This is a genomic window from Lactobacillus sp. (assembly GCF_014803895.1).
The window spans coordinates 1-57,671 of sequence record NZ_JAAVAU010000013.1 but is presented as its reverse complement, the minus strand read 5'-3'; the positions used below and the strand labels follow the sequence as shown (position 1 = coordinate 57,671).

49 protein-coding genes, 1 pseudogene and 1 other annotated feature (1 of these 51 running past the window's edge) are annotated in these 57,671 nt (G+C 35.1%); of the genes and pseudogenes, 5 read left to right on the top strand and 45 right to left on the bottom strand.

All coding sequences use genetic code 11. The features are described from left to right. The 5 genes and pseudogenes from HDR40_RS05120 to HDR40_RS05100 form a co-directional block, all read right to left on the bottom strand. Positions 1 to 1,512: pseudogene (locus HDR40_RS05120) on the bottom strand (peptide cleavage/export ABC transporter); it reaches 629 nt to the left of the window's first position. 11 nt (positions 1,513 to 1,523) lie between these two features. Continuing rightward, entirely contained in the window at positions 1,524 to 2,195 is a 672-nt protein-coding gene (locus tag HDR40_RS05115; protein ID WP_290627181.1) for a type II CAAX endopeptidase family protein, read from the bottom strand. A 253-nt stretch (positions 2,196 to 2,448) separates the two neighbouring features. Beyond that, the gene (locus HDR40_RS05110) at positions 2,449 to 2,544 is read right to left on the bottom strand and encodes a bacteriocin (protein ID WP_290627179.1); all 96 of its coding nucleotides are present in this window, start codon (positions 2,542 to 2,544) and stop codon (positions 2,449 to 2,451) included. Between the two features lie 162 nt (positions 2,545 to 2,706). Then, positions 2,707 to 3,552, bottom strand: a complete 846-nt coding sequence (locus HDR40_RS05105) for an Rgg/GadR/MutR family transcriptional regulator (protein WP_290627177.1) — start codon at positions 3,550 to 3,552, stop codon at positions 2,707 to 2,709. A 230-nt stretch (positions 3,553 to 3,782) separates the two neighbouring features. Continuing rightward, on the bottom strand, positions 3,783 to 6,317 hold the full coding sequence (locus tag HDR40_RS05100) for a M1 family metallopeptidase (protein ID WP_290627175.1): 2,535 nt from the start codon (positions 6,315 to 6,317) through the stop codon (positions 3,783 to 3,785). A 147-nt stretch (positions 6,318 to 6,464) separates the two neighbouring features. Here HDR40_RS05100 and HDR40_RS05095 point away from each other — a divergent pair, with 147 nt between their 5' ends. Next, positions 6,465 to 8,849: a Xaa-Pro dipeptidyl-peptidase gene (locus HDR40_RS05095; protein ID WP_290627173.1), complete on the top strand. Its 2,385-nt coding sequence runs from the start codon at positions 6,465 to 6,467 to the stop codon at positions 8,847 to 8,849. A 43-nt stretch (positions 8,850 to 8,892) separates the two neighbouring features. On the opposite strand, the gene HDR40_RS05090 is transcribed toward HDR40_RS05095, so the two are convergent. From HDR40_RS05090 to miaA, 13 genes are all read right to left on the bottom strand, one after another. Next, a complete protein-coding gene (locus HDR40_RS05090) occupies positions 8,893 to 10,515 on the bottom strand; it encodes a peptide ABC transporter substrate-binding protein (protein ID WP_290627171.1) in 1,623 nt (540 codons plus the stop codon). A gap of 385 nt (positions 10,516 to 10,900) precedes the next feature. Then, the gene (locus tag HDR40_RS05085) at positions 10,901 to 13,483 is read right to left on the bottom strand and encodes a hydrophobe/amphiphile efflux-3 (HAE3) family transporter (protein ID WP_290627169.1); all 2,583 of its coding nucleotides are present in this window, start codon (positions 13,481 to 13,483) and stop codon (positions 10,901 to 10,903) included. A gap of 102 nt (positions 13,484 to 13,585) precedes the next feature. After that, on the bottom strand, positions 13,586 to 14,137 hold the full coding sequence (locus HDR40_RS05080; RefSeq protein ID WP_290627167.1) for a TetR/AcrR family transcriptional regulator: 552 nt from the start codon (positions 14,135 to 14,137) through the stop codon (positions 13,586 to 13,588). A gap of 57 nt (positions 14,138 to 14,194) precedes the next feature. Continuing rightward, positions 14,195 to 15,469, bottom strand: coding sequence for a HAMP domain-containing sensor histidine kinase (locus HDR40_RS05075; protein WP_290627165.1), 1,275 nt, complete (start codon positions 15,467 to 15,469; stop codon positions 14,195 to 14,197). A gap of 8 nt (positions 15,470 to 15,477) precedes the next feature. Further along, a complete protein-coding gene (locus HDR40_RS05070) occupies positions 15,478 to 16,149 on the bottom strand; it encodes a response regulator transcription factor (protein WP_290627163.1) in 672 nt (223 codons plus the stop codon). Between the two features lies 1 nt (position 16,150). Then, positions 16,151 to 16,762 carry a GTP pyrophosphokinase family protein gene (locus HDR40_RS05065; RefSeq protein ID WP_290627161.1) on the bottom strand — a complete coding sequence of 204 codons (612 nt, stop codon included), beginning with the start codon at positions 16,760 to 16,762 and terminating at the stop codon, positions 16,151 to 16,153. Positions 16,763 to 16,903: 141 nt separating this feature from the next. Then, positions 16,904 to 17,311 (bottom strand): OsmC family protein, encoded by a 408-nt coding sequence (locus tag HDR40_RS05060; RefSeq protein WP_290627159.1) that lies wholly within the window; start codon positions 17,309 to 17,311, stop codon positions 16,904 to 16,906. Between the two features lie 250 nt (positions 17,312 to 17,561). Next, entirely contained in the window at positions 17,562 to 19,106 is a 1,545-nt protein-coding gene (locus HDR40_RS05055; RefSeq protein ID WP_290627157.1) for a glycine betaine ABC transporter substrate-binding protein, read from the bottom strand. Further along, positions 19,099 to 20,085, bottom strand: coding sequence for an ABC transporter ATP-binding protein (locus tag HDR40_RS05050; protein ID WP_290627155.1), 987 nt, complete (start codon positions 20,083 to 20,085; stop codon positions 19,099 to 19,101). The genes HDR40_RS05055 and HDR40_RS05050 overlap by 8 nt, the downstream gene beginning before the upstream one ends. Positions 20,086 to 20,206: 121 nt before the next feature. Further along, complete coding sequence (locus HDR40_RS05045; protein ID WP_290627153.1) at positions 20,207 to 21,019, bottom strand: Cof-type HAD-IIB family hydrolase; 813 nt, start codon at positions 21,017 to 21,019, stop codon at positions 20,207 to 20,209. Between the two features lie 108 nt (positions 21,020 to 21,127). Further along, on the bottom strand, positions 21,128 to 22,624 hold the full coding sequence (gene yjeM / locus HDR40_RS05040) for a glutamate/gamma-aminobutyrate family transporter YjeM (RefSeq protein WP_290627151.1): 1,497 nt from the start codon (positions 22,622 to 22,624) through the stop codon (positions 21,128 to 21,130). Between the two features lie 144 nt (positions 22,625 to 22,768). Continuing rightward, a complete protein-coding gene (gene glnA / locus HDR40_RS05035) occupies positions 22,769 to 24,106 on the bottom strand; it encodes a type I glutamate--ammonia ligase (protein ID WP_290627149.1) in 1,338 nt (445 codons plus the stop codon). A 190-nt stretch (positions 24,107 to 24,296) separates the two neighbouring features. Then, positions 24,297 to 25,217 carry a tRNA (adenosine(37)-N6)-dimethylallyltransferase MiaA gene (gene miaA / locus HDR40_RS05030; RefSeq protein ID WP_290627147.1) on the bottom strand — a complete coding sequence of 307 codons (921 nt, stop codon included), beginning with the start codon at positions 25,215 to 25,217 and terminating at the stop codon, positions 24,297 to 24,299. Positions 25,218 to 25,290: 73 nt separating this feature from the next. Between miaA and HDR40_RS05025 the strand changes: the two genes are divergently transcribed. Beyond that, complete coding sequence (locus HDR40_RS05025; protein WP_290627145.1) at positions 25,291 to 25,470, top strand: DUF3042 family protein; 180 nt, start codon at positions 25,291 to 25,293, stop codon at positions 25,468 to 25,470. Positions 25,471 to 25,510: 40 nt separating this feature from the next. Here HDR40_RS05025 and HDR40_RS05020 read toward each other — a convergent pair whose 3' ends face one another. From HDR40_RS05020 to HDR40_RS04990, 7 genes are all read right to left on the bottom strand, one after another. Further along, positions 25,511 to 25,909, bottom strand: coding sequence for a rhodanese-like domain-containing protein (locus HDR40_RS05020; RefSeq protein WP_290627143.1), 399 nt, complete (start codon positions 25,907 to 25,909; stop codon positions 25,511 to 25,513). Positions 25,910 to 25,945: 36 nt separating this feature from the next. Then, on the bottom strand, positions 25,946 to 26,179 hold the full coding sequence (locus HDR40_RS05015; protein ID WP_290627141.1) for a YqgQ family protein: 234 nt from the start codon (positions 26,177 to 26,179) through the stop codon (positions 25,946 to 25,948). After that, the gene (locus HDR40_RS05010; protein ID WP_290627139.1) at positions 26,179 to 26,865 is read right to left on the bottom strand and encodes a rhomboid family intramembrane serine protease; all 687 of its coding nucleotides are present in this window, start codon (positions 26,863 to 26,865) and stop codon (positions 26,179 to 26,181) included. Before HDR40_RS05010 ends, HDR40_RS05015 begins: the two co-directional genes overlap by 1 nt. An 18-nt stretch (positions 26,866 to 26,883) precedes the next feature. Beyond that, complete coding sequence (locus tag HDR40_RS05005) at positions 26,884 to 27,429, bottom strand: 5-formyltetrahydrofolate cyclo-ligase (protein WP_290627137.1); 546 nt, start codon at positions 27,427 to 27,429, stop codon at positions 26,884 to 26,886. 58 nt (positions 27,430 to 27,487) lie between these two features. Next, entirely contained in the window at positions 27,488 to 27,637 is a 150-nt protein-coding gene (rpmG, locus tag HDR40_RS05000; RefSeq protein ID WP_209685158.1) for a 50S ribosomal protein L33, read from the bottom strand. An 86-nt stretch (positions 27,638 to 27,723) separates the two neighbouring features. Further along, complete coding sequence (locus tag HDR40_RS04995) at positions 27,724 to 28,887, bottom strand: SLAP domain-containing protein (protein WP_290627134.1); 1,164 nt, start codon at positions 28,885 to 28,887, stop codon at positions 27,724 to 27,726. A gap of 94 nt (positions 28,888 to 28,981) precedes the next feature. After that, positions 28,982 to 31,024, bottom strand: coding sequence for a penicillin-binding protein 2 (locus HDR40_RS04990; RefSeq protein WP_290627197.1), 2,043 nt, complete (start codon positions 31,022 to 31,024; stop codon positions 28,982 to 28,984). A 171-nt stretch (positions 31,025 to 31,195) separates the two neighbouring features. Between HDR40_RS04990 and HDR40_RS04985 the strand changes: the two genes are divergently transcribed. Next, complete coding sequence (locus HDR40_RS04985; RefSeq protein ID WP_290627132.1) at positions 31,196 to 33,769, top strand: YfhO family protein; 2,574 nt, start codon at positions 31,196 to 31,198, stop codon at positions 33,767 to 33,769. 50 nt (positions 33,770 to 33,819) lie between these two features. Here HDR40_RS04985 and greA read toward each other — a convergent pair whose 3' ends face one another. The 6 genes from greA to HDR40_RS04955 form a co-directional block, all read right to left on the bottom strand. Next, positions 33,820 to 34,299 (bottom strand): transcription elongation factor GreA, encoded by a 480-nt coding sequence (greA, locus tag HDR40_RS04980; RefSeq protein ID WP_290627130.1) that lies wholly within the window; start codon positions 34,297 to 34,299, stop codon positions 33,820 to 33,822. A 71-nt stretch (positions 34,300 to 34,370) separates the two neighbouring features. Further along, entirely contained in the window at positions 34,371 to 35,477 is a 1,107-nt protein-coding gene (gene mltG, locus HDR40_RS04975) for an endolytic transglycosylase MltG (protein WP_290627128.1), read from the bottom strand. 63 nt (positions 35,478 to 35,540) lie between these two features. Next, the gene (gene pheT, locus HDR40_RS04970; protein WP_290627126.1) at positions 35,541 to 37,955 is read right to left on the bottom strand and encodes a phenylalanine--tRNA ligase subunit beta; all 2,415 of its coding nucleotides are present in this window, start codon (positions 37,953 to 37,955) and stop codon (positions 35,541 to 35,543) included. Further along, entirely contained in the window at positions 37,955 to 39,004 is a 1,050-nt protein-coding gene (pheS, locus tag HDR40_RS04965) for a phenylalanine--tRNA ligase subunit alpha (RefSeq protein ID WP_290627124.1), read from the bottom strand. Before pheS ends, pheT begins: the two co-directional genes overlap by 1 nt. A 289-nt stretch (positions 39,005 to 39,293) precedes the next feature. Then, a complete protein-coding gene (locus tag HDR40_RS04960) occupies positions 39,294 to 39,647 on the bottom strand; it encodes a helix-turn-helix domain-containing protein (protein ID WP_290627122.1) in 354 nt (117 codons plus the stop codon). An 86-nt stretch (positions 39,648 to 39,733) separates the two neighbouring features. After that, on the bottom strand, positions 39,734 to 40,501 hold the full coding sequence (locus tag HDR40_RS04955) for an RNA methyltransferase (protein ID WP_290627120.1): 768 nt from the start codon (positions 40,499 to 40,501) through the stop codon (positions 39,734 to 39,736). Between the two features lie 105 nt (positions 40,502 to 40,606). Between HDR40_RS04955 and HDR40_RS04950 the strand changes: the two genes are divergently transcribed. After that, positions 40,607 to 40,879: an acylphosphatase gene (locus HDR40_RS04950; RefSeq protein ID WP_290627118.1), complete on the top strand. Its 273-nt coding sequence runs from the start codon at positions 40,607 to 40,609 to the stop codon at positions 40,877 to 40,879. 75 nt (positions 40,880 to 40,954) lie between these two features. Beyond that, positions 40,955 to 41,932: a membrane protein insertase YidC gene (gene yidC, locus HDR40_RS04945; RefSeq protein ID WP_290627116.1), complete on the top strand. Its 978-nt coding sequence runs from the start codon at positions 40,955 to 40,957 to the stop codon at positions 41,930 to 41,932. Positions 41,933 to 41,987: 55 nt separating this feature from the next. On the opposite strand, the gene HDR40_RS04940 is transcribed toward yidC, so the two are convergent. The 14 genes from HDR40_RS04940 to HDR40_RS04875 all read right to left on the bottom strand — a co-directional run. Continuing rightward, positions 41,988 to 43,526: a HAMP domain-containing histidine kinase gene (locus HDR40_RS04940; RefSeq protein ID WP_290627195.1), complete on the bottom strand. Its 1,539-nt coding sequence runs from the start codon at positions 43,524 to 43,526 to the stop codon at positions 41,988 to 41,990. Next, positions 43,501 to 44,229: a response regulator transcription factor gene (locus HDR40_RS04935; protein WP_290627193.1), complete on the bottom strand. Its 729-nt coding sequence runs from the start codon at positions 44,227 to 44,229 to the stop codon at positions 43,501 to 43,503. The genes HDR40_RS04940 and HDR40_RS04935 overlap by 26 nt, the downstream gene beginning before the upstream one ends. A 111-nt stretch (positions 44,230 to 44,340) precedes the next feature. Beyond that, the gene (locus HDR40_RS04930) at positions 44,341 to 44,886 is read right to left on the bottom strand and encodes a DUF177 domain-containing protein (protein ID WP_290627114.1); all 546 of its coding nucleotides are present in this window, start codon (positions 44,884 to 44,886) and stop codon (positions 44,341 to 44,343) included. After that, complete coding sequence (locus HDR40_RS04925; RefSeq protein WP_290627112.1) at positions 44,879 to 46,045, bottom strand: nucleotidyltransferase; 1,167 nt, start codon at positions 46,043 to 46,045, stop codon at positions 44,879 to 44,881. The genes HDR40_RS04930 and HDR40_RS04925 overlap by 8 nt, the downstream gene beginning before the upstream one ends. A 9-nt stretch (positions 46,046 to 46,054) precedes the next feature. Beyond that, the gene (gene rsfS, locus HDR40_RS04920; protein ID WP_290627110.1) at positions 46,055 to 46,408 is read right to left on the bottom strand and encodes a ribosome silencing factor; all 354 of its coding nucleotides are present in this window, start codon (positions 46,406 to 46,408) and stop codon (positions 46,055 to 46,057) included. A 15-nt stretch (positions 46,409 to 46,423) separates the two neighbouring features. Continuing rightward, positions 46,424 to 47,023, bottom strand: coding sequence for a bis(5'-nucleosyl)-tetraphosphatase (symmetrical) YqeK (yqeK, locus tag HDR40_RS04915; RefSeq protein ID WP_290627108.1), 600 nt, complete (start codon positions 47,021 to 47,023; stop codon positions 46,424 to 46,426). Further along, positions 47,004 to 47,642 (bottom strand): nicotinate-nucleotide adenylyltransferase, encoded by a 639-nt coding sequence (locus HDR40_RS04910; protein WP_290627107.1) that lies wholly within the window; start codon positions 47,640 to 47,642, stop codon positions 47,004 to 47,006. The genes yqeK and HDR40_RS04910 overlap by 20 nt, the downstream gene beginning before the upstream one ends. Before the next feature lies 1 nt (position 47,643). Continuing rightward, positions 47,644 to 48,753: a ribosome biogenesis GTPase YqeH gene (gene yqeH, locus HDR40_RS04905; RefSeq protein ID WP_290627105.1), complete on the bottom strand. Its 1,110-nt coding sequence runs from the start codon at positions 48,751 to 48,753 to the stop codon at positions 47,644 to 47,646. After that, positions 48,746 to 49,273, bottom strand: coding sequence for a YqeG family HAD IIIA-type phosphatase (locus tag HDR40_RS04900; protein ID WP_290627103.1), 528 nt, complete (start codon positions 49,271 to 49,273; stop codon positions 48,746 to 48,748). Before HDR40_RS04900 ends, yqeH begins: the two co-directional genes overlap by 8 nt. A 116-nt stretch (positions 49,274 to 49,389) precedes the next feature. Next, the gene (locus HDR40_RS04895) at positions 49,390 to 50,886 is read right to left on the bottom strand and encodes a peptide MFS transporter (protein ID WP_290627101.1); all 1,497 of its coding nucleotides are present in this window, start codon (positions 50,884 to 50,886) and stop codon (positions 49,390 to 49,392) included. Positions 50,887 to 51,048: 162 nt separating this feature from the next. Beyond that, positions 51,049 to 51,405, bottom strand: coding sequence for a 50S ribosomal protein L20 (gene rplT / locus HDR40_RS04890; RefSeq protein ID WP_290627099.1), 357 nt, complete (start codon positions 51,403 to 51,405; stop codon positions 51,049 to 51,051). 32 nt (positions 51,406 to 51,437) lie between these two features. Further along, complete coding sequence (gene rpmI, locus HDR40_RS04885; protein ID WP_209685054.1) at positions 51,438 to 51,638, bottom strand: 50S ribosomal protein L35; 201 nt, start codon at positions 51,636 to 51,638, stop codon at positions 51,438 to 51,440. A gap of 18 nt (positions 51,639 to 51,656) precedes the next feature. Beyond that, on the bottom strand, positions 51,657 to 52,178 hold the full coding sequence (gene infC / locus HDR40_RS04880) for a translation initiation factor IF-3 (protein WP_290627094.1): 522 nt from the start codon (positions 52,176 to 52,178) through the stop codon (positions 51,657 to 51,659). Positions 52,179 to 52,216: 38 nt separating this feature from the next. Continuing rightward, positions 52,217 to 52,335 (bottom strand) — a sequence feature (ribosomal protein L20 leader region). A 92-nt stretch (positions 52,336 to 52,427) separates the two neighbouring features. Next, a partial coding sequence (locus HDR40_RS04875; RefSeq protein WP_290627092.1) for a Rib/alpha-like domain-containing protein occupies positions 52,428 to 57,671 on the bottom strand: 5,244 nt, incomplete at its 5' end.

Genomic DNA, 57,671 nt, shown 5'->3' with positions numbered 1-57,671 from the left:
CAACATTAATTTTTAAATTGATACCATTTAAAATTTTTTGTCCATAACCATATTGATATTCAATATTTTCAAAAATAATATTTCCTATAATCTGTTGAAGGTTATTAATAGACCGCTTTGCTTGAAATTCACTTTTAACTAAATAAACTTCATTCAACCGATTATTTGCTACACGAGCACTTTGTAATTTAGTTTGAAGATTGATTACATTTTGTAAAGGATTCACAAAATAAGCTAATAAAGCATTATAAGTCATCAGTTGACCAACCGATAACTTATTATGCATTACTAAAATTGCTCCGACAGTTAAAACTACTAAATTTAACGATAGCTGAACCACTAATTTTAATGCTTGTTGTAAAATATCAGCCTTTGAATATTTCAACCCTCTTTTTAAAAAATCTACAAATTCTGTGTCTACTTTAAAATACCGTTCATCTTCACTATTAAGAGCTTTAATTGTTTCCATTCCACGGATATCCTCAATAACGGAGGAACTTAAAACGGCCCCACTTTCCATTTCTTTTTGATTTAATTTTTCAAATGGTTTAATAAATCCTAAAATGATTACAATATAAATCGGCAATGAAACTAAAGTTATCCAAAACAAAGTAGCATTCTGAATGGCCAATACAATCCCCATAATTACCACGATACTTGCATCTAGAAAAATAGATATTACTGCGCTTGCTAACGCATCGATGATTTTATTAGCATCAGTAAAACGTGACGTTATTTCACCTGTTCTTCTTGTAGCAAAAAAACTCATTGGCAAAGTAAAAATATGACGAATATATCCTAGAATAATATCAATTGAAAATCTTTGTCCAAAAATAGTTAACAAAAAATTTTGAGCATAAGTAAACAAAGCTTCAAAAATATAAAATACAAACAATCCCATAGCTATGACAACCAAGGTATTATGCATATTATTAGGAATATAAGTATCAATTATTGTTTGTAAAAAATATGAACCTGCAATACTGATTACAGTAATTAAAAATGCAGCTAAGATAATATTAATAATTAACTTACGTTGCTTAAACAATCTGGGTAAGAATGAAAGTAATGTTTGCTTTGATTGCTTAATTGGCGTGTAATCAGGCTTCGGTACCATAAATATAGCAATCCCACTCCATTGATGTGCAAAAGTGGCCTTATCCATCTTTACTACACCAACAGTCGAATCAGGATCCGCAATTAACAGATAATTCTTTTTAACTTTTAATACTACATAGTAGTGCAAATAATTCTTTTTTACCACATGAACAATACAAGGTAACGGAATATCTGAGCCATCAAACAAACTCATATCTGCTTTAATAGCTTTAGTTTCAAAATCCAATTTTTCAGCAGTTTTAACTATTCCAAGTGCTGTAGTTCCTTTATCCGTAGTACGCGCTAAGTTACGTATATAAGCAATTGATACATTTAATGCTTCAAAATCATTGCTAAACATGCAGCACCACAATCCATTTCATCAACTTGTGGAACGTAATCTCTATTTTTCATATTTTATCCTCTTACAAAAATTGCATCCCTGTTTGTATTAATAAAATTAGATTAAACATTCCATGAGTTATAATTGGAACTTTAATATCATCTGTTTTGTAATAAACATAGGCTAAGACCATCCCTGAAATCCAATGTACAAAGAATATCAAACTGAATGACATTGCATGCATTACCCCGAAAAAGACAGCAGTAATAATCATAGAAACCCACGGATTTAAAAACTTCAAGATTCCTTTCTGTATCAATCCCTGAAAGAACAATTCTTCTAATGTTGGAGTAATAACAGCTATTGTTATCCATAAGGGAATACAGAGACTTGTTCTCATTGTCTGTCCATAAAGACTTGTTTCACCAGTACCTCCTTTCATATTCATCGTCATTAATGTTTCTACAATATAAAGAGCAATTCCTGAGCTTATTGCTAAAATTAATTTTTTAAAAGATATCTTTTTAAAAAAATTGATTTTATTTCCGGCCCACCAGCATACTAAATATTCCAAAATAAATGATAGAATTGCAAAACCTATTACTAAACTGACATTATGCCAAAAATTGAACTTTACTGTAGCATTACTAGGACTAGGAGTTACAAAAATAGCTGGAAATTCCATAATAATTAAAATTACAAAACCTAAAAACAGTATTACTAACCACTTTAAAATATTTCCAATAAATCTCATTGCTAATATCCTTAAAAATACCTAGCAAAAAGGTGAAAGGAAAACTAACTTGTACTTTTCTTTCACCTTTTTGCAAGTTACTAAAACTTATCTATCTCTATGTCTATATTTATGACTGTGATAGTGTCCCTCAAAACCGTCAATTACACCAGTACCAAAATCTCTAGCACTGTCCCAAATTTCTTTGGCAATTTCACCACCGGTTACATTAGTTAAATTATCAGTAGAAATAGTATTAAACTTTTGAAGAGTACTATTCTTTTCCTTTCTGTTTATCCGTGTCTATGCCACCAACAACTTGGGATAATTCAGAAATTGAAACAGTTTTGTATTCATCAAGTCTTGACATACATATCACCTTCTTAATATACAAATCATCCATTGATAGCAAGAATCTTTTGCTTGCTACATATATAATCTACAACAATTTGAAAAATATTTTTTAAAATTCCCATTAAATGGGAATTTTTCTTTTTTAAAACTTAACTATGTCAAAATACATTATGGAGAGTTAAAGTTTGTAAATTTTCTTTATCTGAGATAATGAAAACTTTGAATCTTTGGCTAATTGTTTCTCCATTTTTGAATTACCTAAACGAGCTATACATTGCTCGACACCATAGGAATTTCCAGTTTTAATATATCTTATGACCTCACTAAAGTAATTTTCCCTGTATACTGCTCCTAAATTAGAAGAAGAAAAGTTTAATTCTTTTATACTATTTAGCAGCGTCTCTGCATGAGTAAGATCTTTTTTCTTTAACAATACAAATACTGCATTTAATAATGCACGTGATTCCAAATCTGGCACCACTGTCATATTATAGACAGCTTCAATTAATGAATAAGCTTTTTTATAAATCACAGGTGACTCCAAAAAGAATTGGCTGTTGGCAAACAAAAATAAATCTTGTTTATACCAAGTCTTAATTCTACATACTTGTAGAGTCAAAATATGTTTAAACTTTGTATCTGTTAAATCTTCATCAGACAAATCCATATACAAATCACATACAGTAGTAACTTTTATTAAAGTTTCATAACTACGGTCTTTTGCATATTGCTTTAGTAAAGCTTGTGATATATTCTTTAGCTGTTTAATTTCGTCTTTCCTATATAAGTCACTAACTTTACTTATAAATTGAATAAGTTCTTTAGAAGATGCTTCTTCTGAAAAGACGTGAATCTCATCCAGTAATTTATAAAATGTAGCCAAAGATATATCTTGTTCTCCTCTTTCCCATCTTGAAAGAGATGACTTAGATATAATTTCTCCACTAATCTGTTTCATAGTTAATTTTTTAGATTTCCTAATTTTTCTAAATTTAGGACCTAAATTTCTACTTATTTTTTCCATGGAAAGGACCTTTCTTTACAATGAGTTCAAAATTAAAATTAATTAAAAATATTTTATTAGCTAGCTTATGGGGTGGCATGATATTTGCTGGTGGTGATATTTTTATTGCTCTTGCATCCCACTGCTAATAAATTATATATTAACTTAACCCAAAAGTGGCAACCCCAATCCACACAAAAAAGACGATTCTCACGAATCGCCTTTTTCTTTATCTATTTAAATTCAATTAACTAATCAACAACCTTGTTAATTGCTTCAACAACGCTAGCTTGTTCTTTTTCAATCAAGTTAACCTTGGATTCAATTACACGGATGTCCATGTTGATTTCACGAGTTAAACCTGGAGTATTAAGTTTAGGTTCAAAGAAGTCCTTGAATTGTTCTAATCTTTCTCTAGTGTGGAAGACATTAGCAGTTACAGTCACGAAGGTTGCAAATTCCATATCGCCACCAACAGTAGCTTCAAGCCATGACCATTGAGTTCTGATCCAGTTCCAAGCTTGTTCTTGACCATAGTTGTTAGCAAGAACGCCACGGTACCAAGCACGTAAATCTTGTGGCTTAATTACTTCCGAATCTTCAAAACTATCAACAATAGCATCAATCAAATCTGGTTGTTTAGTATAAGTAATAGCTGCACGTAAATCTTGTTTGTAACTTGGATCATTAGTTGTCACATATTCATGCATTAACTTATCATGCAAGCTCATATTACCGAAGTTTCTTACTTCGTTATCTAAGACTACCCCACGAATATCTGCTGATAAGCTATCCAAATTATCGGAATTTTCCTGGTATAAGTCATGAAGCTTATCAATAGTATGAGGATTTTGAGCATATAATGATGCACTTAAAACATAAGGACGAGTTAAGCTATCATCATTCGATTCACCTTCTTTAGGTAAGAAGCCAAGACGGTCAACTTGTTTTTCTGAAAGAAGGTTGTAAAATTTACGTAATTGTGCTTCTTCATCAGATTCTGGATCAACAAAGTTACGCAAAGTGTTAGCAATTGAGTAAAGTGCATTATTTACAATTGGAGAAGTAGAATCCGCAAACTTAGGAAGTAACGGAATAATGTCAGCGTATGAAATTTGACCAGCTTGTGCTAACAACTTAAAGTCTTGGAGTAATTGTAACTTATCAACGGCCTTTAAAGATTCAATGCTTGCTAAGATATCATCTAATAACTCCTTATCATATTTCACAATGAAATCAGAATTGTTACCAACATTGATTCTAAATGGTACACCATTTTCCTTACGTAATTGGTCATAGTCGCCAATAACTACTTCTTCATCTTTCATAATTTGAGGAGCAGCCGAGTAGTTAGCGTTTAATGGAATTTGCCACTTTCTGCCAACTTCCTTACCTTCACCGATAAAGAATTGCTTTTGAGATAAGGTCAACTTACCATCCTTAACACTAACGCTCACTACTGGATAACCAGGCTGTTCAAGCCATGAGTGCATAATAGCTCCAATATCTAAGCCACTAGCATCACCTAAAGCTTTCCATAAATCATCACCAGTTGCATTACCATACTTATGAGCAGCAAAGTAATTCTTCAAACCTTCACGCAAAGCATCATCGCCAAGTAATGCTCTAACCATCACAAGCATTCTTGAACCCTTGGCATATACAATCGCACCATCAAATAAGGCATCAATTTCTGCTGGATCATTAACCATAACGTGCACAGATTGCACACCATCAGTTGCATCTCTTTGAAGAGCAGCAGGAACTTCAGAAGTTTGGAACATTTCCCAAATTTTCCATTCAGGTTCTAAAGCATCAACTGCCACATATTCCATCATGTTAGCAAAACTTTCGTTAAGCCATAAGTTATCCCACCACTTCATAGTTACCAAGTCACCGAACCATTGGTGAGCTAATTCGTGAGTAATTACAGTGGCCACCACTTGCTTCATATCAAGTGAAGTATTATCTGGGTCAAGAAGTAAGTAAGCTTCACGGTAAGTTACACAACCCCAGTTTTCCATTGCACCTGCTGAAAAGTCTGGAAGAGCTACTTGATATGAGTGTTCTAAAGGATATGGAGTTTCATAGTAATCTTCGTAGAATTCAATTGAACGCTTAGCAATATCTAATGCGAAGTCTAATTCTTTAGGCTTGTGAGCCTTAGTTGCAAAGACACCAATTTCAACACCAGACTTAGTCTTGGTAAGCTTCTTTTGCATATCACCAAAGACAAAGGCAACTAAATAACTAGACATTCTAACAGTTTCTTTGAAGTAGTGAACGCCATCCTCAATCTTTTCTTCTGGTTGATTAGAAATAATAGTTTCACCTGGTTGTTCGTCAAACTTAATTGCTAAGCTGAAAGTTGCTTTAGCTTCTGGTTCGTCCACACATGGAAATGCTTGACGCGCAAAAGTAGTTTCAAATTGGGTACCAATTAACTGCTTAGTTTCACCATTGATCTTGTAATATGAAGGATAAATACCCATCATCGAATCAGTAAGTGGACCATTAAATTCAACTTCAATCTTGATACTGCCAGTCTTACCAGCTTCAATATTAATTACTTCGTCTTTATCGTTAAAGTCGTACTTAGCATCTGCACCATCAACTTTAACATTAGTAATCTTCAAGTACTTTTGGTTTAATTTAACCACTTCTTCTTGGGCATCTCCGGTAACAGTTACTTTACCAGAGAATTTTTTATCCTTACGACTGATGTCTAAGAATACATCATAGTGGTCGGGATGAAAAGTTTCATATAAGCGTTTTACTTCTGCCATTAAATTTGCCTCCAAATTATCTATTCTTAATTACTCATTATAAGCTTTTAATCATTTACTTACTAGTTTTAGAATTTTCTTTTCTTCTTTTTTAATGAAAAAACTAGTAAAATCTAACTAGACAGACTCAAGTAAAGGAGAAATTACATGAAATACAATCAATACGCCTATGTGAAGACAGAATTTGATAAGCAAGTCAAAGAATTAGAATCAATTAACTTCTTACCTATTGAATGGCAAGAAATTAGCTTTTCAGAATTATTAGCAACCTTAGTAGAAAATGCAATTGCTGAAGCTAAAACTTATGAAGCCAAAAAGGCAAAACTCACAGAATTCGCAGTTGATGAAAAGCAGACCTTAGCTGATTTCATTTCTACTAATCCTGATAAGATGAGTAGAAATAATTTCTATAATGTAGCTTTACAATTACTTGGCTACCATGTGGGTTATGATTATGACTTAAATGATCCACTAGACCGCATGAAGCGCAATGCACTACCTTACACTAATAAGGAAGAAATTGATAAAAAAGAATTAGTAGCTGTATTCTATCGTTTACTTAATACTCGAGCTAAAAATGGGCAGACTTTAATCGATAATATGGCTGGTCGCGGCTACTTCACCCAATTCTACGGCAATAACAAGCACATGTTTTTCAACGGCAAATCTCTTCCTGTCTTTGATATGAGCAAGGTGATTCGTGAAGTTGTTTATGTTGAAAGTGATCTAGACACTGACGAAGATGGTAAACCTGATTTACTACAAGTGACAGTTTTCAGACCATATCAATCTAACAACTTCCCAATTCCTGCCCTTTATACTGCAGACCCATACTTTGGCGGAATTATTGATAATGCCAAACGTAACCATAACGTTGATGTTAATTTAGAGGATGCAAGTGAAAGTACTTATCCTAAATATGAAGCAATGCCTCAAGTTAAAGCTACAAAACCCTCTAGCGAAGATGAAGCTGCAACTGAAGAAGCAGTTCATAAAGCTGCATATTCTTTAAACGAATACTTATTGGCGCGCGGTTTTGCTAATGTTTACGCTGGTGCTATTGGAACACGTGGTAGTGATGGGTTGAGAATTACTGGTAGTCCAGAAGAAACTGAATCTGCTAAAGAAATTATCGAATGGCTTCATGGTGATCGTATTGCTTATACTGATCGCACTCGCCAACATGAAACTAAAGCATCTTGGTGCAACGGCAATATTGGAATGACTGGTCGCTCTTACTTGGGTACTTTACAAATTGCTATTGCCACTACTGGTGTAGCTGGACTTAAAACAGTAGTTTCTGAAGCGGCAATTTCTTCTTGGTACGACTACTATCGTGAACATGGTTTGGTAATTGCTCCTGAAGCTTGCCAAGGTGAAGACCTTGATATGCTTGCTGAAACTTGTCAATCTAACTTATGGGATTCTGGGGACTACTTAAAGATCAAGCCTAAGTACGATGCAATGCAAAAACGACTCCTTGAAAAGTCCGACCGTAAAACAGGTCAATACTCTGATTTCTGGGAAGCTCGCAACTACCGTCACCACACTGATGGCATTAAATGTTCCTGGGTTTCTGTTCACGGCTTGAACGATTGGAATGTTAAGCCTAAGAATGTTTACAAGATTTGGCAAAAAGTTTCTAAACTTCCAATCGCTCACAAGCTCTTCTTACACCAAGGCCCACACTACAATATGAACAACCTGCTCTCAATTGACTTTTCCGACTTGATGAACTTATGGTTCTGCCACGAATTGCTTGAAATTGAAAATAATGCTTACAAACAATGGGATGATGTTATGATTCAGGACAACCTCTATCCTGATATCTGGCACCAAGAACCAACTTGGAATAATTCACTCGGTCAAGAAGTTACCTATTATCCAGATGCAAAAGGTTTACTACTCAAAAATGGTGGCGAAGATGAAAGCAAAGTTTCATTTACCGATAAGGGTGGTAAAGTCTTCAAGGAAGCTAAAATTTCTGAAGATGACTGGCAGTATAAATTTATTTCTGGTGAAGAAAAATGGCTCGACCAACAATTACGCTTTGAAACTGATGAATTTATTCACCCTATCACAGTTGTTGGTCGTCCTAAGGTAAAACTTCGCGTCAGCACCAGCCTCCCTAAGGGACAAATTTCTGTCGCCTTAGTTGAAATTGGTAAAAGAAAGCGTCTCACTCCAGTTCCCAAGGCCTTCAATGACCAAATACAAGAACTGGGTTACCGCTTTGGTACTGAAGTGATGAAAGAATTTGTCAACGATAAAGAAACTAAGGCTAAATTAATTACTAAAGGCCACATGAACATCCAGAACTACAGCGATATGAAGAAGGCGAAGAAAATTAAGCCTGGAGAATTCTACGACTTGGAATTTGAATTACAACCCACCTTCTATCGTGTCCCCGTTGGTTCACAACTTGCCTTGATTATTTACTCTACTGATCAGGGAATGACCAAGCGTTCATTAGAAGAAGAAACTTACACAATTGATTTAAGTCAATCAGAAATTAAATACAGCCAAATGTAATTTACACAATCAAAAAAGGAGAAGCTTTAAAGCTTCTCTTTTTTTAATTCTTAATATATGTATTCCAGTAATATACTACATTACCGTAAGGAGACAATTGGAAATTCTTTACATTAGACTTCAACAAGTAAGAAGTTGCAGATTGATAAAGTGGCACTGCAAAGGCATCTTTTTTAATTAATTGATTTTCAGCAGCAATCAATGATGCTAAACGCTTCTTAGGATTTGTTGCATATTTTGAACGGGCATTTTCAATTTGGTTCCAGAAATTATCATTATGATAATCTGTTGTTAAATTGAATAATCCTCCTAATGTTAAGAAATCAATTGGATCTTCATAACTTGGTTGCCAAGTACCATAAACCATATCATAGTTATGACTAGTTGTATTAGCAAGACGAGATTTCAATGGCATTGAACGAACTTTAACGGTAAGACCTGGAAGATTTTCCATTAAATTACTTTGTAAAAACTCTCCAACTGCTTTTGAGTCAGTTATATCTGAAGTAAGTAATTCAATGGTAATCTTTTTACCAAGTTCTTTTTGAGCTTTTTTCCATTCTTTACGGGCTGCAGTTAAGTTATAAGTAACTAAATCTCCAGCATCTTTACGATAATCATTACCAGTAGCTTCATCAGTAATAAAGTTAGAAGCAACAATTCCGTTTGAAACCTTTCCGGCAAACAAAATATTGTTTACTAGTTGTTTTTTATTAATAGCTTGACTAATTGCACGACGTACATGAACATTTCCTGAAACTTTGCGCTTTAAGTTAAAGCTCATATAACCATTGGTTGGAGTAACTTGTGAATGGTACTCCTTATTATTACGGTATTGTTTTACGTAAGAGGATGAAAGTGGTGTATAAGCAATTTCATTAGATTGGAACATGTTGATACCAGTTGAGGTTTCCTTAACAACTTGGTAATTTACTGTATTCAAATGAACAGTCTTTTTGTTCCAATAAGTATTGTTCTTCTTTAAAGACCACTTCAAGTTAGAACCAGTCCATCCCTTAACAACAAATGGTCCATTATAAGCAATTTTATCGCTGCTTGTACCATATTTTGAACCATATTTTTTCACTAATTTAGTATCCTGAGGATAAAATTGAGCTCCTTCCAAAATTTGTGGAAGATATGGAACTGGATTTTCTAAGGTAATTTGAAGTTTATACTTTCCGATGGCCTTTATTCCGAGCTTACTTGGCGACAATTTTCCTTCCGAAATTGCATCCCCATTTTTAATAATAGCGTAACTATCTGAATCTAATGATTCATTCTTCGGATCTACTGTTCTTTGCCAACCAGTCACATAATCTTGTGCCACAACAGGATCTCCATTAGACCACTTAGCATCTTTTCTTAAAGTAAAAGTATATACTTTTTGGTCTTTTGAACGCGTAACTGAACTAGCTCCAGCTAATTGAACTTTATTGTTTTTATCAAAACGATAAAGTCCTTCCATAGAGTTTTGTAAAATTTCTGAACTTGTAGTATCTCCATACTTACTTGAATCTAATGTAGAAATTTCGTTCGCCGTTGAAGTATTTAACGTAGTAGTATCAGTAGTAGAGTTATTAGCATTATTATTTCCACATGCAGCTAAAATTGCTCCCGTAGCTAAAGTAACTAAACTAGCTGCAACAACTTTCAATTTAGACATTTCTTAATCCTTCCTTCGCATATAAAAAGCGGGTTAAATTCTACCATCCAGAATCTAACTCGCTTTATTTTAATTGCTAAATTTAAAATAAGATCTTTCAGAGTTTTAAGATAGGATGTGTACCATAAAAAAGCTACTGTTTTTACAGCAACACATGCCCATTTTAACTTGGTTACGCTCTAATGAAACCATCTTTTTCTCCTTCGATACTTATTATTTACAAGTAATAATAGCGGTCTTTATTTCACCTGTCAATAGTATTTTTAAATTTTCCAAAGAAAAACCCTAAAATCACTTTAGATTTTAGGGTTAAAAAGTATGATTAGATATGATTATATAAGCTTACAATTATAACTTTTCAAGAAGGAATTATTAGGAATAAATCCTAGTTTTTATTATCCTCCTTTCGATTACGGCAAAGATAAATTATTGCTGGCATAAATGTTAAAGCTGCAAACAAAGAATATGCCGTATCAGTTACTGTATTAGCACCAAATGAGCTCAGAGCCGGGAAGTCAGCAAATATAATCGCAGAGAAGCCGACAATTACGGTTAAGCCAGATACTGTAATTGCTGAACCTACTGAAGAAATAGCGGTCAAAACTGCATTACGAGTATTAGTCTTCTTAATCTCTTCTTGATAGCGCTCAAGAATTAAGATAGTAAATTCAATACCTACCCCTAAAATCAATGAACTTAAGGTAACAGTAACAGGATTGTATTCTCCACCTCTCACCCATAAAGTAAGTGGTGAAGCACCTAATACGATTAAGATTGGTACTAATGGATACATTGCTAATTTCCAATTACGGTAAACAATTAATAACACGATAAAAATAATTACCAATCCAGCCCCAATAATTAAGTAATGGTTAGAAGTCATATTCTTCACCCCAACTAGTTGCATCATTGTTGCTCCTGCAGCTGAAACTGTAACTGCACCATGTTTACCATCAATATCTTGGTTAATTTTTTCCATTAGTTGATATTGTTGATCACTATTTAAGCTATTTTTCACCTTAAATTGGATTGCGGCATAGTGATTATTACTACTAATGGTTGTATCCTTCATCGAAGCAGGTAAATTATTGATAGTTTTATTAATCTGACTTTGTGATTCAGAATAAGTTCCACCTAATTGCTTATAAATAGTTGAAATACTCTGAACCTCAGTCACATCAGCATATTTATTATTTACTTGCTTACCAATTCTATCAATTTCTTTTAAATTATTCTTATCTTTAATATCATCAGCTTTTACTAGATAAGTTAAATAAGTGGTTGATCCTACTTTCTTTTGCAAATTCTTAGTTTGAACTAAAGAAGGTAAACTTTCTGGAATTAATTTAGTCAAATTGGTTTCAGTACCAATTTTATTTTCTACTGCAAAACCACAAACTGCAATTACTCCACCAATAATTAAAACAATAGCAGAATGTTTCATAATGAAGTTAGCATATTTAGCTAAAAGTTTGCCAACTTTATTTGATTTCTTAAGCTTTAATTCTTTCTTGCTAGTTCGAGCATCTAAACTTGGCATTACAGCAAAAACCATAATGAACTCAACTAAGTAAACACAGACTACACCAATAGCTAAAGTAATTCCAAACTGTTGCATCATTGGAGCTTTAGATAAAAGCATCGTCAAGAAACTTAAAGCCATCATAATTACAGCTACACCAACTGCTGGTCCAATGTTAGCCGCAGCCTTAACACTAGATTGAGCAGCATTTTGGTTCTTTCGAAATTCCTCTTCATAACGATTATGGAATTGTACACCAAAGTCAGTTCCTAGACCAATGATAATTGGAAGAGTAGCCATTGTAGCTAAAGTAATTGGTAATCCAATCCAGCCCATTAAACCAAAGGTCCAAATCATACCCAAGAGAACAAACAATAATGAAAATAATCGTCTTCTCACCGCAAATAATAAAAGTAAAACGAGAACCATTAAGATTAAAGCAATGATAACCATCTTGACCATTGTATTCATTACACTTGTCTTAATTTGCCCCATAATTACAGGTTGACCAGCTAAGTTAATTTTATACTCTGAGCCAAAATGTGTTTGCTTGATTGCCTTTTCTAAATCTGAACGCAATTGCACATTGGTAGACATATCACTAGTCTTATCTGTAGTGTTTACTAACACCAAGATATTCTTACCATTTTGTGGTAATAATTGCTTGAATTGGCTACGAACCTTACCATTTTCACCAATCATAATATCGCGTAATAACGGTGTTGACATATCTTCAACACTTGGCATCATCTTAATTACGGTATTCATGAAGGCTTTCTTTTGCTTAGCATTTAATAAACTAAGTGTATAAGCTTGCAATTGTTGAGCTTGTTTTTTAGTTAAAATACTTTGTAAGGCTGCATTTTGATTAGCACCTGCTTGCACCTTAGATGCAAGAGTTAATTTCTGCTTATCAGTCAATAAACCAGTTGCATATTGTGCCATTGAGGCTTGTTGCTTTTGAGTTAATGACTGCTGCAATTTTTCTTGCAAGCTTGTTTTTTGCTTAGTAGATAAGTTATCAAACAAATCTTTTTGTAAGTTACTATTATTTGTAGAAGAAGTTGAAGTCATCATGCTAGATATATCAGACTTCTTAATTAAGTCATTGAGTAAACTTACTACACTTGTTGTAGATTTAACATTATCAATTTTTTCTGCTTGCTTACTAAAATCACTAACCTTTCTCATTGTCTTATGAGACAAGATTTCCTTTTGACTCCCACTAAGCATTAAGTAAGCAGAATCACCACCAAAGTTTTTTTGGTATGTTCTAGTATTTTTATAAATATCAGAATTCGTGCTGACAAAGACATCATTTCCCATCTTCATCTGAATTCTAGTAAGACCAAAACTAAAAATAACCGTTAATAAACAAACTATCGCAATATATATTTTAGAATGCTTCAGAATATTTTTAGCCCATTTACCAAATATTTGATTCACTAATTTGTTCCCCTCTCTAGAATTAATATTTTCTAATTCTAGTAGAGAAGACAGATAAATCCTAGCTACAAAATAAGATAGTTGTTTCAAAATGAGACATTATTAAGAATTTGTTTCATTGTGAGAAGATAATTTTTCTAGAGTGTCTTTAATAAATTCGATATCTTTTTTATATTCATTACCATTTCCCGCATTAATTAATAATGCTGATACACCACCAGCTATAAACTTAATCATTGCTTCTGGATCAGTACTTTGTTTAATTGGAGCAACAATAATATCATTTTTATTATTACTGTCATTATTAACATAGGATGTTAATCCCTTTTCAATAATTTTTAAAAAATCACTGTAAAAATTTAAATGATTTTGATTTAAAGGATTTAAATTACGAATAAGATTATTATTTTTAATAATCATTTTTTCTAGTTCATTAAAAAAAGAATCTGAATTACTATATTGTAAATCACGCTCACCAATATACTTAACCATTACTTCTATTAACTGATACTTATCAGTAAAATAACGATAAAAAGTACTCCGGGTAACTAAAGCTTTTTCACAAATATCATTAATAGTAATATCTTCAAATTTACGTTCAGATAATAACTCTTCTGTTGTTTTTAATAAATCTAATTTTGTTCTTGGTGACATAATTTCCTTTCCTAAAAAGAAAAGTATGAACTATATAAACACAATTCATACTTTTTATTATTTCATAATCTTTAAATTAACCACAAAACTAATCATATTGTTTTTCCAATGAACATTAATTTTACCCTGGAAGGCTTCAACTATATCTTTTGCCATGGCTAAACCAATCCCAAAACCTGATTTCTTAGAATTATGGGACTCATCTTGACGATAAAATCGATCAAAGAAATGCTGGTAATTCTTTCCTTTACCATCTACATAGGTATTCTTCACTTTTAAAATTGCATGCTTTCCTAATCGACTTCGAGTTAAGGAAATAACAACTTTCCCATCCTTATCACAGTATTTGCAAGCATTATCAAGCAAAATATTTACTAATTCTTTTAAAGAATGCTCCTCACCTCTAACAAATATTCCCGTATTAATTTGTATTTCATAATGCAGACCATTTTTTTGCATTACTGACTTAAAAGATTGAGCATCATTTTTTACAATTTTAGAAAAGTTGACCTTACCAACAACTAATTCACCTGTTTCACCAGTTCTAGCTAGTGCAATTAAACGATTAATTAATTGAGTTAATCTTTCAGTCTGATCCTTAGTACTCTGTAGCCACTCAGAATCATTACCTAACATCTCTTCCATTTCTGTATTGGCTGAAATAATTGCTAATGGCGTTTTTAATTCATGACCTGCATTAGTAATAAACTCACGCTGTTTATTATAAGTTACAATAATTGGCTTGATTGCTTTCCGAGAAACACTAATCAAGACTAATGCAAAAATAAACAAAGCAGCAAGCGATAATGCTAATGATATTCTTAATAAAAGCCAAAATTTTGCAAAAATTAATGATTCATTTAAAAAGACAATAAAGTGATCACCTAATTTATTCTTACTCTTACGGTATCGATATTTATTTTGACCAATATCAATACTTCCTTCACTTTGTTTAAGTTTAAGAATCTTTTTTGTGATTTGCTTAACTTGTTTACTAGAAAGTTGATAAACATTATCATCATTAATAATTTGAATTTTATTTTTAGGATTAATTTTCACCGAAAAGTAGCGATATTGATATACTGCCTCTGGATTATATCTCCCTGCTAAGAAGGTCCTATTTATTGCATCATTTTGATTACCAAAAGCTGGCTGAGCGTTACGAGGAGTGAGGTGACCTTCATTTTTTATCAAAGCTACCATTACTCGATCAACTTCAGTTTGAGCTTGATGATAATTAACAAATAATAGCATCCCCATCGTTACAATCAAGACTATAAATAAAGAAGCAATCGACATATAAATAAACTTCCAGCGGAATTTCTGAATCATCTTCTCACCTACTTATCATCGATTATCTTATAGCTACCACCTTTTTCGCCTACAATTTGGACTTTACTTTGAATCGATTCAAGTTTTCGCCGTAAATAAGAAATATAAATCCAAACAATCTCATCAGTTACATTATCTTCATTTTTCCAAACATGATTAAAAATATCTTCAGTAGATAGTTCCTTATCCTTATTCAATAACAAGTAATTCATCAACTGAGTTTCTTTATTATTTAGACGAATCGAATTATGACTGACAAGTTCTTGTTCTTCAGTATCTAAACTTAAGTCACCGAATTCTAATTCAGTTGGAGTAAATTCATCTTCACGACGCTCTTTCGACCGCAAACGTGCAAGTAATTCCTTTAAAGAAAAAGGCTTAGTCAAATAATCATCCGCACCACTGTCTAAACCAGTTACTCGATCATCAACTTCAGCTTTAGCCGTTAACATTAAAACATAAGTCTTGTCACCACTAGCACGAATTTTTTTAAGAGCGGTAATTCCGTCCATCACTGGCATCATGATATCCAAAATAATTACATCATAAGAATTTTTTTGAGCATATTCAACGGCTTCTTTACCATCTAATACCGCATCGACCTCATAACCTGCATGAGTTATAGCTGCAACTAATACACGAGATAATTGCGGTTCATCTTCTGCTATTAAGATTTTCATGTTAGCCCTCTTCTCTAATTAATTGGCGAATCGTCTGCATACTTACATCGCACGAAGCCAACTCATCCGCTACGCGCTTCAATTCATTACCAATCATTTCAGGATTATTAATTTGATGTTTATATTTCATTTCATGCTCTAAACTAGCCCAGGTATCCATAGCAATTGTTCTTAATTGAACTTCAATATAATATCTACCAGGATTATTGCCATCAATATCTTCATAGGGAAAAGTTTCTTCTAAAATCAAATGATAAGATCGATAACCATTAGGTTTAGCATTAGTAATATAGTCTTTTTTCTTAATAATTTCAGTACTAGTCCACTTATTAATTAAATCGATCCAAGTATAAATATCATCAATAAAATTACATACTACCCGTATTCCAATACTATCCCGATTTTCTTTTAAAGCTGAGTGTGGAGTTAATGGTAAGTTCTTACGTTGACATTTTTCAGTCATACTAGCTGGTGTCTTTACCCGACCAATTATATGTTCATACAAGCGATCACCAGTTTTTTCCTGATGAGCTTGATTTACTTCATTAAAGTGGTTGAGTGTTTGGTTTAAAATATCATCTAAAATTGGGTGATAGCCACCATATATATCCATACATTTTCACTCCTTTAATCATTATCATAACAAAAAAAGTAAGAAATGGAGTCAATAACTATCAATCAGTAAAGTATTTTAAATCTTTATTTAAAGAAAAAAGAAGATTTCTTAAGTTTGAAATCTTCTTTTCTTCAACATTTAGACTAACTTTACCTCAATATTAATGCCTTTCCTCAAAGTTTGATAAATTGTAGAAACATGTAAGGTATGACTTAAAAAATTCTCTCTTTCCTTTTCATCCATTTCAGAATTGAAAGAAACTTTTGCAATAATCTTAGTTACGCTTGATTTATGGCCCACCTTTTCAGTTATTGCTTTACTTCGAACTTGAAAATTTGTCACTCCCAAATCATGAACTTGATTGATCATCCCTGCAGAAATAGTAATACAACTATTAACTGCCCCAATTAAATATTGGACTGGATTAGGTCCTAAACCTTGCCCACCAGCACTTTTAGGTTCATCGGCTAAAAAAGAAAACTCTCCAGTCTTGTTTTTAATCTTCCATGGTTGCTCTAATTTAGTACTTACAGTATATTCGCTCATCTTTTCTCCTAAAAAAGGTCCCTGGCTAAGGGACCTTCTAAATATTTAATTATTAAGAAACTATGTGGTAAACAATAGAAGTGTAGTACAAAATGTTACTTTTTATTTGCCAAGGAGTATCTACCAAATCAGCTATTGATTGATCCTTATCCATAGGCACCACCTCTTTCTGATTATGAATAGTTCTTACAATTTTCCTACCTTTATTAAACTATATCTTCCTTAAGAAAGCACTTTATTTGCCTACAAATTACAACAAATTATGCTTTACTAAAAAGTCATGAGCAACTTTGGCTGCTTTTTCATGCTTCACGTTAACTAAATAGTTCATCTCTTGCATTTGCTTAGTCGTGATTTTACCAGCCAACTTATTTAAGGCTTTGACAATTTTAGGATTTCTTTCTGCAAAACTTGCCTTCATTAATGGGGCACCTTGATATGGTGGGAAGTAATTCTTATCATCTTCAAGCATTACTAAGTTATACTTTTTGATTTCAGCATCAGTCGTATAGCCATCCACCACATTAGCATCCCCATTAGCAATTGCATGATAACGAATACTTGATTCTGTTGTTTTAATTGACTTGAAATCTAATTGATAAACCTTCTTTAAGCCAGGATAACCATCTTTCAAATTGTAGAAATCTGGATCAAAAGCTGCTTGAATTTTTTTATTTACTCGTTTTAAATCACTTACTTTAGTTAAATGATATTTATTAGCAAACTCTTTTGTTGTAGCCAAAGCATACCCATTTTGATATTGCATTGGCTTAAGATATTCCATATCGTACTGCTTTTTTAAAGCACTTTGAGCTTCTACATAGACTTGCTTAGGATCAGACCCTGTTTTTTTATTTGTTTTAACTAAAGTTTGTAAAACAGTTCCTGTAAATTCAGGATAAATATCAATCTTGTTACTTTGCAAAGCCTTAAATAAGAAAGTAGTACCACCAAAATTAGACTTAAGCGTTACTTTTACATTAGGATCATTCTTTTCAATTAATTCTTTATACATATTAATCAAGATATCTGGTTCTGATCCCATCTTACCAGCAATAACAACTTCTTGTGGCTCAGCTTTACTACTAGTTTGTGATTGAAAAGTGTGATAAACACTATTTGCTCCCCAACCTAGTAAGCAAACAATAATAATCCCTAATCCAATCTTTGTTCTCTTTTTATTTTTAGAAATAAAGTTCAAGAACCAACTAAAGAAGAGGGCTAATAATGCAGATAATATCGCACCTAACAAGACTTCAGCATTATTATTAGAATTGATACCAACATAGATATAAGTACCAAGACCTCCCCCACCAATTAGGGCTGCTAAAGTTGCCGTACCAATAATCATTACCAGGGCAATTCTAATTCCTGATAAAATCATAGGCATTGCCAATGGAATTTCTAATCTTTGTAATTTTTTCCAACGAGATAAACCAAATGCATCGGCTGCTTCTTGTAAGTTAGGTGGTATACTAGCCAACCCAGAATAAGTATTTTGAAAAATTGGCATAATCGCATATAGGACCAGAGCAATTATTGCGGGTACTGTTCCAATCCCAACAAAGGGTAATAACAAACCTAAAATTGCTAAACTTGGAATCGTTTGAACAACTCCAGCCACTTGTAAGGTGAACTCAGCAGCTTTTTTATGATTTTTTAAGATAAAAGCTAATGGAATAGCAATTACCATCGCAATAAATAACGAAATTAGGGATATCTTAATATGAACTAAGGTTGTCGCTAAAATTTGATCATGCTCAGTTAATATCATATTCCACAGTGATTTAAACATTATTGGCCACCCTCTTTAATAAGAAATTCCAAACTCGTTTTGGTTCAATCAAGAACACACCAAATTCAGTTTCAGCAATAAAGAGTGAGTTAGGGTGATTGGAACAATCTTTCACTAAATCTTCAATACTATAAACATGATAATGCGGTAATGTTTCAGTTTTAGGATAAAAACGTGGATCTACCCCTAATTCACCTTTAAGTAAACTTTCTAAATCTAGAGTATTTTGGATTCCATTCCCTGCAAAAAACTTTTTAACAAAATCTGTAGCAGGATGTTGTAAAATCTCACGTGGTTTCCCAACTTGTTCAAGTTGTCCCTGATGAACCACTCCAATTCTATCACCCATTCGTACAGCTTCCTGCATATCATGAGTTACAAATAAGATTGTTTTTCCTATTTTTTTATGTAAATTCAATACTAAATCTTGTAGTTGCTTTCTAACAACAGGATCTAATGCCGAAAAAGGTTCATCCATCAATACCACTGGTGGATTAGAGGCTAAAGCTCGAATTATCCCTACCCGTTGCTGCTCACCACCAGATAAATCTTGAGGCATGCGGTTTAAATATAGGGTGGGATCCATATCTACACTTTTAAGTAACTCTTTTTGTCGGTCAATTCGCTTGGCTCGACTCAATTTTTTCTCAAGTGCAATTGTTATATTCTCTCCAACTGTTAAGTTAGGGAATAAACTGGGCGTCTGTAATACATAGCCAACATCTTGTCTTAAATTTCTAATTTTATAATCTTTAATATTCTTTTTGTTATAAAAAATATCTCCACTTGTCGGTTCAATTAAGCGATTAAACATTTTTAAAAGTGTAGTTTTACCACTTCCACTTGGTCCAACAAGAACGAAAATTTCACTTTCATCTACTTGAAAAGAGATATCTTTTAAAATAATATTTTCACCATATTTTTTGGTGATATTTTGATATCTAATCATCTTGTTTTCATTAATTTCTCCTATAGACATAATCCTTTTTATTTTCTCACTATCTGGGATAAATAACCAAGAGTTTGCATCAATTTAGTTAAAAATTACAAAAAAGAGAGAGTTAAAAACTCAACTCTGTCATTCTTATTATGTTTACTACTTAATCTTTATTTAAATACTCTTGTAAAACTCTTAAAACTCCATTTTCAGTATTTTTAGGAGCAATAAAGCGAGCATGATTTTTAACTTCTGTCATTCCATTTTCCATTGCATAAGAATACTTGGCCAAATCTAACATTGGAATATCATTACCACCATCGCCAAAAGCAATCAAATCATCCCCTGTTAAACCAAACTTGGTAAGCATTTCTTTTAAACCTTTTCCTTTACTTACACCGTAGGCATTAACATCAATTGCCTTTTTAGCAGATCCAAAAACTGAGACTAAATTACCATATTTTCGATTAAATTCACGTTCAATTTGTGGGGCAAATTTTCTATCGTAATGGAAAGTTAATTCAATAAATGGTGCATCTGGAAGAGTATTCCAATCTTTTACTTCGGTCGAATTTCCTGCAAAATATCTTAAAAAATCCTTATCTCGCTTAGGTGCATCCGCTCCTACATAAGCCATATTAGGAGCAAATAAAATTGTAGCCATCTTACCATATTTTGCATGTACTTCTTCAATTAATGACAAAACCGTCTCACGCTTCATTGTGGTAATCCCAATTTCTTTATCATCAGACATTAACCGTGAGCCATTAGCTGTTACAAAGTCCATTCTATCGCTAAAATCAATGAAGTCATCTTTTAATCTTGCATAAGGTCGACCAGATGCAACAATAAAGTGAACATTACGTTCTTCAAGTTGCGTTAAGACTTTATTAAATAATTCTTTATCGTAAGTTCTTTCACCATTTAAAAAGGTTCCATCCATATCAACCGCAACAGCTTTAAAAGGTAAAGTCATATATTTTTCTCCAATCTTCAATGATACTAATTGCACTATCTAAAAATAGTATAACAAGAAAAAAAGAAAGATGCAGTTTACGAAAAACAACATCCTTCTTAATAATAATTATTCTAATGAATTATTCTTACGTTCTTGATAAGTATAATATACCCAAGCAACAATACCAAAGGCCACAGGACCAATTGCAGTCCAGAATGAAGTAGCATAGTCATGAGTAAATAATGGTTCAATACAAGTAAAGACTATACCAATTGCCACTACTAACCAAACAATAATTGTCATCACCCAAACAAACTTCATATTTTTTATAAAGACAAATGGACGATCTAAATCCTTCTTCATCTTGAAGAATGGGAATGCACCAATCAAGAATAAGTATGGTGCAGAAGATGATACGTTCATCATGTCCATTAAAATAGTATAGAATTGAGAGGCTGCATTACCACCAAATGAGATAAATAAGATAATAATACTTACGATAACAGCTTGAGCCCACATTGCATATTCTGGCATGTTGTGTTTATTAAGTTTAGTTAATTTTTTAGGCATTAACTTAGGATCACAACCCTCAATAAAGGACTTAATTGGTGAATATACCATTAAAAATGCTGCAGAAATACCGGCCAAAACATCGGCAATACCGGCAAATCTAGAAAAGGCAGCACCTAAGCCAAGAGATGCTGAAGATGATAAACCTAAAGCGTGCCCAGTTACAACACCTAAATTATTAATCAAAACATATTCAACATTAGCTAAGTCAACATTCTTACCAGATAAACTATGATTCCAGTTAACTGCAACCCCACACATCAAGATGTTTAATACATAAAGTGCAGTCATTACTACCATAGAAATAATTAAAGCCTTTGGGAAAGTCTTTTCTGGCTTATCCACTGAGTCAATTACCCCTGCAGAAGTTTCTAAACCGCCATAAGCAAATAAAGCATAGACAATAAATGAAACAATCGCAATTGGAGACTGGAAGGCTGGGTTTGGTGAATGAGTTAAATTAGCAGTTGTTAATGGTTCTGCTAATTGACCATGATTTAAGATAAATACTAAAGCTGATACAACCATAAAACCAATTGCAATTGCTAAGGTGAAGATACCACCGATATTGCTTACAGCCTTAATCTTATCAATACCTCTAGCCGCACAAAAGGTTACCACCACTAAGAAAACTACTTCTAAGATACCTAATAATTGGGTCGAACCAATTGGCCCTAAATGCCAACTTTGAGTTGTATCATGACCCCAAATAGCAGTTGACAAGGATACAAGGAAGAACTGAGTTGATGATACTAACCAGACTACCCAAGCAGCCAACCAAATAAATGTACCTATGAAGGCAGTCTTTTCACTAACAGAACCACGCAACCATGAGAAGATACCACCCTTAGCCCCTTTAAATGAGGCACCGTACTCTGCGAACATCAATGCTGATGGTACGAAGAAGAAAATTGCTGTCAAAATATACCAGATAATACTGGAATAACCCATCTGGTAAAAGGCAGTTAGTGAATTACTAAAGCCGAAAATGGCTGAAAAGATCATCAAAACTAACGAGCCAGTTTTAATTTTGACACTATTACTATCTTTCAAATTAAAACAACTCCTTTTTTAATTAACACTTATATTATCCTACTTTTCTCATGATTTTTTAACCCCTTTTTCAAAAAGTAAGTGTTTTCAGTACAAAAAAATAGTGATTACCCGAAAGTAATCACTATTTTAGATTATTTTCAATTAATAATTCATGTATTTATTTCTTTCCCAATCAGAAACGCTTTGAGTGTATTGGGACCATTCTAATTCCTTAGAATCAACGAAACTCTTAGTTAAGTGTTCACCTAAGGCATCTTTGATTAAGTCATCTTCTTTGAAAGCCTTAATAGCATTGTGAAGAGTTGATGGAAGTGGCTTAATACCTCTTTCTTTTCTTTCTTCTTCACTCATTTCAAAAACATTAGAAGTAATTGGATCCATTGGCATCTTACCTTCTTTAATACCTTGTAATCCGGCAGTAAGGCAAGCAGCTAATAATAGATATGGGTTAGCTGTAGGATCAGCAGAACGCATTTCAAGACGAGTACCAATTTCATTGGCATCTGGAATACGAACTAATGGTGAACGGTTCTTTGAAGCCCATGAAATATAAACTGGTGCTTCAAAACCAGGAATTAAACGCTTATATGAGTTAACCGTTGGGTTACCAATTGCAGTAATTGCACGAGCATGTTCTAAAATACCATTTAAGAAAGTCAAAGCAGTCTTTGATAAGTGGAATTCACCATCTTTATCATAAAAGACATTCTTGCCGTCTTTAAAGAGAGACATGTTAGTGTGCATGCCGTTACCAGCTTGACCTTGAACTGGTTTAGCCATAAAGGTAGCAAATAAACCATGCTTTCTAGCTACTTCGCGAACAACCATCTTAAAAGTTTGAACCCGATCAGCTGTAGTTAAAGCATCATCAAACTTAAAGTCAATTTCTTGTTGACCATCACCAACTTCATGGTGAGCAGCTTCAATTTCAAAGCCCATTTCTTCCAAAGTTTCAACAATATCACGACGACATCTTGCACCTTCATCATCTGAAGTCATATCGAAGTATGATGCGTGGTCAGGGAATTCAGTAGTCCAATTACCGTCTTCACCTAACTTAAACAAGTGGAATTCAGCTTCAAAACCAATATCAAAGTCAGAAAAGCCCATTTCCTTCATTTCACCAAGAACACGTTTTAAATTATTTCTTGGATCACCTTCAAATGGTTCACCATTAGTCATATGCACGGAACAAATCAAGCGACCAACTTTACCACCACGATTATCAGTCCATGGAAGTACGGACCAAGTAGAAAAGTCTGGGTATAAAACCATGTCACTTTCTTCTAAACGCACAAAACCATCAATTGAAGAACCATCAAAACGAATGTCATTAGTTAAAACCTTATCTAATTGGCTCTTAGGAACTTCAACAGCTTTTAAAGTGCCGTTAATATCGGTAAAAGCTAAACGTAAAAAACGAACGTCGTTTTCTTCAACGCTTTTTTTAATATCTTCTGCAGTAATTTGTTTACTCATTGTACATACCTGTTCTAAAGGATTCTCAGCCAATTTTTAGCGATTGGTATAGTCCTTGAAATTCTCCTTTTTTCTTGTGCCATTGCACATTAACTACAGTAGCAGACTAAATTGGTATCGTCAATATAATTACACAATTATTTTGATTTTTTTGGAAAATTTATCTATGTTTAATAATTATTTTCATATTTTATTCATTTATAAAATCTTCAACTCTCTGATTTATCTTTTCTTGACACTTCTCATCCTTAATTGGATCAAACCACTGAACTGGTAACTGATGTTTAAAGTATGTCAACTGTCGTTTTGCATATTTACGTGATGCTTGTTTAAGTTTAGAAATACATTCCTCTAAGCTTTTTTCTCCTGTAAAATATGGAAAAAATTCCTTATATCCGATTGCTTGAATTACTTGATGCTCACGATCACGGTTTTTATAAATTAATTTTGCTTCTTCAAGCAATCCTTCTTCCATCATTAGGTCAACGCGTTTATTAATTCGGTCATACACAATCTGTCTTTCAGTATTTAATCCAATAATCAAGGCATTGTACCGTGGTTCAATCTTGTTTTGTTGCTGAGAAAATAACTTTCCCGTTCGACTAATAACTGTTAGGGCTCTTAAAGTACGGCGACTATTTTGTACGGCAATCTTACTTGCCGCTTGAGGATCAATCTTATTTAATTCATCCCATAATTTTTGTTCCCCGTGGGTGGTTAAATATTTTTCCCATTTTTCATCAACGCTGGTTTTATATTCACCAGGTTCCCCTAATTGCATCTTATTAACTAGGGCATTAATATAAAAGCCAGTTCCTCCAACAACTAATGGAATCTTATTTTTTTCAGCAATGGAATCTACTGCACTAGTCGCAGCTTTAACAAAATCTTTGACCGAATATTCATCAAAAATTGATTTTTCATCAATAAGGTAATGTTTTACTTTTCTTTGTTCAACTGGAGTTGGCTTAGCTGTACCAATCTCAACTTCTTTATAAATTTGCATTGAATCGCCTGAAATAATCTCAGCATCAATTTTTGGCGCTAAATTTAAAGCAAGACTAGTTTTTCCAATAGCGGTTGGTCCAACCATAATAATTATTTTTTGCATGTGTAAATCCTTTATTTAATATGAAAAGACTGTTAAAATCATAATGAAGATAAAAATTTAGGAGGTATGTCGCATGGCTAAGAAATTTGGTGCTGGTGTTGCAACTGGTATTGCTGCTACTGTTGGCGCAATTGCTGCTGGTTTATTCACTTACAAAAAGAAGGTTGTTGAACCAGAAGTAGAACAAAACAACAAGATTGAAGAAAATCGTAAACGCGCTAACCGTAAGAGTTTTGCTTCACACCAAGCTTAGATATAAAGAAAGAGGGTCTATAATAGATCCTCTTTTTTATTTAATATTTTGAAGCCTTAGTTTGACCTTTCCAACCTTCAAAACCATCTTTTAACCAATAAACTTTTTTATAACCATTTTTCTTTAAAATCTTTACGGCTCTAAGAGAAACTGATGGTGCATCGGAATAGATGTAAACTGGTAAGTCCGGTCTAATTTCATTGTATTGATATTTAAACATAGTCATTGGGATATTTCTTGCACCCAAAATATGTTTCTTTTTAAAAGCGTTCTTTTCACGAACATCAATAATTTGAGCTTTCCGCTTTCCTTTTTCAAATTCCTCATTAGTAATAGCACCGCCAACTCGTTTGGACTCAATCTTGATCCATAACCAGCTACCACCGATTGCTAAAATAATGATAACTAAAATGATATTGATAATTCCCCAAATATTCATAAATCACTAAAATGCCCTTCTGTAGTCTATCACCTATTATGATAATCCTTTATCCTTATTTGCGCTAGAGGCTTCTTTTTGTTCTTCTATTTCATATTGGTGACGCAAAATTAACTTTGCCGTCATATATTCTTTTTCAGAAATTACCCCAGCTAAATGGAGATTATCTAACTCTAATCCCATTAATTCAATATCCCATTTACGTTTACCAACATGAACTAAGATATTAAATTGTTTTAGTAATTGCTGTACATCGTATAAAGTTTTCATTAGTTACTAATCACCATTCCTTGGTGAACACAAAATACTATATAAATTATTAAAAATACTACTGCTAATATTCTTATCTTAGAATGATATTTACGCAGATATTTATTGCCGATAACAATTGTCAACAAAAATCCAGCCACTAAACCACCAATGTGACCTAAAATATCAATTCCACTGGCAAATAAGTCTAACACGATATTAATTACTGCTAAAGCAATCGCTTGCTTACCCAAATATCTCATCTGTGGCACATTACGGTTAGCAAAATACATCGCAATCACTGCACCAAATAAACCAAAAAGAGCAGTGGATGCCCCAGCACTAACAGTTCCGTCACTACCTAAACCAAAGCTTAAAAGGTTACCACCAACACCACTCAATAGATAGATTCCCAAAAAGCGCCAATGACCTAATAACGGCTCTAAAAATTGACCTAAATAGTAAATCATTACTGCATTGGAAGCAATATGAAGCCAACCAATATGTAAAAATTGGGCTGTAAATAAACGCCACCATTGCCCCTTAATTGCAACTAATTGATTATTCATTGCTCCTAGTCGAATCAAAGTATTGAGATTTTCTGATCCGCCCATAAAAGTTTCAACTAGGAAAACAAGGAAGAGGACAATTAGAATGGTCATTGTGACAAAATTTCTTGAGAACTTGCTAGAGTTTGAATTTTCCATACATTCTCCCCACTAAATTTAAATTGTTATATGATTTTCAATTGGAATATCAGTTTGCTCAATTGGCCACGCTGTCTTTTCAATTAATTGTTTAGAATTAACCAGTGAAACCTTACTTAAATTATTTTTAGCTAAAAAGCGATCATAGTAACCACCGCCAAAGCCTAAACGAGCATGCTCAGCTTTTCCATATGCTAACAATGGTACCACAATTAAATCTAAATTATTATCTACAAATGCATCAGGTTCGTGATTTTCTTGAACCCCAAATTTAGTGGTTGTTAATTGCGTTTCGTAAGTAAATCGAGTAAATTCCATTTGTCTCTTCGGTAAGCAACGTGGAATATAGACATCTTTTCCTAATTCCCATAATTGAGCAATAATTTCAGAAGTATCTACTTCTAAAGGCATAGAAAGAGTAATACCAATTTTTTGGGCGTTTATAAGTAAATCTGACTTTAAAAACTTTTCAGTTAAAATTTTATCTTCTTTTTTCTTTCTATTAGTTTGGGCAAATTCTTCTAACTGATTTAATTGTAATTTTCTAAATTTATTTTTTTCCACTCAACGCCTCATTTCTTTTAGATACAAAAAAACAACAGGCATTACCTGTTGTCTCTAATTACTTAGTTTCACGGTGAAGAGTTGCCTTTCTTTCAACTGGGCAATACTTCTTTAAAGTTAAACGTTCTGGATGCTTACGCTTGTTCTTTGAAGATAAGTAACTTCTGTCACCACATTCAGTACATTCAAGGATGATATGTTCTGCCATCTTTTCCACCACCTATTTGCTTTTTATATCGACTGTTAAATTATATAACTTTTTGAATTATATTTCCAGTCTTTTAACAAAATCTCTTATTCGATATGAGTTCTAACAGTAAGATATCCTCCATTCATGTAATTTTCTGCACAGAGAGAGCCATAAGAACTGTCATCACCCCAAAGTAACCACTGAGACTTTGTACCTTTGGTACCCGCAATTCTAAACCAACGTTGAGTTGAGTCTCCTTCCCCAGTAATTTTAGTTGCATCTACCTTAATCTTTTTACCTTGTTCAACAGATTTAGTGGTTTGTTCTAAGTCATTATTGTAGATGAATAGATCACTCTTTGGAGTTACGTAAGTTGCTCCACCATCACGATAAACTGCATGACCATTGATTGCGCCAATATTAATTGCCTTAATATACGCACCGTTGCCTAAATAGTAGTAATCTTGTCCCTTAATCTTGTAATTTTTAATAGTCGATTTTTTAGAACTTGAGCCAGCATAATAGTAATAGTCATCTGCACTAGTCTTAGTTCTCTTCTTACCCGAGTAATTTACTAAATCATACTTGAAAAACTTACTCTTCCCATTGTAAGTAGTACGCTGGCCATTCTTATCATAGACATAAGAATCAGAATTTAACTTCAAAACACCTTTACCATCCATATTATTAACATTGTCAGTGCTAATATAATAGCCGTTACCGACATTTAGATATGAATTCGGTTGGTAAATGTATTTCTTGCCAGTATATTCAACTGTAGATTTCTTAGCATAGTAAGCTTTTTGCCCACGATAAGTTGAAAGACGCTTACCATTCTTGTCATAGACATAAGAATTTTTAATTACATCAAACTTACCACTAGTCCAATTATATGAACCAATATTATTCCAATTAATGTAACCGCCATCGCCTAAATCTGCATATCTAGTACCGTTAATAATTGCTTGCGGCATTCCAAACACAAAGGCATTAGCATAATCTTTAGCACCATTTTTTACCACAGGACTACCATAATATGTAGTTGCTTTAGCAAAATTAAAAGTTGGCTGCTTTTCTAAAGCGACCCCTTTTTCATTATAAATTAAAGGATTAGTGTAATCTTTAGTAAAATTAATCTTACCTTTTAATGATGTGGCCGCTTGGACTGTTTGAGTTTGCGGAGCAAGATGTGATCCTATTAAAGCAAGTGGACTTACAAACATGGTAGCAGTAATAGCTGCAATAGAAATTTTCTTATTAAGCTTCATTTATCTTCCCCATTTCTAACTATTGTTTGTCACATCTATTATAAACCAAAAAAGATACCGCTAATACTCACTAGCGATATCTTCAAAATTTATTTTATTTATGTAATGCAAAGTAATCTTCTACGATAGCTTTAGCCATTTGCAAAGTATATGAACCTTCCTTATCAGGATCAAGTCCTGGGAAGACAATTGCAAAAGCAATCTTTGGATTACTTGAAGGAGCATATCCTACAAATGAAGCGTTAATAACTTCTGGTGCATTTGCATTACCTGGATTATCTTCATCATAGTAGAAAGTTTCAGCAGTACCTGACTTACCAGAAATTGATGGTTTTACGCTACTCAACTTGTGGGCAGTTCCCCAACTGTTAGAACCATGAACAACACGGTAGAAACCTTGGCGAATAACATTTAATTCACTACTTGTCCATGGAATGCGCATTTGAACTGTTGGCTTAGTATTATATAAAATTGAAACTTTCGTACCAGCTGAATTTGTCTGACCAACTGATTGAACGATATATGGTTTCATTCTATAACCACCATTAGCAATTGTTGAAACATATTGAACTAATTGAATTGGTGTGTAAGCATCATAGTTACCATATGACAAGTCAAGTACAGAACCAGTAAGTAGTTGACCACTAGAGTTGTAAGAACTACCAGTAATACCAGAAACTTCACCTGGTAAGTCAACCCCTGTCTTTTGACCTAACCCAAACATAGCAAAGTTACGTCTCAAAACTTGGAAAGCATTATCTGGCATAGAAATATAACTCTTAGGAACATACTTCGCCTTAAGCCAATTCATAGCCAAATGCATCATGTAAATGTTACTTGAAACTTCTAGTGCAGTTGGGGCATCTAAAGAGCTAAAAGTACCAACAGGGTAAACAGATTTCTTAACTGGAGATCCAGGTAAGTAAATCGGCGTATCAGAGAGGGTGTTATTAGTTGGAGTAATAACTTTATTTATTAAACCTCCAGCAACCATTGCCCCTTTAACAACTGATCCCATAACGAATGACCGGTTAATAACACCTAAAGCATCATCAGTATTTTTGTTAGTCTTAGGGTTGTGGCTAATACCTGCAATTGCTAAAAGTGCACCAGTTTTAGGATTCATTACGACTGCGTAAGCACCATTAGAATATTGAGTAGCACCAGCTGCTTCAGCAGAAGCATAAATCTTCTTTAGTGACTTAGTAATTTCTTGTTGATATTTAGCATTCAACGTCAAAATTAAACTTGCTCCACTTTCACCCTTATAAACGGTCTTAGTTTGTTGGATACTACCATTTTTATTTTCAGAAACAACTTCTGATTGTGACTTGGTACCCTTAAGAAGTGATTCATATTTTTCTTCTAGATAACTCGTACCTACCCGATCATTACGAGAGTAACCTTGAGTTAAGTAATATTGTAAATTATCACTTGGTAGACCAGATTTTTCAGAAGAAACCGAGCCAATGATACTTTGGATAGATTTACCATTTGGATAATTTCTCGCCCAGTCAGTACCAATACCTACACCAGGAAGTTCTGACAAGTGCTCACCGACTAATGCCATTTCTTTATTAGTCAGATTCTTATTCTTGATATAAATAGTGGAAAGTTGATAAGCACCTGAAATTTTATTGTAAATCAATGCAGCTGTTTTTTGCTTTTTAGTAAAATGGATATTTTCTTTAGAAAGCTGTTTAATAAGATTATTATTAACTTCAGAACTACTTAATTCATTACCATCCTCATCATAACGTTCAGATTTTGGCAATTTAGCTAATTCTTTATTTGATACTTTACTATCAGCTAAGTAATAATCATAAAGTTGACGCTTAGTAGGTTTTTCATCACTTATAGTAATATAGTTGCTTAAACGCGTTGCTACTTCATAAATCTGACTAGTAGTTGTACTTGCACCCTTAGTATAAGTAATCGCATTATTAGCTTTATTACCTACTAAAATCTTCCCAGTAGAATCATACATGACTCCCCGGGGAACATTAGTTGTTATAACCTGTTGATCTGTCTTTTGTACTTCAGCTTTAAAGCGTCCCCCATAAATTAATTGCAGGTAGACAAGCTGACCTACTAAGACAAGAAATAAAGCTAAAATAACGCCTAAAATAATTTTCATTCTTAAAGGCGTTGACGCAGCTTTTCTAGAACTGTTTTTATTATTTAGATAGTTCAAATTTCTTAACCTCACTTAAAACTAAAATAAATTTTAGCAAAAAATGGTCACAAATTCTATTCTTAATGTTAGAGTAGGAGTAATCTTAATGATTACTTACAGAAAGAAGAACAAATGTCAAAATATTGCAAAAAAATATTTTATATCATTTCATTTTTATTACCTAGTTTAATTTTCTTTTTCTATTTCGTTTATCGCGGAACAGAGATTTTAACGGTGGACTTAGGACAGCAATATGTAGATTTTTTAGCCTACTACCGTGATAATTTATTCTCATCACCTCTCAATTTAGTTTATAGCTTTGCTAAAGGATTGGGAGGCTCGATGTTGGGAACAGATGCCTATTATCTCAACAGTCCACTTAACCTAATTCTATTTTTATTTCCTAAAAAAATTCTTCCAGAAGCTATTTTAGGATTAATTTCAATCAAAATTGGTTTGATTGGTCTAAGTAGTTACTATTTCTGGCAAAAAAGATTTAGCGATTACCACAAGGCAATTGCTTTAACAGCTAGTCTTGCCTATGCCTTATGTGGCTATGTAGTAGCTAATAATTTAAATTTAATGTGGCTTGATACACTAATTTTACTGCCTTTGTTAATTAACTGTATTGACCAAATACTTGCCAACCAAAAAAATAATTGGCTCATTTTGATTACCTTTCTCCTATGGTTCACTAATTTTTATACCGGTTTTATGGCGCTTTTATTTGGGCTCCTATATTTCGGTTGCCAGTTATTTAGTGAAAAAAGGAAGCAGATTTTTACTTTCGTCAAATCTTACTTTTTAAAAAGTATCCTTGGTAGCCTCCTAGCAGGCTTCACTTTGCTTCCTACTTTCTTTGAGTTACTCCAAGGGAAGGCTCACAGTAATACTGATTTTAATTTTAACTTTCAATTTCTACCTTGGAATATTTTTACCAAATTAGAGATAGGAAGTTATAATTTTAGTGAAATGGAAAGTGGGATGCCTAATATTTACCTCAGCTCCTTCCTACTCTTTATTTGTTTAACTTACTTTTTCAGTAAAAAGATTTCTATTAGAGCAAAAATCAGTAATCTTATTTTACTCCTATTTCTCTTAATATCATTCAGTTTTAACCCACTAATTTTACTCTGGCATATGGGACAATTCCCTGTTTGGTATCCTGGACGTTTTAGTTTTGTTTTTATCTTCTTTGCCATTAATTTAGCAATACAAGTTTTAAGTAAACAAAAGAATTTCACAATAATTCAAAAAGTTATAGTAACAGCCATAGCAGTAGCTTTAGGAGTCTTTTTCTTTATTAGTCAAAGTCACTATAGTTTCATGAACCAAACTAAATTTGAACTTTCAATAATTTTTATGGTTTGTGATTTATTAATAATTATCTTTTACCGTTATAAATGGGCTCCCTTATTTATTTTAGGCTTAGCTGGTTTAGAAGTAGGTGTCAATTTAATGTTTAGTCTAGATTCAATCACCTACCAACGAAACTATTCTTACCGCAACACCACTGAAGCTGTTTCTCAGGCAAGTAGTTACACTACCAGTAAAGATTCTTCACTTTTTCGAAGTGAAAAGAACTTTGACCGGTCAGAAAATGATGCTTTAAGTCAAGGATACAATGGTGTATCTCACTTTAATTCAATTTCTGATTGGAAAACACTACAATTTATTGACAAACTAGGCTTGAAGAATAATGACAATTCATTTTCAAATAATTACTCAACTTTAGCAACTGATACCATTTTAGGAATAAAATATTACTTTATCCCTACTTCCAGCTTTCGTACATTACCTGTTAACCAACAAATTAATTTAACTGAGGTTTATTGGCGACCTGATTTGGATAAAGATCAAATTATCAACCGCTCTAAACAGATTCAAACTCGAAAAAATTCAGCCGCTTTACCGTTATTCTTTAAAATTAACTCTTCTAAGAAACTTACCTTAAAATCAGGTGATCCGGTCGGCAACCAAACTAGAATTTTACAAAATATCTTAGGTACTAATGAAAAGTTCTTTACTTCATTAGATTTACCTGACAATCCCGAAACTAGAAATGCTGATGCTTGGCCTGGTGGTTGGCGACAATACGATCGAATCAAGAAAAATAAAGATAGTAGTGTTTCTTTCTTCTTTAAACCTCAGACTAATGATCCTTACTACTTCGAACTACCAAGTGATATCAACAATGCTGCGGCAAGTATGTACGTTAATGGAAATTCAGTTGATACTGATAGTCTTGGAAATTCGCCAAAATTAATCAATTTTGCCTCCAATGATAAAGGACAAACTATTCGAATTAACTTCTTATTACACACTTCATCAATTAATTTAACTAACGCTAGAATTTGGCGGTTAAATACTAATAAACTTCAGTCAACGATTAAAAAGTATAATAAGACTCAACCTACTGTTTATCAAACATCAGCTTTATCTTTGAAGATGACGGCAAATAATTCTAGGAAAACAACTCAAAAACTTGCTTCAACAATTCCATTTTCTAATAACTGGTTGGTCTTTAATAATGGCCACCTAGTGAAGAAGCAATTATGGGCAGATACCTTCTTAAGTTTTAATCTTAAACCAGGTAAAAATCACATTACATTAATTTACGTGCCTTTCGCATTTATTGCTGGAATAATCCTTTCACTAATTACAGTTATCGGCTTATTAATTAGCCACCACAGGCGAAAATCTTAGCCATAAAAAAAGTCCAACTGCTGAGCAGCTGGACTTTTTGTTTAAATTAATTAGCTATTCTTAACTTCATTGATGGTTACGTCAAAACTACCACCTGGAGTATTAACTGTAACAGTGTCACCCTTCTTTTTACCCAAAATAGCTTGAGCAATTGGTGAATCATTAGAAATCTTACCATTCAATGGATCAGATTCGTCTGAACCCACAATAGTATAAGTTTCTGAATCATCTGTACCTACTTCAGTGAAAGTAACAGTCTTACTGATTGAAACTTCATCTGGATCAACACTATCTGCATCAATAACTTGAGCATACTTCAACATTTGTTCAATTTGAAGAATACGTTGTTCTACAGCACTTTGTTCATCCTTAGCTGCATCATATTCAGAGTTTTCTGACAAGTCACCAAATGATCTAGCAACCTTGATACGTTCAACAACTTCTGGACGTTTAACTAATTTTAAATCTTTTAATTCCTGTTGAAGTTTTTCTTTACCTTCAGCAGTCATTGGATATACTTTTTCTGGCATATTTAATTACTCCTAACTAATTCTTTTTTGCAAGAAACAGCTTATTGTTTATTCACTAAAAAGTCAACTAATTATTGACCTAAACTACTATTTCTCTTTAAGTGTTCATCATAAGTGTGAGAGTAGTAAACCTTACCCGTCTTCAAGTTAGCAACAAAGTAAAGATAATCTTCACTCCGATCTGCTGGGTTAAGTACTGCAGTAATGGAATCTAAACTTGGATTGTTAAATGGACCAGGTCCATAACCTTTATGAACATACAAGTTATATGGTGACTTAACTTTGGTATCCTTAATAGTCAATGAATTCTTATGTTTATTAAGGGCATACATTACCGCAATATCTGATTGAAGTGGCATCCCTGCAGCCAAACGGTTAAAGAATACTCCTGCAATCTTACGACGGTCCTTAGTTGTTACACCTTCACGTTCAACTAAAGAAGCTAGAGTTAACACCTTCTGCACTGTTAAATGTTTCTTCTTAATAGTTGAATAATATGGGGTCATCACTTCATTAGTCTTTTCGACCATTTGAGTAACTAATTCCTTCAAAGATGCACCTTGGTAAACATCGTACTTAGCAGGGAATAAGTATCCTTCTAAGTGGTAACGTACATTCTTACTTGCCATTGAACTAGCGAGTAATTTAGGATAACGTTTTTCCAAAGTCTTCATAAAGGATTCGTCTTTCATCAAAGCTAGGAATTCTTTACGTGAATACTTAGTATTCTTACTTACCGTAGTAGCAATGTCTTCAATAGTTTGGCCTTCCTTAACTAGGACATGTCCCTTAACTGGACGGTCTCCTCCACCCTGAAGTTGACTAACAATTTGTTTATTATTCATTGACTGAGAAACATAAAAGTCCCCTGCTTGGAAATTTGATTCACTATGTAATTTCAACCAAATGTTGAAAATTCTTGAACTATGAATCAAGTTTTTCTTTTTCAAAATTTGGGAAATCTGTGAATTAGTTGCTCCTTCAGGAATATGAACGCTAACTACATCCTCATTATGACGATTAACAGGTTGAAGAGCATAGGCAGTATAAATCCCTGTACCTAAAACTGCTAAGAGAATTACTCCACCAATGATGCTTAAAATCCAGCGGGTAATTTTTTTAGAAGCTTGTTGCTCTAACTCTCGTTGTTTTCTTTTCTTTTTGTCTTGATCTAGCAATAAAAAATCCTCCGACTATCGCAAAAATCTAAGGCAATTATAGCAAAACTTAGCTTTAATGGATTAACGAATCTTAATCTTTAAGTTTTCTTTCAAATCTTCTTCGACCTTATCCATTGCCTTGGTTACGACTTCGTCAGTTAAAGTATCCTTTTCATTCAAGAAAGTCAAAGAATATGCTAAAGATTTCTTACCACTCTCAATTTGAGCACCATCATAAACATCAATTACTTGAATCTTATGTAAGTATTTACCACCACTTTGTTTAATTTGGTCAACAATTTGAGCATTGGTAATGTCTTCATCTACTAAAACAGACAAGTCACGTTCAATAGCTGGGAATTTAGGTGCTTCTTTGGCCTTCATTCCTTTTGTAAGCATTGGAACAATAGCATCTAAATCTAATTCATAGCCATAAATCTCACTACCACGCAAAGCCTTATCTTGAACAGTTACTTCATGGGCAAGCATACCAACCATTCCTACATATTGATCATTGATATAAATACCCGCTGTTCGAGTTGGATGCATCCCTTCGATTTCTTCAGCTTTGTAAACAACATCACTATCCTTGATACCAATAGCAGTAAACAAGTTAGTCAATTGTCCCTTTACAAAGAAGAAATCAATCTTTTGCGTTTCATGTTGCCAATTATTTGCAAAAGTATGACCTGAATATAAAGCGGCTAAATGTTCATGTTCATTAAAATTACCACCTTCGTGGTCATAAACACGACCTTGTTCAAAGAAAGCCAATTCCTTTTGCTTGCGAGCCATATTATAGCTAGCTGCATCTACCAAACCTGTCATCAAGTTTTCACGCATTGCGCTACGATTTGAGTTAAGTGGCATGGCAACTTTGACTAACTCTTTTGGATCTTTAGTATAACGAACTGCTTTTTCAGGAGAAGTTAGTGAGTAGGAAATTGCCTCCATTAAACCTTGACCTTGAGCAATTGCCTTAATTCTTCTCATTGCAGTTTCTTTTTCAGAATAGCCACCATGAGTTTCTTCAAGTAAAGGTTGAGTAGATTCTAAGTTATCATAGCCATAGATTCGGCCAACTTCTTCTACCAAGTCAGCTGGAATACTGATGTCCCAACGTCTGTTAGGAACAGTAACGGTCAAGTTATCACCATCAACTTCAGTAGCAAAGTTCAAACGATCAAAAATTTTAATCATTTCATCACTAGAAAGCTTAGTACCTAAAACTTTGTTAATGTAAGAAATAGTAGTCTTAACAACAGCAGGTTCACGCTTTTCATCGGTAGCCTTTAAAATACCAGACTCTATAGTAGCTTGAGCATCATTTCTTAACAAAAGAGCTGCCATATTAAGAGCTTTTTCTGTATTATCCCAGTTCACACCTTTTTCATAGCGACTTGAAGCTTCAGTACGGTTAGCATGACGCAAAGCTGCTTTTCTAACTAAAGTACCATCAAAAATAGCAGATTCTAAAATTACATCGGTAGTGTCATCAGTAATTTCAGAACTTAAGCCACCCATTACTCCAGCCATCATTACTGGTTTTTCACCATCAGTAATGACAATATCATTTGGATCTAAGTCAACTTCCTTACCATTAAGCAAGGTTAATTTTTCATCTTTATTAGCTTTTCTAACTTCTAATTTGCCATTAGCAAAAGCCTTAGCATTATAAGCATGCATAGGTTGACCGGTTAAAAGCATGACATAATTAGTAACGTCTACTACGTTATTAACTGGGCGAATACCCGCATTCCATAAGCGACGTTGCATCCACATTGGACTTTCGCCGATTTTAATGCCAGAAACCTTTCTTAAGTAAAACTTAGGCGCTAATTTTTCATCAACTTTAGCTTCTAATTCACTAGTCCAGTCTTGACCATCTTCTTTTAAAACTACTTCTTCAATCTTAGGTTTTTGGTCAACAATTGCACCAACTTCATAAGCAGCTCCTTCCATAGAAAGAGTATCAGCGCGATTAGGGGTAATATCAAAGTCTAAGATATAGTCATCCATTCCAAGTGCTTGGTAAACATCATCACCTGGTTTCACATCGCTATCTTTTGGAAATACCCAAATACCATCAGCGTATTTTGCAGGAACAACTTTATCGGTAAAGCCAATTTCTTGTAAACCACAAATCATACCATTGGACTTGATACCACGAATTTTACCACGCTTAATCTTTTCATTACCGGCAATACGAGCACCATGAAGAGCAACAATAACATCTTGTCCGGCAGCTACATTTGGTGCACCACAAACGATTTGAATTGGTTCTTCTTCACCAACATCTACCAAACATTTATGTAAGTGAGTACCTTCAATATCTTCACATTCTAAAATATGACCCACTACTAACTTCTTAAGACCTTCTTGAGGATGGTCAACTGAGGCAATTTCAACACCAGTTCTAGTAATCTTTTCAGCTAAATCTTTGGGATCTTCATTTAAATCAAGGAAATCTTGTAACCAATTATATGAAACGAGCATTAATCTTCCTCCTTACGGAATTGTTCTAAGAAACGAACGTCATTAGTGTAGAAGTCACGAATATCAGAAACTCCGTACTTCAAAATTGCAAAACGGTCAATACCTAAACCAAAGGCAAATCCACCGTAAACGTTAGAATCAACACCAGCATTTTCTAAAACATTAGGGTGAACCATACCAGCACCTAAAACTTCAATCCAGCCAGTATATTTACAAATAGGACATCCCTTACCATCACAGTTAAAGCAAGATACATCCATTTCAACAGATGGTTCAGTAAATGGGAAATAACTTGGACGAAGTCTAGTCTTACGGTCTTGACCAAACTCATGCTTAGCAATCATTTCAAGCGTACCCTTTAAATCAGACATAGTAACGTTTTTATCAATTACTAAACCTTCCATTTGCATAAATTGGTGAGAGTGAGTTGCATCATCATCATCACGACGGTAAACCTTACCAGGACCAACCATCTTTAATGGACCCTTAGAAAAATCATGCTTTTCTAAAACACGTGCTTGATCACCAGAAGTTTGAGTTCTAAGTAAATTTTCTACATCAATATAGAAAGTAGCTTGCATATCACGGGCTGGGTGATCTTTTGGCAAGTTCATCATTTCAAAGCAGTAGTGATCAGTTTCAATTTCTGGACCTTGAACAACTTGGTAACCCATCCCAATGAAATATCTTTCTAAGTCATCCAAAATCACATACATTGGATGCTTAGAACCCAAGTGAGCTTGTCGACCTGGTAAGGCAACATCAATTTTTTCTTCTTCAAGTCTTTTAGCAATCAAAGCTTGGACCATTTTTTCTTTTGCTTCGTCAAAAGAAGATTGGAATAAGTCACGTAATTGGTTAACTTGTTGCCCTACTTTAGGTCTGTTTTCTGGAGCAACATCCTTCATCGAGTGCAAAATTTCAGTTAATTGTCCCTTACGTCCAATTAATTCAACTCTAATTTCATCAAGCTTTTTTTGCGTATCAGCTTGCTTGATCTTTTCCATTCCTTGTTCTTTTAACTTATTTAATTTCTCGAATAAGTCCATCTATTTTTTCCTTTCCAACAAAAAAAGCCCCGTCCTCAAAGGGACGAAGCTTCGCGGTACCACCCTAGTTTAAACCAGCACAAAAAGTGCGTGTTCACACTCTCTTCAGATAACGGGGAAATACCGGAATTGATTAGATTCTGCTCCCAAGATGAAATTCATGCTTCATCAGTAAACCTCTTGCACCAATTAAAGTTCTCTCTAAAAAGAATCCACACTACTAATCTTGATCATTACATTTTTATTTCAAATAGTATATTAAAACAAAATCTATCAACTTGCAATGACTTTAAGCCCATTTATCAGCCCAACCATGAACTTGGTCAAATACTGGTTTCAATTCTACGCCCTTTTTAGTCAAAGTATAAGAAATAATACCAGTATCGCTATTAACATTACGTTTAACGATTTCTTGCTTTTCCAATTCTTTTAGTCTTTCAACTAAAACACGGTCACTGCAGCGACTAATACAACGCGCTAAGTCCTTGAAACGCATTGCTTGGGTATCGCACAATGAACTAATAATTAATCCATTCCACTTCTTTCCAATAATGTCAAAAGCACTTACAAAGTGACCACATAATGAGTAATCTTCTGGGTCGCTACAGGGTGTTACCATTTTCTTTTCAACAGTTTCAGCCATAATGATTCCTCCTAAAATAAACTTTAAACTCATTAATCTAATACTAATTATACAAAAAATTACTTACTAAAAACAAGCTTAATACTTTAGGCAAAATGATAAATCATAATTCCCGCTGCTACTGCTGCATTTAAAGATTCTGCTTGACCATAAATTGGAATATAAATTTTTTTATCAGCACTTTCAATTACTTCTTGACTAGCACCATGAGCTTCATTACCAATAATTAGTGCTAACTGGGGTACAGCTGGTGTATTATTTAACTTCTTAGCCCCCTTATCTAAGACACTCACGTATACTGGCATCCCATTTTCTTTAAAACTAGCAATTGCCTCCATAATTGGCGTTTGAATAATTTGAATATGGAATTGACTTCCTTGCATACTACGTTGAACTTTTGGATTATAGAGATCCACTGACTCTTTCGATAAAACTACCCCATCAAAACCTGCCGCATCTGCAGTTCTAATAATTGTTCCTACATTTCCTGGATCAGTCACATCATCTAAAACAACCCATTTACCGTATTCAAAACTAAAAGATTTTGGCTGATTAATCGGTAAGACCATAAATATATCTTGACTATTTTTAGTAGATGATAAATGATCACAAATCATATCATTAATTAAAATAGTTTTGTCATCAGTAAAACTACGGTTAGTTTCATCTTCTAACCGTCTTAATGCAGAGTCTGTCCCTAATAGATAATGATAATTTTCTTTACTCTGTAAAGCTTCCTTTACTAAATGAAAGCCTTCGATAAGATATAAATGTCTTTCTTTACGATATTTTTTCTTATCTAATTTACGAATTTCTTTGATAACTTTATTGTTTACTGAACTAATTTCTAACATTTTGATTCTTCTTTCTATTTCTATGTATTATTTTAGATTACCCTATGAAAAAATAAAATGTTAATATTGAAGTTAATAAAGAATATTAAGAAAAGAAGTGAAAATATGCAAACTAAACAAATTAATGTCTACGGAATTGTTCAAGGTGTTGGATTTAGGTGGTCAACCCAAGCCCTAGCTCAACAAATGGGGGTTCATGGTAATGTAAAAAATAATGCCGATGGTAGTGTAACAATTATTGCCCAAGCTGAACCCTTGAAACTAGCTGAGTTTATTTCTAAGGTCAAGGCATCCCCAACACCTGCTGGACATGTCGACAGAATCGAAGTTACTGATATTGAAGAAAAGCCACTACATTCTTTTAATGTCATTTTTTAGAACGACATTGCTAGGATTGCAAATTACTAGTAAACTTAAGACAGACTTTGTAGAAAGGCTCGATTTAATTTAAGAATGAAAAAATCAAAATACTTAAAATTAGCAGGACTTTTAGCAGTTATGGCTATCTTCTTAACTGCTTGTGCTAGCAGAACTAGTTCTGGTGCTTTACAACCACCTTCTAGCGGTCCATATGGTTGGATTTATAATATTTTTGGTCGTCCACTTCAAAATATTATGATCACAGTTAGCCAAAAAATTGGTGGTGCAAATGGAGCTGGTTGGGCAATCAGTATTATTACTTTAGTGGTACAGTTTATTGTTATGCCATTGAGATTAATTTCTCAAAGAAAAATGACAACTCAACAAGAAAAAATGCAAAAATTGCAACCACAAATAAAGTTGATCCAAAAAGCTTTGAAGACTCCTGGGATTACTCAATCACAACAAATGGAAATTAGCCAACTTCAAATGAAGATTTACCGTGAAAATAATCTTTCCATGACGGGTGGAATGGGATGTCTTCCTTTGCTTATCCAATTGCCAATTATGGCCGGTATTTATCAAGCGGTAGCTTATTCATCTACTTTGGCTCATTCAACTTTCTTTGGTATCTCACTTAGTCAAAGATCCATTGTCTTCACCGTCATTGCCACAGCACTTTACCTTCTTCAAGGTTACCTTTCAATGATTGGCTTACCAGAAGAACAAAAGAAAACTATGCGCATGACTTTATTTTTAAGTCCAGCAATGACTTTCTTTATTTCTATTTCATATTCTGGTGCTTTAGCCCTTTACTTCATGGCCGGTGGTGTCGTAATTGTAATCCAACAATTAATTACAACCTTCATTATTATGCCTAAGGTTAAAAAAGATGTAGCTGCTGAATTACAAGAACGTCCACTTAAGCAAGTTGTAACTCCAGAAGTTATTAACAATATTTTAGGTAAAGGTGACAACAGTTCTAAGACTTCCATTAAACAGAAGCAATTAAATCAAGACTTACGTCAACGTAATGCTGGAAAGCAAAAAAAGCCTAACAATAAAAAATAGCAAAAAAAATTCCTGATAGCAGATTAAAATTATCAAATCTGTTACCAGGAATTTTTTATTTATCATTTTTAGATTTTTTGTTATCTTCCTTTAGAAGTGGAAATTCAATTTTAAACTTACTACCTGAACCAAGTTGTGAAGTTACACCAATTTTACCATGATAACTTTCAACTAATTTTTGAGCAATTGATAAACCTAAACCATTCCCACCTTTTTCGCGAGTACGAGCTTTATCAACACGGTAGAAGCGATTAAAAATTTTCTTCTGCTCTTCTGCTGCAATCCCTTCACCAAAATCTTGTACAGTGATAATCACACTATCTTGATCATTAGCAGCATCTACTAGGATTTCTTTCCGATCCTTAGAATACTTAATTGCATTATCCATCAAAATGATCAATACCTGCTCTAAATGATTGCTATACATTTTAATGAAACAATGGGGTTTAAGATCCGCGTCATCATAACTAATTCTAAAATCAGGATGAATCATTTGCATATTATCTACTGTACGTTTTAATACACCATTAACTTCTGTTACCTCATTCGGGAATTGGATATCAATTTGCTCAGCACGAGTTAAATCAAGCATTTCTTGAATCAAATGCTTCATTCTATTAGCTTCTTGAAGTGAGGATTCGATTGATTCATCCAAAACTTTTGGATCATCCTTACCCCAGCGTTGTAACAAACTCATGTGACCCTGAATAACTGCAACAGGTGTTCGCAATTCATGAGAAACATCCCCAACAAACTGCTTTTGTTGTTGAATATATGCCTGCATTCGATCAAGCATTTGATTAAAACTATTTGCCAACTCCCCTAATTCATCTGTACGATTTAAATCAGGAATTCGCTCCTGACTATTAGGGTCGGCATTAATTTTATGCGAGATCTTTGACATCTTTTTAATTGGTTTGACGACGCTATTAACTACTAAATAAGACAGAATAATAAAGATAACTATGGCAAGAAATGATAAAATGACCATCCACCAACGAATAGTATGTAAAACTTTATTAGTTTGGGTCATTGAATTATCAACTACCAAATATCCTGTGAGCTTATGAGTACGATCAGAATAAATCTTTTGGTAAATATCTAAGTGTAAACCACTAGAAGTATAAACTAACTTATGAACATTATTAGCCGTAATTTTGGGCATTCGTTCAGAAATATTGTTCCCATTACTAAAAACAATATCACCACTTGTATCATAAATTGTAATACTTGTATCTCGATTAGCCAGAGTAGCTAAAACTTCATCATTAAAAACGCTAGTTTCACTACTACTTGTAACTGGGCTATTCTCTAAGATACGACTAGTATTGGGAGATAACTGAGGAACCACGTTAGAAATTTGTAATTTTTCAGGAATCCCAACTAATCTTTTTTGAAAGGTACTGACTATTTCTTGAGTATTACTTTGATCATTTTGAATCAGTTGTTGTCGAATTAAAGAATAAATTGCTATCGAAAATATTACAAAAGAGACTGTAATCGTCGCAGCAACTATGCTGACCCATTTAAAAGTTAATGACGATTTCTTAGTCTCTTTCTTTTCTTTTTTATTCGATTTCTTCACGATGCTCATCGTTTTCATCTGTTCTGACCATGTAACCAGTACCACGAACAGTCTTGATATAAGATGGGCGCCCAGGAACATCGATCTTATTACGCAAGTAACGTACATAAACTTCGACAACATTAGTTTCAATCTTTGATTCTGGACCCCAGATAGTATTAAGCAATTGTTCACGCGTTACAACATTGTTCTTATTTTCAATTAAAGTCATCAATAAGTTGTATTCACGCTTAGTCAAATCTACTTGCTTATCACCACGGTGAACAATACGGTTAGCGGTTTCAATGGTTAAATCATTGAAATGTACTACCTTTTGTACCCCCATAGTCTCACCCATAGATTTCTTTTCAATTTGAACTCGACGCAAAACAGCACGTAGACGAGCCAAGAGTTCTTCAATTGCAAAAGGCTTAACAATATAGTCATCTGCACCATGATCAAGTCCTGAAACACGATCAATCACTGAATCACGCGCAGTCATCATGATAATTGGTGTAGTCTTTACTTGACGTACGCGACGTGCAATTTCTAACCCATTTAAATTAGGCAACATTAAGTCCAATAAGATAGCATCAAAGTCTTCTTTTAATGCTAAATCTAAAGCCTTACGACCATCACTTTCAACTTCAGTTTCATAATTCTCATGTTGAAGCTCTAATTCTACAAATCGAGCTAAGCTTTTTTCATCCTCAACAATCAAAATTTTACTCATACCAGTTATTTCACTACCTTCTAATTTTATTGGCAATTCATCAGCTATGAATCGGAATTTTTTATTAATAATTTAATTTTAATTTTAAAAAATCGCCAATGCAAGCACTATTTAATTTTTATCTTGATCCTTGAATAAATCTTTTAATTTTGCGAATGCTGGATTCTCTTGGTCAGATTTTTCTTCTTGATATTCTTTTTCAGAAACAACTCGCCATTCATTTCCGGCAGGGAAATCGCCATTTTCTTTTTCATCTTCAGTTAAGATTACGGAAGGCAAACTTAACAATAAATTATCTTCAACTGCAGTTTGAAGATCAATCAAATCATTTTCTACTTTGATAATTGTTTCTTCTTCTTCAAGTTGTTCTTGAGTTGGTTTAACATCTGAATAATTTTCAGTAAAAGTAAAATCTTGGTGTAATTTTACAGGCTTTAAACTACGAGTAGAAGGTGCTTCCACATCAGCTTCTACCGTAAAGCTACCAGTAACAAATGGTTCTTGGTAGAAAAAGTCACCAGATACATGGACATTTTCTGCTTTATTTAAAAGTTCCTTGCTACGTTCAAAAAATTCTGGACTTAATTCAACATCACTATCAATGTGAGTTAAAGGATTTCTACTATTTTTTATTTGTGAATAAGAATAATTAAGCATTTTTCACCTCAATTGGGAAACGACCAAAATTTTGATCTACTCCCATCACTTGTTCAAATAAACGATCAGTTTTTACTTGTAGGGCTAAAGTTCCTGAACTAGCACCCTTTTTATCAACTTTAGAAATTACGGGAACTTCAAAATCTTTACGCATCTTTTTTAAATAATTACGACCACGTGTACTGTACCCTAAAAGCATGGTAGAAATATTATCAAACGAAGCAAAAAGTTCATCTGACTGTATATTTAACAAAGTATACAAACACAAGCGACGTAAGCGAGCATATGTATAACGCTTTGACTTAATTCGACGAAGAAAATCAGTAAAATCAAAGGCTTCATGAATTTCTTCCTTCATTTTATATTCAAGTCCTTCGCTCATTTGATAAATTTTTCGTAATTCTTCTACACTGGAACTCTCGATGCGATATTTAAGGAATTTATACAATAAGTTCCAGTTTGGATAAACTTTTTGCTTTTCTAATTGCAATAATTCCTGCTTAGGAACGATATTTTTTAAGGCACTTAAATCACCATCTTGATGATGTAAGATATAGTTTCTAATTGAAGTGGCAGAAGAAACAATATTTTCACGCATTAAGATATCATCATGTCCACTTCCAATCCGATGAATCGGATGAAGGTTTAAAGGATTTTCTAATGATTGACTAGCCACAGCATAGGCAATTGCTAGCATCAAATTAGGCTGATTGACTTCATGACCTACTTCACTCGCTACCATCTGATTATATTGGGTAGCGTAAGTTTGAGTATAATCTTTAAAATCAAAACGACCTTGTGGAATTTGTGAAATCTTCTGGGCTAAATATGAAAAATTCAAATTAGCATCTTCTACTCCAAAAACTAAATCTTGTGCACCTAGATCATGTAAGAGCTTAACACTTCCACCCGCAAAAATATCTGCTGGTTGAACAGCAAACGAAAAAGGTAACTCGAATACTAAGTCAGCGCCGGATGCCAAAGCGGCCTTGGCTCTACTCCACTTATCCATAATTGCCATCTGTCCACGTTGAACATAGTTACCAGACATCATGACGATAATTGGATCATTTCCAGCAACTAGACGCGCTTGATTGAGTAAAAACTCATGACCACTATGAAAGGGATTATATTCAGCTACGATCCCAACAACACCCATAATCTTCTCCTAGTCTTCTAAGTTTAATTCAAGCTTTTTACCATTACTCCAAAGCTTTTCAAGGCCATAAAATTCACGAGCTTCTTCAGTAAAAATATTAGCTACAACATCACCCATATCCAACAATAACCAGTTAGAATCTTTACTACCTTCAATACGGTAGTCTTCATTACCACTTTCGTGAATTTTATCAATAATGCTATTAGCAATAGCATGTAATTGTCTATTAGAACCAGCAGTAGTTACTACGTAGTAATCAGATAAAATACTTACGCCTTGCATATCATAAGCTTCAGTATCTTCACCATGACGTTCATCGATTGCTTCAATAGTTAAATCTAATAATTTTTTACTTTCTAACATTCTTTTTCCTTTCAATTATTTACGCTTAACTGCCCATTGGTTATAAGCAGCTAGAGTTTTAGGATAAATTTTTTGTCTATTTTTTATTAAAAATTCCAAGGTATGAGCTAGTTCAAAAGCTACTCCCTCGTCTAAGTTTGCAAAAGCAACCTCTCGAGCTTCCTGTACTCCAGGAAAATCTCTTCCAGGTTCAATAAAATCTGCCACAAAGACAATCTTATCTAATGTAGTCATTTCTACATCCCCAGTTGTATGACGTCTAATAGCGGTCAAAATCTCTGGATCAGTAATCTTTAATTCATGTTCAATAAAATAAGCTCCAACAATACCATGCCAGATGGCCCGATTATAATTCAATAAATCAGAATCAAATCCCTGCGTCTTGATTACTTCAATAAAACGTTCTGGTGCCACCTGCTTAGCATAATCATGGATAAAACCAGCTAAAGCAGCCTTCTCTTCATCGTAATTATTTAAACGAGCTAATTTGCGACTAGTTTCACTCACCCCAATACAGTGCTTGAATCTTTTTTCATCCATATTAGCTTTTTCTTTAGCAACAATTTCTTCACTAGAAAGTGGTGAATAAGTATTTTTAAACTCGATGTTCTCCAAGATATAAGCCTCTTTGCTCGATATATAATCTTACTTCTTCTGGAACCAAATAGCGGATAGATTGTCCTGTAGCGATATTTTGACGAATTCGCGATGAACTAATATCCAAATTAGGCATATCAACCCAAATCATTGGATATTTAGGATTTTGAGGATAATTTGGTCTTCTAACCCCTACTAAAGTGGCTAAGAGAGATATTGTCTCTGGTTCCTTCCATTTTTCAAAATCATTCACTTCATCCCCACCCATAATCAAATAATATTGATTACGCGGTGCACGACGCTTCAAATATCGTAAAGTATCAACCGTATATGAAACTCCTCCACGCATAATTTCAAAAAGCATGACTCTAAAGTGCGGATTCGTACGGGTAGCTAATTCGAGCATATTTACCCGATCTCTAGCACTTACATTACCTGTCATTTCCTTATGGGGAGGCACATTATTAGGAATAAACCAAATTTCATCTAAGTCTAATTGTTTTCGAACTTGTTCTGCCATTAACAAGTGAGCAATATGAACTGGATTGAAAGTTCCACCCATAATCCCAATTCTTAACTTGGAGGCAGAAGTTGGTTCAAACTTTACTTCTGGCTTTTCATTTACAATAAATTGCATTTTAAATCAGAGCTCTTCTAATTCCTAATCCAATTCCATCTGGAGTATAAGCTTTAACAACAAGATCTTTTGGTACAGTAATAAAACCTACCCCACCAAATAAGATGTCACTTTTATCTTTAGTAGCAAAAGTTTGACCTTTCATTGGTCCTAAATCGTCTTTTGGACTTGGTGGTAAGAGTAAGTCATCCTTATGCTTTTCATAAAATGCATCTGCATTTTCTAATTTAGTTCGGTGAATATATAAATCACGTGCAGCATAAACTGTTACACCTGAAGGTTCACCTTCTAAAAAGTCAAATCGACCCAATCCTGCTAAAAATAAAGTTTGACCAGGTTGTAATTGGTAAGTAGCTGGCTTTAATGGCTTTTTAGGCTCAACCATCTCTAATTCCTTACCAGTTAAATGACTTGCCAGCTGGTTCTTGCTCATAATCCCCGGTGTGTCAATCAAATAATGACCATCAGAAAGTGGAATCTTGATTGCATCTAAAGTTGTACCTGGGAATTTAGAAGTAGTAATAACATCCTTTAATTCACTACGAGCACTAATAATGGCATTAATTAAAGTAGATTTACCAACATTAGTGGTACCAACGAAGTAAATATCCTTCTTTTTTCCCTTTTTAGCTAAGAAATCAATCAACTCATCTAAATTACGTTTCTTGGCTGCACTAACTAAGAAAATCTTTTCTGGTTGTAAACCATTGCGGTTAGATTCTTGACGCATCCAATCTTTAACCTTGCTTTCCTTAGTGTTCTTAGGGAAAAGGTCAACTTTATTACCAACAAGAACATATTCATTACCACCAATGAAACGTTTAAGAGCTGGGATAAGAGAGTTACTAAAGTCAAAAAGATCGACAACATTAACCACTAAGGCATTCTTCTCACCGATTGAGTTAAGTAGTGCTAAAAAGTCGTCGTTATTTTCCTCAACAGGCATAATTTCATTATAGTGACGCAAACGGAAACAACGTTGACAGTAAACATCACTATCTTCATTCTTAATTGCTTTTTCTAAAGCACTTTTCGGTAAATATCCAGACTTTGTTGGATCTTCACTTTGAAGTGTACTACCACAGCCAATACATTTAATTTCTTCATCCATTTTGTTCAAGTTTCTCCTTAAAAGTTACCGGCTTTTTTAAGCCTAAAAAGAAAAAGATAAATTTTTCAAAGAAACGATTTATTCTTGTATTCCATTTATCAGTTTCTACTAATGGTTTAACTAAAACTGTACCAACACCAGCCAGATTACCTGCTTGAATATCAGTAATCAATTGGTCACCGACCATTAAAACCTGATTCTTATTAAGCTTTAAAATCTTAAGTTCTTTATTAATACCGATTGGTAAAGGTTTACGAGCCTTAGCAATAAATTGAATATGATAAGGATTAAGTACTTTACCAATTCTTTCAGCATTATTATTAGAAATTACAACTAGCTTGATACCAGCCTTGGCTAATTTTTTATTCAATTGATCCATTTCTACAGCTGTATCTGCTTTATTCCAGGCCAACAAAGTATTATCTAAATCAGAAAATATGGCCTTTATTCCCATCTTATTAAGCTGCTTAGGATCAAGATTATAAATTGTATCAATTGTATATCGGGGTCTAAATAACATTACATCGTCTCCAAATTTATATCATATATATATTATCAAAAATTAAGGAGTATTAAAAATATTAACAAAAAATATCGTTAAAAATTAATTTTTAACGATATTTTGAAAATTATTTATTAATGTACACCGTCCATTAGACTGAAAATCTTCTTGGACATAGCGAATAAAATAATACCAAATATGATACTTACTACACCGACAGCTAAGAAATATGGAACTTCAGTAGCAGTTGAATAGTACTTAACAATTTGGGCGTTCACAGCTTGACCAGCAGCATCGGCTAAGAACCACATACTCATCATCTGAGACTTGTAGGCCTTAGGTGCAAGCTTAGTAGTAACTGATAAACCAATTGGAGAAATAAGCATTTCAGCAATTTCCACAATAAACCATGAACCTACTAACCAAAGTGGACTTACACGACCACTAGTACCGAATAAGATACCAGGAATAGCCATCCATGCATAAGAAAGTCCAGCAAAAACTAAACCAGCAGCAAACTTCTTAGGAGAACTTGGTTGGTTCTTCCAGTGTTCCCATAGCCAAACAAAGAATGGCGTTAAAATCATAATAAATAATGGGTTCAAAGTTTGGAAGTTAGCGGCTTGGAAATGCCAGCCACCAATGTGAAGTACAGTTCTTTCTTGAGCAAATAATGCTAAAACAACAGAACCTGATTCTTCAATTCCCCAGAAAATTGCGGCTGCGATAAATAAAGGAATATATGCAGTTACACGAGACTTTTCAACCTTAGTAACTTTCTTACTACGAAGCATAATTACGAAGTAGTAAATTGGAATTGCGATTGCTAGGATTGTCAACAAGTTAACAATGTTGTCAATAGTCAATTGACCAAAGGCTGCCATAGCTGCAAGCAAGAGAATTACAACTACAACGGCAATTACAACCTTCTTAATAATTGCATTTAAATCTTTTTTATCGATTGGATCAGTTGGAAGTAAACTTGCATTAGAAAGGTACTTCTTACCACCAAAATAATATTGTAAAAGTCCAAAGAACATACCAATCGCTGCTAATGCGAATCCAGCATGGAAGTTAGTGGTATTGCCAAACAAATGCATCCCAAATCCATCTGATGCCCAAGGTACTAAGATTGGCGCAATTGCTGAACCTAAGTTAATACCAAATACAAATAAACTGAATCCTGCATCTCGACGGCGGTCATTCTCTGAATATAAACCACCAACCATATCAGATACATTAGGCTTAAGTAAACCAGTACCAGCAACAATTAAGGCAATGGAAGCATATAGAGCTGCTTCACCCCAGGGAACAGCTAAAACCATATGACCAATCATAATCAAGACACCACCGATAAAAACAGTTCGTCTTGGTCCCCAAACACGGTCAGAAAGCCAACCACCAACAACACTTGAAAGGTAAACCAATGAGCCGTAAATCGACATCACTGAGGCTGCGGTAGTTTGGTTCATGCCTAAACCACCCTTAGTTACTGCATAATACATGTAGAATAGCAGGATTGCCCGCATTCCGTAGTAACTAAAACGTTCCCACATTTCAGTGAAGAATAAAGTGGATAGACCTCGAGGCTGACCGAAGAACGCCGTGTCCATATTTTTCTTCTTATCCATTAAATAAAAAACACTCTCCTTAACTTTTAATAACAGAGTCAGCATTAATTATATATTAAAAATAAAAAGTCGTCAAAATCTCTCATAAAATTATCATAATTTATCTAAGTACAAAAAAAGACTTCAGAATTTAATCTGAAGTCTTAATTTTTAATATTTGGCTTATGCTAAAGCTTTCTTAGCAGTTTCTGCTAAATCAGCAAATGCCTTTTCATCGTTGTAAGCAAGGTCAGCTAACATCTTACGGTTCATGTCAACACCTGCAACCTTAAGACCGTGCATTAACTTGCTGTATGAAAGACCATTTTGTCTTGCAGCTGCGTTGATACGAGCGATCCATAATCTTCTGAATTCACTCTTACGCTTCTTACGGTCACGGAAAGCATACTTACGTGATACGAAGATTTGAGTACTTGCTGCTTTAAATTGAACGTGCTTTGAGCCACGGTAACCCTTGGCTAACTTCAAAAGCTTCTTACGACGTGCACGTGTTACGGTTCCACCTTTAGTTCTTGGCATCTAAAATTCCTCCTCAAAAAGTCTTTCTAAAATTAACGCATTTGGGAAAGCATCTGTTTGATGCGCTTCATATCACTTGCTGAAACCATTGCAGCTTTTCTCAAATGACGACGTTGTTTCTTAGTCTTACCGTGGAAACGGTGACCAGTGTAAGCGTGATGACGCTTTAAACCACCATTAGCAGTTCTCTTAAAACGCTTTGCGGAAGCGCGGTGTGTCTTTTGCTTTGGCATATCTATTCCTCCAATTAACTATTTCTTTTGCTTCTTTTCTTTTTCACTCAAAGGAGCAAGCATCAAGAACATAGAACGGCCTTCCATCTTAGGCTTAGTAATTACCTTAGATAAGTCGCTAGCTTCATCAGCCATCTTCTCTAAAACTTGCTTACCTAATTCTTTGTGAGTGATAGCACGGCCTCTAAAGCGAATAGAAACTCTAACTTTAGCGCCTTTAGTTAAGAATTTACGAACATGCTTTAACTTTGTGTCAAAGTCATTTCCTTCGATTGTTGGACTTAAACGAATTTCCTTAACTGCAATTACCTTTTGATTTTTACGATTCTCTTTAGCTTTCTTTTGTTGTTCGAAGCGGTACTTACCGTAATCCATTACACGAGCAACAGGTGGCTTAGCATTTGGAGAAATAAGAACCAAATCCATGTCAGCATCAGCAGCTGCACGTAAAGCTTCTTGCTTAGATACAACACCAACTTGTTGGCCATCTGCACCAATCAAACGAACTTCACGAGCACGGATATCTTCGTTTAAAATCATATTTCTTGGTATGGGTATTCACCTCCACGTTAATTTCGAGGACAAGAAAAAGACGGGCAAAAGTAACGCCCGCCTTTAATCAACAGATATTATCGATTAGCCCAGAGGTCCTTCTTGTTTTAACTTAGGCGAGAAGCGGGTGCTTCTTCTTGTTCTCAACTATTGTATTATACCACCTAGACAAGATTCGTCAAGTACAAAAAAAAAGAGAAGTACTAAAAAGTACTTCCCTTCATTTTTGAACTAAAATTAGTCCTTCTTCCGTTTTTTGATGTCTGCCAATCCAAAGATGAATCCTAGACTTGCTAAGGCTAATCCTAAGATTGTTGCCATATTGTCTAATTGGCTTGCACCAGTTTGTGGTAATTGCTTATCACTCTCTTTAGCGTTTTGACTATCATTTTCATAACCATGATCTTTAAGCCATTGAATACGACGCTCATTTGCATTGCCATAACGATGTCTTGAAGCTGTACGGGTAGCTGAGCGACTTGTACGACCTTCATCAGGCATATTAGTTGCACGTGGACGAACCACTACTTCAACAGTTCTTGTTTCAGTATGTCCATCAGCATAAGTAATTTCTACTACACCTGTGTGTACTCCTAATGTAGAAACATTTGGTTCCTTAATCCATTTTACAGTAGCACCCTTAGGTAAGTTTTGAATACTTTCACTTGCATCTGGAAGTGTACCTAAAGTAGTTTGAACATGCTTAACACTTGGCTTCACTGCTTTAGAAGCATGTGAGCTTGTAGCAGAGGAAGCTGCGCTGCTTGCACTTGAACTTGCTTGAGAAGCAGCACTACTTGCTTGACTAGGTGTATCGCTAGTTTGGTATAAGCTATTTTCAGCCTCACTCTTAGCGGCACTTGCTACTTTAGCAAATTCCATTTCAGCATTTGCTGCGCTTGCGGCTACACTAGCTGCACTCTTAGCAATTTCTTCATCAAGAGCTGCTTGACTTGCAGCAGTTGATGCTACTGCTTCAGCACTCTTAGCAGCATCGCTTGCGGCACTTGCTAAACTTGCAAGACCTTCTGCCGCACTAGTATTACCTGCCTTAGCATAGCTATCTGCTGCAGCTGCAGCGCTATTAGCTACATCAGCTGCACTCTTAGCAATTGCATCTGCTTCACTAGCCTTAGCGTGTTGGTCTACCGCATCATTAGCTGCACTTGAAGCTACATTTCCTGCACTGGTTGCCACACTGGCTGCACTAGATGCTGCACTTGCAGCACTGCTTGCCACGCTGGCAGCACTTACTACAGTAGGATTAGTTGGGTAAGCATCAGCCATTGATGCTACTTCGTCAGCCACGCTAGTGGCAAGGTTAGCAGTTGAAGAAGCTTGCTCTACAGATTCACTTGCTTCACTACTGTAACCATCTGTACCATTTGCAGCACTACTTGCAGCTTGTTCATATGAATGAACATCAGCTGATGCTACACTCGCACTCTTAGCTTCTTCACTTGCTTGACTTGCGGCATTTTCACCATCAATAGCACTTTGGGCTTCACTCTTAGCTTCAGAAACAATTCCGTTAGCAGCAATAAATTCTAAACCAGCATTTTGTGCAAGATCAGCTAACTCTGCAGCAAGGGCCTCATCAGAAATAGCGCGATCGGCAGCACTCTTAGCTTCAGATTCAGCATTCTTAGCTGTAGCGTATGCATCAACAGCTGCACTTGCGGCACTACTTGCTACTGCATGGTTACCAGCGGCAGCTGCACTTACGGCAACTTCAGCATAACTATTAGCTAAGTCAGCAGCAGATTTAGCCTTAGCATCTGCTTGCTTAGCAATTGTAGTTGCTGTACTTGCATCGTTTTCTGCACTGGTTGCAGTTGAAGCGGCACTAGTTGCTAAACTTGCGGCGCTACTTGCTACGCTTGCGGCACTGCTTGCTTTAGCTGCTGCACTTGCTACCAAACTATTAGTTGGATGAGTATTTGCCATTGATGTGACATCATTAGAAACACTGTTAGCTTGTTGTGCAACTGATGAAGCTTGACTTGCAGATTCGCTAGTCTTAGTACCATAACTTCCTGTAGCACTTGCGGCGCTGCTTGCCTCACTTGCGTATTCACTAGTTTTAACTGAAGCAGCAGAGCTTGCATGATCTTTAGCTGTATCTGCATTATCTTCATCAATAATTGCAGCTTCTGCTTCATTCTTAGCTGTACTTGCGGCTTCATCAAAGTTTACAGCATCTTGGGCTGCACTAGATGCTACGCTTGCAGCACTTGAAGCTATCTTTTCATCTTCAATTGCTTGACTTGCTGCGCTTGATGCTGCACTTGCGGCACTGGATGCTGCAACACTGGCTTGACTTGCTACCGCAGCTGCACTTTGAGCTGCACTTGTATTTCCTGCCTTTGCGTAGCTATCTGCTGCACTTGCGGCACTATTTGCAACACTTGCGGCACTGCTTGCGACTTGATCTGCTGAACTTGCAGCTTCATGTTGGGTAAGCGCATCATTTGTAGCATTTGAAGCTACATCTGCAGCACTTGAAGCTACAGTAGAAGCGCTTTGGGCTGCACTTGCAGCACTACTTGCGGCTTTAGCAGCACTTGAAACTAGAGAGTTAGTTGGGTATTCACTCGCCATTGAAGCTACTTCGCTGGCTACATCACTTGCGTGACTTGCAGTACTTGAAGCTTCGCTAGAACTCTCTGAAGCATTATCAGTATAACTATCTGCTTCACTTGCGGCACTGCTTGCTGACTGTTCGTATGACTGAACTGCTGTTGAAGCAGTATCTGCATCTGAAGCCGCACTACTTGCTTCGTCTGCAGCACTTTCACCGTTGATAGCGTCTTGTGCTTCGCTCTTAGCTTCATTTACTGTATCATCTGCTTCACTTGCAATCTTAGCCATTTCACTAGCTACGCTTGCTCCACTTGAAGCCACACTTGCATAACTTTGAGCAATAGATGCTGCTGCACTTGCAGTACTTTCTGCACTCTTAGCCACACTGGCTGCACTACTTGCAGCACTGGATGCGCTACTTGCTGCGCTCATGTCACCAGCAGCTGCTGCGCTTTCTGCCTCACTCTTAGCCTTGTCTGCTTCGCTAGCTGCGCTCTTAGCTATTGAATCTGCTTCACTAGCTTGATCAAATTCATCACTAGCTAAACTTGCGGCACTTGATGCAGCGCTTGTAGCACTTGAGGCTTCAGTTTCAGCACTGCTTGCTACGCTGGCTGCACTGGATGCCTTTTCGGCTGCACTTGAAACTAATGAGTTATCAGAATGTTCGCTAGCCATTGAAGCTACTTCGCTGGCTACATCACTTGCGTGACTTGCAGAACTTGAGGCTGAACTCGTAGAGTCTGATGCCTCACTGGTTTCTGAATTTGCAGTATCTGCAGCACTACTTGCTACACTTGCATATGAACTTGTTTGCGTTACTGAAGTACTTGCATCACTAGCTGCACTACTTGCACTATTTGCAGAGTCGCTACCTTGTTTCAAGTTATCTTCTGCTTCGCTCTTAGCCTTAGTTGCTTCATCATCAAAGTTTGCGGCATCTGAAGCTGCACTCTTAGCTGTACTTGCAGCATCTGATGCTTTCTTTTCATCTTCTATTGCCTGACTTGCGGCACTTGATGCAATGGCTTCTGCACTCTTAGCTGCAGAACTAGCTTGACTTGCTACACTAGCTAAGCTTTCTGCGGCACTTGCATTACCAGCCTTGGCGTAACTATCAGCCTCACTTGCAGCACTATTTGCAACACTTGCGGCACTGGATGCAATAGAATCTGCTTCACTTGCCTTGGCGTGTTGGTCTACCGCATCGCTCGCAACACTGCTTGCCACACTAGCTGCGCTACTTGCTACTTCTGCAGCACTTGTTGCGCTACTTGCAGCTTCACTAGCTGCCTTGGCTGCACTAGATACAACTGTATTACTTGGATGCTCACTTGCCATTGAAGCTACTTCACTGGCAACATCACTTGCATGACTTGCAGAACTTGAAGCTTCGCTAGAACTTTCAGAAGCATTATGACTGTAGCTGCCAGCGGCACTTGCGGCACTACTTGCGGCCTGTTCATAGGAGTCTACTGCTGTTGAACTAATTGCAGCGTTTGATGCATCTTCACTGGCTTGACTTGCTGTGTCTTCTCCATTTGCTGCATCATCTGCTTCTGATTTAGCTTCACTTACAGTTTTATTTGCTTCACTGGCGATCTTAGCCATTTCACTTGCTACGCTTGCCGCACTGCTTGCTACTGATTCTGCTTCACTTGCGGCCTTGGCTGCGTCACTAGCTGCACTTTCTGCACTCTTAGCTGCACTCGCTGCGTTGCTTGCTGCGCTGGCTGCACTACTTGCGGCACTTGTATCACCTGCTGCGGCTGCACTTTCTGCTGCACTCTTAGCTGCACTTGCTTCTGATGCTGCACTCTTAGCTACTGAATCTGCTTCACTTGCCTTAGCGTATTCATCACTAGCTGAGCTTGCCGCATTGCTTGCTGCTTCGCTTGCACTACTTGCAGTATTTGCTGCACTACTTGCTACGCTGGCTGCACTGCTTGCCTTGGTTGCGGCACTTGATACCAAATCATTATTTGGTCGTGCATCTGCCATTGATTTGACTTCACTTGCTGTATCACTAGCGGCACTTGCTGAGCTGCTTGCTTCGTCGGTACTTGTGCTTGCGGCACTACTATCATTACCTGCTAAACTTGCTGAACTGCTTGCTTGACTTGCATATTCACTAGTCTTAACTGCACTTGAATCAGCTGCACTTGAGGCACTACCTGCTTCGCTTGTTGAACCGCTACCTTGCTTCAAGTTGTCTTCTGCTTCGCTCTTGGCCTTGTTTGCCGCATCATCAAAGTTTGCGGCATCTGCGGCTGCACTCGCTGCATCTTCTGAAGCTTTCTTAGCAATTCCTTCATCTACGATTGCTTGACTTGCTGCTTCGCTTGCGGCACTTTCTGCACTCTTTGCGGCTTCACTTGCGGCACTTGCTACTGATGCGGCACTTTGCGCTGCACTTGTATTACCAGCCTTGGCGTAACTATCTGCCTCACTTGCAGCACTATTTGCTGCTGATGCGGCACTGGATGCAACTGCATCTTCTGAACTTGCCTTGTCGTGTTGTTTTACCGCATCGTTAGCTGCACTGCTTGCTACAGTCGCTGCACTACTTGCCTTGGCTGCTGCACTTGTTGCACTACTTGCGGCTGAGCTGGCTGCACTTGCTGCACTTGCTACAACTGTGTTATTTGGATATTCACTTGCTAAGCTTGCTACATCTTCTGCTGCACTTTGTGCATCTTTTGCTGAACTTGCTGCTGAACTTGAGCTTTCACTTGCTCCTGTACTGTAGCTTCCGGCTGCACTTGCCGCACTGCTTGCGGCTTGTTCATAGGAGTCTACTGCTGTTGAACTAATTGCAGCGTTTGATGCATCTTCACTGGCTTGACTTGCTGTGTCTTCTCCATTTGCTGCATCATCTGCTTCTGATTTAGCTTCACT

What these genes read in the sequence shown, in the direction of transcription:
- HDR40_RS05115 (WP_290627181.1), bottom strand. Translation starts at nt 2,195, where the DNA reads ATGAGATTTATTGGAAATATTTTAAAGTGGTTAGTAATACTGTTTTTA.
- HDR40_RS05110 (WP_290627179.1), bottom strand. Translation starts at nt 2,544, where the DNA reads ATGTCAAGACTTGATGAATACAAAACTGTTTCAATTTCTGAATTATCC.
- HDR40_RS05105 (WP_290627177.1), bottom strand. Translation starts at nt 3,552, where the DNA reads ATGGAAAAAATAAGTAGAAATTTAGGTCCTAAATTTAGAAAAATTAGG.
- HDR40_RS05100 (WP_290627175.1), bottom strand. Translation starts at nt 6,317, where the DNA reads ATGGCAGAAGTAAAACGCTTATATGAAACTTTTCATCCCGACCACTAT.
- HDR40_RS05095 (WP_290627173.1), top strand. Translation starts at nt 6,465, where the DNA reads ATGAAATACAATCAATACGCCTATGTGAAGACAGAATTTGATAAGCAA.
- HDR40_RS05090 (WP_290627171.1), bottom strand. Translation starts at nt 10,515, where the DNA reads ATGTCTAAATTGAAAGTTGTTGCAGCTAGTTTAGTTACTTTAGCTACG.
- HDR40_RS05080 (WP_290627167.1), bottom strand. Translation starts at nt 14,137, where the DNA reads ATGTCACCAAGAACAAAATTAGATTTATTAAAAACAACAGAAGAGTTA.
- HDR40_RS05075 (WP_290627165.1), bottom strand. Translation starts at nt 15,469, where the DNA reads ATGATTCAGAAATTCCGCTGGAAGTTTATTTATATGTCGATTGCTTCT.
- HDR40_RS05070 (WP_290627163.1), bottom strand. Translation starts at nt 16,149, where the DNA reads ATGAAAATCTTAATAGCAGAAGATGAACCGCAATTATCTCGTGTATTA.
- HDR40_RS05065 (WP_290627161.1), bottom strand. Translation starts at nt 16,762, where the DNA reads ATGGATATATATGGTGGCTATCACCCAATTTTAGATGATATTTTAAAC.
- HDR40_RS05060 (WP_290627159.1), bottom strand. Translation starts at nt 17,311, where the DNA reads ATGAGCGAATATACTGTAAGTACTAAATTAGAGCAACCATGGAAGATT.
- HDR40_RS05055 (WP_290627157.1), bottom strand. Translation starts at nt 19,106, where the DNA reads ATGTTTAAATCACTGTGGAATATGATATTAACTGAGCATGATCAAATT.
- HDR40_RS05050 (WP_290627155.1), bottom strand. Translation starts at nt 20,085, where the DNA reads ATGTCTATAGGAGAAATTAATGAAAACAAGATGATTAGATATCAAAAT.
- HDR40_RS05045 (WP_290627153.1), bottom strand. Translation starts at nt 21,019, where the DNA reads ATGACTTTACCTTTTAAAGCTGTTGCGGTTGATATGGATGGAACCTTT.
- glnA (WP_290627149.1), bottom strand. Translation starts at nt 24,106, where the DNA reads ATGAGTAAACAAATTACTGCAGAAGATATTAAAAAAAGCGTTGAAGAA.
- miaA (WP_290627147.1), bottom strand. Translation starts at nt 25,217, where the DNA reads ATGCAAAAAATAATTATTATGGTTGGACCAACCGCTATTGGAAAAACT.
- HDR40_RS05025 (WP_290627145.1), top strand. Translation starts at nt 25,291, where the DNA reads ATGGCTAAGAAATTTGGTGCTGGTGTTGCAACTGGTATTGCTGCTACT.
- HDR40_RS05020 (WP_290627143.1), bottom strand. Translation starts at nt 25,909, where the DNA reads ATGAATATTTGGGGAATTATCAATATCATTTTAGTTATCATTATTTTA.
- HDR40_RS05015 (WP_290627141.1), bottom strand. Translation starts at nt 26,179, where the DNA reads ATGAAAACTTTATACGATGTACAGCAATTACTAAAACAATTTAATATC.
- HDR40_RS05010 (WP_290627139.1), bottom strand. Translation starts at nt 26,865, where the DNA reads ATGGAAAATTCAAACTCTAGCAAGTTCTCAAGAAATTTTGTCACAATG.
- rpmG (WP_209685158.1), bottom strand. Translation starts at nt 27,637, where the DNA reads ATGGCAGAACATATCATCCTTGAATGTACTGAATGTGGTGACAGAAGT.
- HDR40_RS04995 (WP_290627134.1), bottom strand. Translation starts at nt 28,887, where the DNA reads ATGAAGCTTAATAAGAAAATTTCTATTGCAGCTATTACTGCTACCATG.
- HDR40_RS04990 (WP_290627197.1), bottom strand. Translation starts at nt 31,024, where the DNA reads ATGAAAATTATTTTAGGCGTTATTTTAGCTTTATTTCTTGTCTTAGTA.
- HDR40_RS04985 (WP_290627132.1), top strand. Translation starts at nt 31,196, where the DNA reads ATGTCAAAATATTGCAAAAAAATATTTTATATCATTTCATTTTTATTA.
- greA (WP_290627130.1), bottom strand. Translation starts at nt 34,299, where the DNA reads ATGCCAGAAAAAGTATATCCAATGACTGCTGAAGGTAAAGAAAAACTT.
- pheT (WP_290627126.1), bottom strand. Translation starts at nt 37,955, where the DNA reads ATGCTCGTTTCATATAATTGGTTACAAGATTTCCTTGATTTAAATGAA.
- pheS (WP_290627124.1), bottom strand. Translation starts at nt 39,004, where the DNA reads ATGGACTTATTCGAGAAATTAAATAAGTTAAAAGAACAAGGAATGGAA.
- HDR40_RS04960 (WP_290627122.1), bottom strand. Translation starts at nt 39,647, where the DNA reads ATGGCTGAAACTGTTGAAAAGAAAATGGTAACACCCTGTAGCGACCCA.
- HDR40_RS04955 (WP_290627120.1), bottom strand. Translation starts at nt 40,501, where the DNA reads ATGTTAGAAATTAGTTCAGTAAACAATAAAGTTATCAAAGAAATTCGT.
- HDR40_RS04950 (WP_290627118.1), top strand. Translation starts at nt 40,607, where the DNA reads ATGCAAACTAAACAAATTAATGTCTACGGAATTGTTCAAGGTGTTGGA.
- yidC (WP_290627116.1), top strand. Translation starts at nt 40,955, where the DNA reads ATGAAAAAATCAAAATACTTAAAATTAGCAGGACTTTTAGCAGTTATG.
- HDR40_RS04940 (WP_290627195.1), bottom strand. Translation starts at nt 43,526, where the DNA reads ATGAGCATCGTGAAGAAATCGAATAAAAAAGAAAAGAAAGAGACTAAG.
- HDR40_RS04935 (WP_290627193.1), bottom strand. Translation starts at nt 44,229, where the DNA reads ATGAGTAAAATTTTGATTGTTGAGGATGAAAAAAGCTTAGCTCGATTT.
- HDR40_RS04930 (WP_290627114.1), bottom strand. Translation starts at nt 44,886, where the DNA reads ATGCTTAATTATTCTTATTCACAAATAAAAAATAGTAGAAATCCTTTA.
- HDR40_RS04925 (WP_290627112.1), bottom strand. Translation starts at nt 46,045, where the DNA reads ATGGGTGTTGTTGGGATCGTAGCTGAATATAATCCCTTTCATAGTGGT.
- rsfS (WP_290627110.1), bottom strand. Translation starts at nt 46,408, where the DNA reads ATGTTAGAAAGTAAAAAATTATTAGATTTAACTATTGAAGCAATCGAT.
- HDR40_RS04910 (WP_290627107.1), bottom strand. Translation starts at nt 47,642, where the DNA reads ATGCAATTTATTGTAAATGAAAAGCCAGAAGTAAAGTTTGAACCAACT.
- yqeH (WP_290627105.1), bottom strand. Translation starts at nt 48,753, where the DNA reads ATGGATGAAGAAATTAAATGTATTGGCTGTGGTAGTACACTTCAAAGT.
- HDR40_RS04900 (WP_290627103.1), bottom strand. Translation starts at nt 49,273, where the DNA reads ATGTTATTTAGACCCCGATATACAATTGATACAATTTATAATCTTGAT.
- HDR40_RS04895 (WP_290627101.1), bottom strand. Translation starts at nt 50,886, where the DNA reads ATGGATAAGAAGAAAAATATGGACACGGCGTTCTTCGGTCAGCCTCGA.
- rplT (WP_290627099.1), bottom strand. Translation starts at nt 51,405, where the DNA reads ATGCCAAGAACTAAAGGTGGAACCGTAACACGTGCACGTCGTAAGAAG.
- rpmI (WP_209685054.1), bottom strand. Translation starts at nt 51,638, where the DNA reads ATGCCAAAGCAAAAGACACACCGCGCTTCCGCAAAGCGTTTTAAGAGA.
- infC (WP_290627094.1), bottom strand. Translation starts at nt 52,178, where the DNA reads ATGATTTTAAACGAAGATATCCGTGCTCGTGAAGTTCGTTTGATTGGT.